General features: G+C 52.7%; 61 protein-coding genes, 1 pseudogene and 2 riboswitches (1 of these 64 cut by a window edge). Of the genes and pseudogenes, 45 read left to right on the top strand and 17 right to left on the bottom strand.

Features of this window, described 5'->3' with window-relative positions; genetic code table 11:
* From KHA84_RS14285 to sufB, 15 genes are all read left to right on the top strand, one after another.
* Window positions 1-870, top strand: partial view of an acyl-CoA dehydrogenase family protein gene (locus KHA84_RS14285; RefSeq protein WP_213424189.1) — the 3' portion only. It extends 918 nt beyond the left edge of the window; only the last 870 of its 1788 coding nucleotides appear in the window; its start codon lies beyond the left edge, outside the window; it ends in the stop codon at window positions 868-870.
* A gap of 93 nt (window positions 871-963) precedes the next feature.
* Window positions 964-1320 (top strand): arsenate reductase family protein, encoded by a 357-nt coding sequence (locus KHA84_RS14280; RefSeq protein ID WP_213424188.1) that lies wholly within the window; start codon window positions 964-966, stop codon window positions 1318-1320.
* 72 nt (window positions 1321-1392) lie between these two features.
* On the top strand, window positions 1393-1773 hold the full coding sequence (gcvH, locus tag KHA84_RS14275; RefSeq protein ID WP_213424187.1) for a glycine cleavage system protein GcvH: 381 nt from the start codon (window positions 1393-1395) through the stop codon (window positions 1771-1773).
* A 129-nt stretch (window positions 1774-1902) separates the two neighbouring features.
* Window positions 1903-2241, top strand: coding sequence for a toprim domain-containing protein (locus KHA84_RS14270; RefSeq protein WP_213424186.1), 339 nt, complete (start codon window positions 1903-1905; stop codon window positions 2239-2241).
* 12 nt (window positions 2242-2253) lie between these two features.
* On the top strand, window positions 2254-2553 hold the full coding sequence (locus tag KHA84_RS14265; protein ID WP_213424185.1) for a thioredoxin family protein: 300 nt from the start codon (window positions 2254-2256) through the stop codon (window positions 2551-2553).
* A gap of 76 nt (window positions 2554-2629) precedes the next feature.
* A riboswitch (SAM riboswitch) is annotated at window positions 2630-2738 on the top strand.
* 83 nt (window positions 2739-2821) lie between these two features.
* Window positions 2822-3847, top strand: coding sequence for a methionine ABC transporter ATP-binding protein (locus KHA84_RS14260; RefSeq protein WP_213424184.1), 1026 nt, complete (start codon window positions 2822-2824; stop codon window positions 3845-3847).
* Entirely contained in the window at window positions 3840-4508 is a 669-nt protein-coding gene (locus KHA84_RS14255; protein ID WP_213424183.1) for a methionine ABC transporter permease, read from the top strand. Before KHA84_RS14260 ends, KHA84_RS14255 begins: the two co-directional genes overlap by 8 nt.
* A gap of 44 nt (window positions 4509-4552) precedes the next feature.
* Complete coding sequence (locus KHA84_RS14250; protein WP_213424182.1) at window positions 4553-5410, top strand: MetQ/NlpA family ABC transporter substrate-binding protein; 858 nt, start codon at window positions 4553-4555, stop codon at window positions 5408-5410.
* 218 nt (window positions 5411-5628) lie between these two features.
* Window positions 5629-6846 carry a dicarboxylate/amino acid:cation symporter gene (locus tag KHA84_RS14245; RefSeq protein WP_213424181.1) on the top strand — a complete coding sequence of 406 codons (1218 nt, stop codon included), beginning with the start codon at window positions 5629-5631 and terminating at the stop codon, window positions 6844-6846.
* Between the two features lie 122 nt (window positions 6847-6968).
* A complete protein-coding gene (locus tag KHA84_RS14240) occupies window positions 6969-7127 on the top strand; it encodes a YuzK family famiily protein (RefSeq protein ID WP_213424180.1) in 159 nt (52 codons plus the stop codon).
* Window positions 7128-7401: 274 nt separating this feature from the next.
* Complete coding sequence (gene sufC, locus KHA84_RS14235; protein WP_236823305.1) at window positions 7402-8181, top strand: Fe-S cluster assembly ATPase SufC; 780 nt, start codon at window positions 7402-7404, stop codon at window positions 8179-8181.
* Between the two features lie 18 nt (window positions 8182-8199).
* Window positions 8200-9507, top strand: coding sequence for a Fe-S cluster assembly protein SufD (gene sufD / locus KHA84_RS14230; protein WP_213424179.1), 1308 nt, complete (start codon window positions 8200-8202; stop codon window positions 9505-9507).
* Entirely contained in the window at window positions 9507-10739 is a 1233-nt protein-coding gene (locus KHA84_RS14225) for a cysteine desulfurase (RefSeq protein WP_213424178.1), read from the top strand. The genes sufD and KHA84_RS14225 overlap by 1 nt, the downstream gene beginning before the upstream one ends.
* Window positions 10726-11169 carry a Fe-S cluster assembly sulfur transfer protein SufU gene (gene sufU / locus KHA84_RS14220; protein WP_213424177.1) on the top strand — a complete coding sequence of 148 codons (444 nt, stop codon included), beginning with the start codon at window positions 10726-10728 and terminating at the stop codon, window positions 11167-11169. Before KHA84_RS14225 ends, sufU begins: the two co-directional genes overlap by 14 nt.
* 14 nt (window positions 11170-11183) lie before the next feature.
* Window positions 11184-12581, top strand: coding sequence for a Fe-S cluster assembly protein SufB (gene sufB / locus KHA84_RS14215; RefSeq protein ID WP_213424176.1), 1398 nt, complete (start codon window positions 11184-11186; stop codon window positions 12579-12581).
* Window positions 12582-13068: 487 nt separating this feature from the next.
* On the opposite strand, the gene KHA84_RS14210 is transcribed toward sufB, so the two are convergent.
* A complete protein-coding gene (locus KHA84_RS14210; RefSeq protein WP_213424175.1) occupies window positions 13069-14499 on the bottom strand; it encodes an amino acid permease in 1431 nt (476 codons plus the stop codon).
* Window positions 14500-14778: 279 nt separating this feature from the next.
* Between KHA84_RS14210 and KHA84_RS15440 the strand changes: the two are divergent.
* From KHA84_RS15440 to KHA84_RS14150, 12 genes and pseudogenes are all read left to right on the top strand, one after another.
* Window positions 14779-15021 (top strand): annotated as a pseudogene (locus tag KHA84_RS15440) (aldo/keto reductase); the annotation flags it as partial.
* 180 nt (window positions 15022-15201) lie between these two features.
* Window positions 15202-16062, top strand: coding sequence for a DUF72 domain-containing protein (locus KHA84_RS14200; protein ID WP_213424174.1), 861 nt, complete (start codon window positions 15202-15204; stop codon window positions 16060-16062).
* The gene (locus KHA84_RS14195) at window positions 16062-16886 is read left to right on the top strand and encodes a sulfite exporter TauE/SafE family protein (protein WP_213424173.1); all 825 of its coding nucleotides are present in this window, start codon (window positions 16062-16064) and stop codon (window positions 16884-16886) included. Before KHA84_RS14200 ends, KHA84_RS14195 begins: the two co-directional genes overlap by 1 nt.
* Before the next feature lie 7 nt (window positions 16887-16893).
* Window positions 16894-18273 (top strand): bifunctional metallophosphatase/5'-nucleotidase, encoded by a 1380-nt coding sequence (locus KHA84_RS14190; RefSeq protein ID WP_236823304.1) that lies wholly within the window; start codon window positions 16894-16896, stop codon window positions 18271-18273.
* Window positions 18274-18315: 42 nt separating this feature from the next.
* Window positions 18316-19092, top strand: coding sequence for a sporulation protein YunB (gene yunB, locus KHA84_RS14185; RefSeq protein WP_236823303.1), 777 nt, complete (start codon window positions 18316-18318; stop codon window positions 19090-19092).
* Window positions 19093-19151: 59 nt separating this feature from the next.
* A riboswitch (Lysine riboswitch) is annotated at window positions 19152-19331 on the top strand.
* A 134-nt stretch (window positions 19332-19465) separates the two neighbouring features.
* Window positions 19466-21061, top strand: a complete 1596-nt coding sequence (locus KHA84_RS14180; RefSeq protein WP_213424170.1) for a Na+/H+ antiporter NhaC family protein — start codon at window positions 19466-19468, stop codon at window positions 21059-21061.
* Window positions 21062-21253: 192 nt separating this feature from the next.
* Complete coding sequence (locus tag KHA84_RS14175; protein ID WP_213424169.1) at window positions 21254-22777, top strand: sodium-dependent transporter; 1524 nt, start codon at window positions 21254-21256, stop codon at window positions 22775-22777.
* Between the two features lie 18 nt (window positions 22778-22795).
* Window positions 22796-22900 carry a methionine/alanine import family NSS transporter small subunit gene (locus KHA84_RS14170; RefSeq protein WP_213424168.1) on the top strand — a complete coding sequence of 35 codons (105 nt, stop codon included), beginning with the start codon at window positions 22796-22798 and terminating at the stop codon, window positions 22898-22900.
* A gap of 140 nt (window positions 22901-23040) precedes the next feature.
* A complete protein-coding gene (gene lipA, locus KHA84_RS14165; RefSeq protein ID WP_213424205.1) occupies window positions 23041-23970 on the top strand; it encodes a lipoyl synthase in 930 nt (309 codons plus the stop codon).
* Window positions 23971-23984: 14 nt separating this feature from the next.
* The gene (locus tag KHA84_RS14160) at window positions 23985-24329 is read left to right on the top strand and encodes a YutD family protein (RefSeq protein WP_213424167.1); all 345 of its coding nucleotides are present in this window, start codon (window positions 23985-23987) and stop codon (window positions 24327-24329) included.
* 45 nt (window positions 24330-24374) lie between these two features.
* Window positions 24375-24827: a DUF86 domain-containing protein gene (locus tag KHA84_RS14155; RefSeq protein ID WP_213424166.1), complete on the top strand. Its 453-nt coding sequence runs from the start codon at window positions 24375-24377 to the stop codon at window positions 24825-24827.
* Window positions 24824-25591 carry a TIGR01457 family HAD-type hydrolase gene (locus tag KHA84_RS14150; protein WP_213424165.1) on the top strand — a complete coding sequence of 256 codons (768 nt, stop codon included), beginning with the start codon at window positions 24824-24826 and terminating at the stop codon, window positions 25589-25591. Before KHA84_RS14155 ends, KHA84_RS14150 begins: the two co-directional genes overlap by 4 nt.
* A gap of 48 nt (window positions 25592-25639) precedes the next feature.
* Here KHA84_RS14150 and KHA84_RS14145 read toward each other — a convergent pair whose 3' ends face one another.
* A complete protein-coding gene (locus KHA84_RS14145) occupies window positions 25640-25882 on the bottom strand; it encodes a YuzB family protein (RefSeq protein ID WP_213424164.1) in 243 nt (80 codons plus the stop codon).
* A gap of 145 nt (window positions 25883-26027) precedes the next feature.
* On the opposite strand from KHA84_RS14145, the gene KHA84_RS14140 reads away from it, so the two are divergent.
* Window positions 26028-27095, top strand: coding sequence for an NAD(P)/FAD-dependent oxidoreductase (locus tag KHA84_RS14140; RefSeq protein ID WP_213424163.1), 1068 nt, complete (start codon window positions 26028-26030; stop codon window positions 27093-27095).
* 307 nt (window positions 27096-27402) lie between these two features.
* On the opposite strand, the gene KHA84_RS14135 is transcribed toward KHA84_RS14140, so the two are convergent.
* Window positions 27403-27732, bottom strand: coding sequence for a YuzD family protein (locus KHA84_RS14135; RefSeq protein ID WP_213424162.1), 330 nt, complete (start codon window positions 27730-27732; stop codon window positions 27403-27405).
* A gap of 95 nt (window positions 27733-27827) precedes the next feature.
* Here KHA84_RS14135 and KHA84_RS14130 point away from each other — a divergent pair, with 95 nt between their 5' ends.
* The 5 genes from KHA84_RS14130 (at window position 27828) to KHA84_RS14110 (ending at window position 30993) form a co-directional block, all read left to right on the top strand.
* A complete protein-coding gene (locus KHA84_RS14130) occupies window positions 27828-28049 on the top strand; it encodes a NifU family protein (RefSeq protein ID WP_231877323.1) in 222 nt (73 codons plus the stop codon).
* 99 nt (window positions 28050-28148) lie between these two features.
* Window positions 28149-28511 (top strand): HesB/IscA family protein, encoded by a 363-nt coding sequence (locus KHA84_RS14125; RefSeq protein WP_213424161.1) that lies wholly within the window; start codon window positions 28149-28151, stop codon window positions 28509-28511.
* 178 nt (window positions 28512-28689) lie between these two features.
* Entirely contained in the window at window positions 28690-29907 is a 1218-nt protein-coding gene (locus tag KHA84_RS14120) for an NAD(P)/FAD-dependent oxidoreductase (RefSeq protein WP_213424160.1), read from the top strand.
* A 158-nt stretch (window positions 29908-30065) separates the two neighbouring features.
* Entirely contained in the window at window positions 30066-30581 is a 516-nt protein-coding gene (locus KHA84_RS14115) for an NUDIX domain-containing protein (RefSeq protein ID WP_213424159.1), read from the top strand.
* Between the two features lie 82 nt (window positions 30582-30663).
* Complete coding sequence (locus KHA84_RS14110; RefSeq protein ID WP_213424158.1) at window positions 30664-30993, top strand: YuiB family protein; 330 nt, start codon at window positions 30664-30666, stop codon at window positions 30991-30993.
* Between the two features lie 55 nt (window positions 30994-31048).
* On the opposite strand, the gene KHA84_RS14105 is transcribed toward KHA84_RS14110, so the two are convergent.
* Window positions 31049-31525, bottom strand: a complete 477-nt coding sequence (locus KHA84_RS14105) for a divergent PAP2 family protein (RefSeq protein ID WP_213424157.1) — start codon at window positions 31523-31525, stop codon at window positions 31049-31051.
* Between the two features lie 118 nt (window positions 31526-31643).
* On the opposite strand from KHA84_RS14105, the gene KHA84_RS14100 reads away from it, so the two are divergent.
* Together KHA84_RS14100 and KHA84_RS14095 are read left to right on the top strand one after the other, a co-directional pair.
* Complete coding sequence (locus tag KHA84_RS14100) at window positions 31644-33152, top strand: leucyl aminopeptidase (RefSeq protein ID WP_213424156.1); 1509 nt, start codon at window positions 31644-31646, stop codon at window positions 33150-33152.
* A 55-nt stretch (window positions 33153-33207) separates the two neighbouring features.
* On the top strand, window positions 33208-33411 hold the full coding sequence (locus KHA84_RS14095) for a hypothetical protein (protein WP_213424155.1): 204 nt from the start codon (window positions 33208-33210) through the stop codon (window positions 33409-33411).
* 44 nt (window positions 33412-33455) lie between these two features.
* On the opposite strand, the gene mnhG is transcribed toward KHA84_RS14095, so the two are convergent.
* The 8 genes from mnhG to KHA84_RS14055 all read right to left on the bottom strand — a co-directional run bounded on the left by mnhG (window position 33456) and on the right by KHA84_RS14055 (window position 40848).
* Entirely contained in the window at window positions 33456-33812 is a 357-nt protein-coding gene (mnhG, locus tag KHA84_RS14090; protein ID WP_213424154.1) for a monovalent cation/H(+) antiporter subunit G, read from the bottom strand.
* A complete protein-coding gene (locus KHA84_RS14085) occupies window positions 33796-34074 on the bottom strand; it encodes a Na(+)/H(+) antiporter subunit F1 (RefSeq protein ID WP_081607195.1) in 279 nt (92 codons plus the stop codon). The genes mnhG and KHA84_RS14085 overlap by 17 nt, the downstream gene beginning before the upstream one ends.
* Window positions 34074-34553, bottom strand: a complete 480-nt coding sequence (locus KHA84_RS14080; protein ID WP_213424153.1) for a Na+/H+ antiporter subunit E — start codon at window positions 34551-34553, stop codon at window positions 34074-34076. The genes KHA84_RS14085 and KHA84_RS14080 overlap by 1 nt, the downstream gene beginning before the upstream one ends.
* 7 nt (window positions 34554-34560) lie before the next feature.
* Window positions 34561-36042 (bottom strand): Na+/H+ antiporter subunit D, encoded by a 1482-nt coding sequence (locus tag KHA84_RS14075; protein ID WP_213424152.1) that lies wholly within the window; start codon window positions 36040-36042, stop codon window positions 34561-34563.
* The gene (locus KHA84_RS14070; RefSeq protein ID WP_213424204.1) at window positions 36035-36376 is read right to left on the bottom strand and encodes a Na(+)/H(+) antiporter subunit C; all 342 of its coding nucleotides are present in this window, start codon (window positions 36374-36376) and stop codon (window positions 36035-36037) included. Before KHA84_RS14070 ends, KHA84_RS14075 begins: the two co-directional genes overlap by 8 nt.
* 1 nt (window position 36377) lies before the next feature.
* Window positions 36378-36800 carry a Na(+)/H(+) antiporter subunit B gene (locus tag KHA84_RS14065; RefSeq protein ID WP_008301139.1) on the bottom strand — a complete coding sequence of 141 codons (423 nt, stop codon included), beginning with the start codon at window positions 36798-36800 and terminating at the stop codon, window positions 36378-36380.
* The gene (locus KHA84_RS14060; RefSeq protein ID WP_236823302.1) at window positions 36787-39204 is read right to left on the bottom strand and encodes a Na+/H+ antiporter subunit A; all 2418 of its coding nucleotides are present in this window, start codon (window positions 39202-39204) and stop codon (window positions 36787-36789) included. Before KHA84_RS14060 ends, KHA84_RS14065 begins: the two co-directional genes overlap by 14 nt.
* A gap of 411 nt (window positions 39205-39615) precedes the next feature.
* Window positions 39616-40848, bottom strand: a complete 1233-nt coding sequence (locus tag KHA84_RS14055; protein WP_213424151.1) for an MFS transporter — start codon at window positions 40846-40848, stop codon at window positions 39616-39618.
* A 166-nt stretch (window positions 40849-41014) separates the two neighbouring features.
* Between KHA84_RS14055 and KHA84_RS14050 the strand changes: the two genes are divergently transcribed.
* The 3 genes from KHA84_RS14050 (at window position 41015) to KHA84_RS14040 (ending at window position 42237) form a co-directional block, all read left to right on the top strand.
* Entirely contained in the window at window positions 41015-41605 is a 591-nt protein-coding gene (locus tag KHA84_RS14050) for a peptidylprolyl isomerase (protein WP_213424150.1), read from the top strand.
* Between the two features lie 38 nt (window positions 41606-41643).
* Window positions 41644-41856, top strand: a complete 213-nt coding sequence (locus tag KHA84_RS14045) for a hypothetical protein (protein ID WP_213424149.1) — start codon at window positions 41644-41646, stop codon at window positions 41854-41856.
* Between the two features lie 120 nt (window positions 41857-41976).
* The gene (locus tag KHA84_RS14040) at window positions 41977-42237 is read left to right on the top strand and encodes a DUF1871 family protein (protein ID WP_213424148.1); all 261 of its coding nucleotides are present in this window, start codon (window positions 41977-41979) and stop codon (window positions 42235-42237) included.
* Window positions 42238-42278: 41 nt separating this feature from the next.
* On the opposite strand, the gene KHA84_RS14035 is transcribed toward KHA84_RS14040, so the two are convergent.
* On the bottom strand, window positions 42279-43607 hold the full coding sequence (locus KHA84_RS14035) for a sodium-dependent transporter (protein WP_213424147.1): 1329 nt from the start codon (window positions 43605-43607) through the stop codon (window positions 42279-42281).
* A 149-nt stretch (window positions 43608-43756) separates the two neighbouring features.
* On the opposite strand from KHA84_RS14035, the gene KHA84_RS14030 reads away from it, so the two are divergent.
* Both KHA84_RS14030 and yugI read left to right on the top strand, forming a co-directional pair.
* Complete coding sequence (locus tag KHA84_RS14030; RefSeq protein ID WP_213424146.1) at window positions 43757-45841, top strand: hypothetical protein; 2085 nt, start codon at window positions 43757-43759, stop codon at window positions 45839-45841.
* Between the two features lie 95 nt (window positions 45842-45936).
* Entirely contained in the window at window positions 45937-46308 is a 372-nt protein-coding gene (gene yugI, locus KHA84_RS14025; protein WP_213424145.1) for a S1 domain-containing post-transcriptional regulator GSP13, read from the top strand.
* 82 nt (window positions 46309-46390) lie between these two features.
* On the opposite strand, the gene KHA84_RS14020 is transcribed toward yugI, so the two are convergent.
* Window positions 46391-47704 (bottom strand): sigma 54-interacting transcriptional regulator, encoded by a 1314-nt coding sequence (locus KHA84_RS14020; RefSeq protein WP_213424144.1) that lies wholly within the window; start codon window positions 47702-47704, stop codon window positions 46391-46393.
* Window positions 47705-47846: 142 nt separating this feature from the next.
* Here KHA84_RS14020 and pruA point away from each other — a divergent pair, with 142 nt between their 5' ends.
* The 3 genes from pruA (at window position 47847) to KHA84_RS14005 (ending at window position 52019) form a co-directional block, all read left to right on the top strand.
* Complete coding sequence (gene pruA / locus KHA84_RS14015) at window positions 47847-49391, top strand: L-glutamate gamma-semialdehyde dehydrogenase (protein WP_213424143.1); 1545 nt, start codon at window positions 47847-47849, stop codon at window positions 49389-49391.
* A gap of 86 nt (window positions 49392-49477) precedes the next feature.
* Window positions 49478-50671 (top strand): ornithine--oxo-acid transaminase, encoded by a 1194-nt coding sequence (locus tag KHA84_RS14010; RefSeq protein WP_272875314.1) that lies wholly within the window; start codon window positions 49478-49480, stop codon window positions 50669-50671.
* A 103-nt stretch (window positions 50672-50774) separates the two neighbouring features.
* Complete coding sequence (locus tag KHA84_RS14005) at window positions 50775-52019, top strand: Glu/Leu/Phe/Val family dehydrogenase (RefSeq protein ID WP_213424141.1); 1245 nt, start codon at window positions 50775-50777, stop codon at window positions 52017-52019.
* Between the two features lie 44 nt (window positions 52020-52063).
* Here KHA84_RS14005 and KHA84_RS14000 read toward each other — a convergent pair whose 3' ends face one another.
* Window positions 52064-52336: a DUF378 domain-containing protein gene (locus KHA84_RS14000; protein WP_213424140.1), complete on the bottom strand. Its 273-nt coding sequence runs from the start codon at window positions 52334-52336 to the stop codon at window positions 52064-52066.
* 124 nt (window positions 52337-52460) lie between these two features.
* Here KHA84_RS14000 and KHA84_RS13995 point away from each other — a divergent pair, with 124 nt between their 5' ends.
* Window positions 52461-53630, top strand: coding sequence for an iron-containing alcohol dehydrogenase (locus KHA84_RS13995; protein WP_213424139.1), 1170 nt, complete (start codon window positions 52461-52463; stop codon window positions 53628-53630).
* 43 nt (window positions 53631-53673) lie between these two features.
* Here KHA84_RS13995 and KHA84_RS13990 read toward each other — a convergent pair whose 3' ends face one another.
* Window positions 53674-54675, bottom strand: a complete 1002-nt coding sequence (locus KHA84_RS13990; RefSeq protein WP_213424138.1) for a cation diffusion facilitator family transporter — start codon at window positions 54673-54675, stop codon at window positions 53674-53676.
* 13 nt (window positions 54676-54688) lie between these two features.
* Complete coding sequence (locus tag KHA84_RS13985; protein ID WP_213424137.1) at window positions 54689-55417, bottom strand: MgtC/SapB family protein; 729 nt, start codon at window positions 55415-55417, stop codon at window positions 54689-54691.
* A 129-nt stretch (window positions 55418-55546) separates the two neighbouring features.
* Between KHA84_RS13985 and KHA84_RS13980 the strand changes: the two genes are divergently transcribed.
* Complete coding sequence (locus KHA84_RS13980) at window positions 55547-56449, top strand: DMT family transporter (RefSeq protein ID WP_213424202.1); 903 nt, start codon at window positions 55547-55549, stop codon at window positions 56447-56449.
* The last annotated feature ends 243 nt before the right edge of the window (window positions 56450-56692 follow it).

The following is a 56692-nucleotide window of genomic DNA, read 5'->3' as shown; positions in this document are numbered from 1 at the left end:
GAGAAGATCGCAACGCTTGCATCCGAACTGTTTGCCACGGAAAGCCTGATCTACCGCACGGTAGGCTATTTTGACGACCGCATGGGACAGTTGAGCGAAGAAGAGCAAAAAGACGGCCGCAAAATTGCCGAGGCCATTGCGGAATATGCCATCGAATGTTCCATCAACAAAGTCGTCGGATCCGAAACGCTCGACCATGTCGTCGATGAGGCTGTCCAGCTGCACGGCGGCTACGGCTACATGCAGGAATATGAAGTCGAACGTGCTTACCGCGACTCCCGCATCAACCGGATCTTCGAAGGCACGAACGAGATCAACCGTCTGCTCGTGCCGGGCACGTTCCTGAAAAAGGCGATGAAAGGGGAGCTTCCGCTTCTCCAGAAGGCTCAGTCGCTTCAGGAAGAGCTGCTGATGATGATGCCGGAAGAACCGGGCGACGAAGCGCTTGCACAGGAGAAGTTCCTCGTGAAGAACGCGAAGAAAATCGGCCTTCTTGCTGCCGGCATGGCCGCACAGCGTTTTGGCACGAAGCTTGAAGACGAGCAGGAAGTTCTCGTCAACATCGCGAACATCGCCAATGACGTCTTTGCGATGGAATCTGCTTTGCTCCGTACGGAAAAGGCGATCCGCCGCGACGGCGAAGAAAAAGCCCGGCAGAAAATCCTCTATACGGAAGTGTTCTGCCAAGAAGCGATGCAGCGCATCGAACAGGAAGCAAAAGAAGTGCTCGTCGCCTCTGTCGAGGGAGACAACCAGCGCATGATGCTGTCTGCCCTCCGCAAACTCACCCGCTACACGCCGAAGAACCTGATCCCTCTGAAGCGCGAAGCGGCAGACAAACTGAACGAAGCCCTGAAATACACAGTCTGATCCGGTTATTCCGAAATGCCCGGCCTGCTTCAAGCAGAACGGGCTTTCTTTTTGTTATACTTGTCCCAAGATAAGAAACAGGGAGGCAAGGTTATGGCAGTCACCTACTACGGATATCCAAAATGCACCACATGCCGAAAGGCGAAAAAATGGCTGGATCAACATGGCGTGGCCTATGATGAGTTCGATATCAAAGAAGACCCGCCCTCTGAGGAGCAACTCCGTGAAATCATCGCGGCCAGCGGTCTCGAACTGAAAAAGTTCTTCAACACAAGCGGGAAAGTCTACCGCGAAAACGGACTTAAAGACCGTCTGCCGGAATTGTCGGCAGAAGAGCAAATCCGGCTTCTTGCAGCAGACGGGATGCTTCTCAAACGCCCGATCGTCTATGATGGCGAAAAGGCGACCGTCGGATTCCGTGAAGAGGAATTTGAATCCGCGTGGAGTTAAGCGACTATTGAGTTTCCTGCCGCCGTATGGCAAACTGAAATGGGTGGATAATTTATTGCTGGAGGGGTCAGAATGAGCACACCAACAGAACTTCGCTATTCCGAAGAACACGAATGGGTTAAAACAGAAGACGGCAAGGCCCGCATCGGGATCACACACTTTGCACAGGCTGAACTCGGCGACATCGTATTTGTCGAGCTGCCTGAAGTCGGCGCAGAAATTAAAGCGGACGAGCCTTTCGGCAGTGTTGAATCCGTGAAGACGGTTTCTGAGCTATATGCACCAATCAGCGGCACAGTGGTAGAAGTAAACGAAGATCTGGAGGACAATCCTGAATTCGTGAATGAATCCCCTTATGAAAAGGCATGGATGGTCATCGTTGAACCGTCTGATTCTTCCGAAATCGACAAGCTCATGTCCGCCGAACAATACGATCAAATGACGCAGGGCTGACCTGCATTCAGGAAACGCCGGCATCTTCCGGCGTTTTTTGCATCTTCTAATACAAAGGACCGCGACCGGAATCGGCGCCTGTTCCGGATGCGGCCTGACATTAAATGGTGTGCTCGCGGAGGGATCAGGATGACCGACAAAGTGATCGTCGTCGAAGGCAGCTCAGACAGGAAACGCCTGGCACCGCTTCTGGACGAACCGGTGGACATTATCTGCACAAACGGGACGGCAAGCCCCACAAGGATAGAAGAACTTCTGGAACCCTATGAGGGCGCCGATATATTCGCGTTTTTCGACGCGGACCGTTCCGGGGAAAAGCTTCGTGCGCTCCTCAGGCGGGAGTATCCGGAAGCCCGCCATTTGTACACGGATCGTGTCTACCGGGAGGTGGCGACGACGCCGCTCCGGGTGCTGGCCGAGGAACTGCTGTCTGCAAACATCGAGATTAAGACTGAATTTCTGCTGTAAAGGATGAGCAAGGTGGAAGAATGGAATCTGCAGCATTTTGAAGAAGCATCAAGTAGCACGGACACAGCCGCCTTTTATTTGTATACACCCCTTTGCGGAACGTGCCAGGTCGCATCGAAGATGATGGATGTCGTGGAAAAACTCCTCCCCGAAGTCAGCCTCGGCAAGGCGGACCTCAATTATCATAAGGAGGTGGCTGCCAAGTATGGTGTGGAAAGTGTTCCGTGCCTCCTGGTCGCAAAAGAGGGACGGCCGGTCGAGAAAATCTATGCATTCCGGTCGGTCCCGCATCTGTATGAAAAATTAAGTTGACGCAAAAAGTCGACTGTGATATAGTTTCATCCATCAGTCATCTGCTGTGCGGATGGACATAAACGAATACGGAATACTCTTATTGAGAGAGGCGGAGGGACGTGCCCGATGAAGCCCGGCAACCGTCACGGAGACGTGAAATGGTGCCAAATCACTCAAAGCGCAAGCGCTTTGGCAGATGAGAGGAAATGCGCCGGCCGGAGACGGGTCGGTTGCGCGACCTGTCTGCCCTTGAGCAGACGGGTCTTTTTAATGCAGAGGTGACCAAATGATTAAGCTAGAACAACTAACCAAGCAGTTCAGCCTTTCCAATCGGACACTCAAGGCCGTCGACGCAGTTGACCTTGAGATCAGGGAAGGCGAGATATTCGGCATTATCGGCTACAGCGGTGCCGGAAAAAGCACGCTGATCCGAATGCTGAACGGCCTGGAAAAGCCGACAGGCGGCCGGGTGACGGTAAACGGCATGGAGATGTCGTCAATCTCCGGAGCGGATCTCAGAAAGGCACGGCAGAAAGTCAGCATGATCTTCCAGCACTTCAACTTGCTCTGGTCCCGCACCGTCGCGGAGAATATCGCTTTTCCTCTGGAAATTGCCGGCGTTGGCAAGTCGGAGCGGGAGCAGAGGGTACGTGAGCTGATCCGCCTGGTCGGCCTCGAAGGAAGGGAAGACGCTTATCCCTCCGAGCTATCCGGCGGACAGAAGCAGCGAGTCGGAATCGCGCGGGCGCTTGCCAATGAACCTGACGTCCTTCTTTGCGACGAAGCCACCTCGGCGCTGGACCCGGAAACGACCGATTCAATTCTGGACCTGCTGACGGACATCAATAAGCGGCTGAACCTGACAATTGTGCTCATCACGCATGAAATGCACGTCATCCGGAAGATCTGCCACCGGGTTGCGGTCATGGAGGCGGGACGAGTCGTCGAGATGGGGGATGTGCTTCAGGTGTTCCGCTCTCCAAAACAGCCGATCACAAAGCGGTTCGTGTCACAGGTGACCGAATCACAGGATGCGAAACAGGCGATCGGGCAGCTGGTTCAGGAAAATCCTGATGGAACACTGATTCGGCTTGGCTTTGTCGGTGAACGGACAGGCGAGCCGGTGCTGGCCCGGCTGATCCGCACATTCGACATTGACGTGAATATCCTGCAGGCAAATGTTTCGCAGACGCACGGCGGGACATTCGGCTCCATCATCCTGAATCTTGTGGGCGATGATCGGGCAGTTTCAGAGGCAGTGGAATTCCTGCACTCCAAAGGCGTGGAAACAGAGGTGATTGATCGTGACTGAACAACTGTTTCCGAACGTGGACTGGGAGAAAATGTGGGAGGCCACGCTTGAGACGCTTTATATGACAGCGGTAGCCACGCTGTTCACCTTCCTGATCGGACTTGTGCTCGGTATCTTGCTTTTCCTTACGGGACCCAGAGGAATCTACCAGAACCGGATCTCGAACCTGATTACGGCGGCATTCGTCAACATTTTTCGCTCGATTCCGTTTATCATCCTGATTATCTTGCTGATTCCGCTCACAAAATTCCTGCTTGGCTCGATTCGGGGTCCGAATGCGGCACTGCCGGCACTAATCATCGGATCTGCCCCGTTTTACGGCCGGATGGTCCAGATTGCACTAGCAGAAATTGATAAGGGCGTGATCGAGGCGGCCCGTTCGATGGGGGCCACCACCTGGACGATTATCCGGAAGGTCCTTTTGCCGGAATCCATGCCGGCACTGATCTCTGGAATCACCGTGACGGCCATCGCACTTGTCGGCTATACGGCGATGGCCGGGATCATCGGGGCAGGCGGCCTGGGGAACCTCGCTTATCTCGACGGTTTCCAGAGAAGCCGGACCGACGTCACGCTTGTCGCGACCATCATGATCCTCATCATCGTTTTCGCCATCCAGTGGATCGGGGACATCTTGGTCAAGCGGGTGGACAAACGCTGATACAGAACCGTTTACAATCAAAACAAATTAAGGGGGAACTACTCATGAAAAAATTTGCAGCAGGACTATTTTTGGCAACAGGCACACTTGCTCTCGCCGCATGCGGCAGCGGCGGAGATAACTCAACATCGGGTTCATCCGAAGCCGGAGAAAGCGGAGAAGAGACGAAAGAGCTCGTTGTCGGCGCCTCCAACGTACCGCATGCCCTCATCCTGGAAGAAGCAAAGCCGCTTCTCGAGGAAAAAGGCATCGAGCTGGAAATTGAAACGTACCAGGATTACGTGCTACCGAACGAGGACCTGGAATCGGAAGAAATTGACGCGAACTACTTCCAGCACATCCCTTACCTTGAATCCCAGATGGCTGACCATGGGTATGACTTTGTGAATGCAGGCGGCATCCACATCGAGCCGATCGGAATCTATTCCAAAAAGTACGATTCCCTTGATGATCTGCCTGATGGCGCAACGATCCTGATGAGCAACTCGGTCGCAGACCACGGCCGGATTCTCTCCATGCTGGAAGCCCAAGGCCTCATCAAACTTGATGAAGGGGTCGACAAGACCAAGGCAGAGGTCAAGGACATTGCCGAAAATCCGAAAAACCTTGAATTTGACGCAGACTACGAAGCGTCCTTCCTTCCCCAGCTCTACAATCAGGATGAAGGGGATGCGATCCTCATCAACTCCAACTATGCTATCGATGCAGGGCTCAACCCGCTTGAAGACGCGATTGCACTTGAAGATTCCGAATCCCCTTACGTCAATGTGATAGCTGTCCGAAGCGGAGATGAAGGAAAAGAGGAAATCAAGGCACTCGTAGACGTGCTCCGTTCCGAAGAAATCCAAGACTTCATCGTTGAAGAGTGGGGCGGCTCAGTTGTCCCGGTCGACGGAGAATAATTTGCCAATGTAATGGGCACATAACAGGCCGCCGAGTCTGTGATTCTGAACGAGAATCACGGAACGGCGGCCTTTTCTTGCCTGCCTGTCATTTCCTGTTGTATCCGCTCACAAGACAATGTATTCTGAATATGTGACTAGGCCTTCTAACGGATGGGGGAGTGTGGTAAAGTGGTCACATCAAAAAAACAAGTGTCTTTTTAGGGGGAACATACATCATGAAGAAAATCGGTCTGCTTGGCCGGATTGTCATCGCCATTGCGCTGGCGGTCGGTATCGGATCGCTCCTCACCAAGATTCCGGAAAAGTACGGGCTCTGGTTCGTGGAGCTCGGAGCAACATTTAATATGCTTTTCGGCGGATTCCTCAGTTTTGTTGTCCCGTTGATTATTATCGGATTCATCGCACCCGGCATCGCCAAACTCGGAAAAGGATCTGCAAAGATGCTCGGGCTATCGACAGGGCTGGCCTACCTTTCCACAATCGTGGCCGGGATCCTGGCGTTTTTTGTAGCATCCAGCCTTCTACCCGGACTGATCGGAAACCCGTCAGCCGACCAGATCAGTGATCCTTCGGAAGCATTGGCCTCGGCACTTTTCGAGCTTGAAATCACACCGATCATGGGGGTTCTCACAGCCCTGATCTTCGCTTTCCTGATGGGAATCGGGATGGCTGCAACAGGCAGCAAGACGTTGTTCTCAGTTTTCGACGAATTTCAGCAGCTCATCGAGAAGACGATCAGCAGCGTCATCATCCCGCTGCTTCCTATTCACATCTTTGGCGTCTTCCTCAATATGACCTATGCAGGACAGGTGGCCAGCGTCCTCTCGGTGTTTGCAATGGTGTTCGTGCTGATCATCGTCATGCATCTGATCATGCTGCTTCTCCAGTACTCCGCAGCCGGAGCACTTGCACATCGCAATCCGCTATGGCTTCTAAAAACGATGGCTCCGGCGTACTTCACGGCGCTCGGCACTCAATCATCTGCGGCGACAATCCCGGTCACTGTCCGCCAAGCCCGCAAAACAGGCGCATCCGATAAAGTAGTCGATTTCACGGTGCCTCTGTTTGCCAACATCCACCTTTCCGGAAGCACCATTACGCTGACAACCTGTGCAATCGGTGTCATGCTCATGAACGGTATGCCTGTCTCCATTGGGCCGATGGTCCAGTTTATCGCGGTTCTCGGTGTGACCATGATTGCCGCACCGGGCGTACCCGGCGGAGCGGTCATGGCGGCACTCGGCCTCCTTTCGTCGATGCTCGGTTTCACGGAGCCGATGATTGCGCTGATGATTGCCCTTTATATGGCGCAGGACAGCTTTGGCACAGCTACAAACGTAACCGGTGACGGCGCACTCGCTATCATCACCGACCGCTTTGCAGCCTCGGCTGAAGCAGCTCCTGTAACACCGGCAGGAACAAAAACAGTCTGATTTTCCCTGTTTGGACGCTTCCTGATCGGGTAGACTAAAAGGGAAATCAAACCGGCCAAAGCCGGCAAAACCGAAAGGAATGGTTCATTATCGACCCCATGAGGCTCGAGTACACGGACAGGATGGCACAATGTTTCCGGAGTGCACACGGCATCGGCTATGAGGATTACCGCACAAATCCTAAGCTGCAGCTGGAAGTGGAAAAACAGCGGGAGCGGGAATATGCTCTTAGCCAAAGCTTCGGCATGCGGCCGGAGACGGGCAGCCATCACCGACAATGACCGACCAATAATGAACCCGTACAAAAGGACCGGCGCTTTAAGCGGCGGTCCTTTTGTTAACCTGATTTCCATTCTCAATCGGATGTTGATAATTGAAAATGACTTTCATTAATGGACGGTGCGGCCAAGGTTCCTATTAATTATAGGGTTTCTGCGATTATCGGGGAGTTTCGTGGAACCCGTCTAAATGATTTGCAAGCGTCCCTGGTTTCAGTTAAGATTAGAATGATGATAAATAAGGATGGCGCTGCCATACCATACTGGAGGTATTCGGATGTCTACTCTCGAAATCAAAGGTCTGCACGTCGAAATCGAAGGCAAAGAAATTCTGAAGGGCGTCGACCTGACAATCAATACAAACGAAATCCATGCTGTCATGGGACCGAACGGGACGGGTAAATCCACGCTCGCTTCGGCTATCATGGGGCATCCTAAATATGAGATCACTGCCGGAACAGTCACACTTGACGGCGAAGACGTCCTTGAAATGGAAGTGGACGAGCGCGCCAAAGCGGGTCTTTTCCTCGCGATGCAGTACCCGAGTGAAATATCCGGCGTGACCAATGCCGACTTCCTCCGTTCTGCCATCAATGCCCAGCGTGAAGAAGGCGATGAAGTTTCCCTCATGAAATTCATTCGCGAGCTCGACAGCAAGATGGACACTCTCGAAATGGATCAGGATATGGCACAGCGCTACCTGAACGAAGGTTTTTCCGGCGGTGAGAAAAAGCGCAACGAAATCCTTCAGCTCATGATGCTGAAGCCTAAATTCGCAGTTCTCGATGAGATCGACTCCGGCCTCGATATCGATGCGCTGAAAGTCGTATCCAACGGCATCAACGAAATGCGCGGAGAAAACTTCGGCTGCCTGATCATTACCCACTACCAGCGTCTTCTAAACTACATCACTCCAGATCACGTCCATGTCATGATGCAGGGCCGTGTAGTCAAATCCGGCGGTCCGGAACTTGCCCAGAAGCTTGAAGCACAGGGCTATGACTGGATCAAAGAAGAACTGGGCATCGAAGATGAAACAGTTGGACAAGAAGCTTAACGGAAGGGGACGAACGAAATGACGGTTGAAACGAAATTGGCATTGACCGGCGAGGACGTGCGTTCCTATTCGGAATCGAACCGTGAACCGGAATGGCTCGCGTCAAAGCGCTCCGAAGCCTATCAACTTGCTGAAACACTCCAGCTGCCGAAGCCGGACAAAACAAAGATCCATAACTGGAACTTCACCGAGTTTCCGGTCCACGCAGTGAAAGACGAGCCGCTGACGGGGCTTGCGGAACTTCCGCAGGAAGCGCGTGCGCTCATTGATAGCGAGAAACAGAAAAATATCTATGTCCAGCGGAACAATACGCCGGCCTACCTTAAAATGTCGGACGAGCTGAAAGAGCAGGGCGTCATTCTGACCGACATCTTCACGGCTGCTCGTGAACATTCCGAACTGGTGCAGAAATACTTCATGAACGATACAGTCAAGGTTGACGAGCACAAGCTCACGGCTCTGCATGCCGCATTCATGAACGGCGGCGTCTTCGTCTATGTTCCGAAAGGCGTTGAAGTGAAGGAGCCGGTACAGGTTCTGTTCCTGCATGAGGGTGAAGACGTTTCCCTCTTCAACCACGCAATCATCGTGGCTGAAGACAACAGCTCACTCACGTACGTTGAGAACTACCTGTCGCTTTCGAAAGACTCGAAAGGACTTGTCAACATCATCTCCGAGGTCATCGCAAAAGATGGCGCGAAAATCACTTACGGCGCAGTGGATGTGCTCGCTGACGGCTTTACGTCCTACATCAACCGCCGCGGTGTTGCCGGCCGTGACGCTACAATCGAATGGGCGCTCGGGCTGATGAACGACTGTGATACGATTTACGAGAACGTGACCCACCTCGTTGGTGATGGCTCGGTCAGCCATTCCAAGTCCGTTCTGGTCGGGCGCGGAACACAAAAGCAGAACGTCACGGCTAAGACCGTACACTGGGGCAAGGGCGCAGAAGGATTCATCCTTCAGCATGGCGTCATGAAGGATGAGGCATCGACCATCTTCAACGGAATCGGAAAGATTGAGCACGGTGCATCGAAGTCGGATGCCGTACAGGAATCCCGTGTTCTCATGCTGAGCGAAAAGGCCCGCGGTGACGCGAACCCGATCCTTCTGATCGATGAGGATGACGTTACGGCCGGACACGCAGCTTCGGTAGGACGCGTCGATCCGCTCCAGCTCTATTATTTGATGAGCCGCGGCATCTCCCGTGTCGAGGCGGAACGCCTGATTGTCCATGGCTTCCTTGCACCTGTCGTCTCACAGCTTCCGATTGAAGGCGTCAAGAAACAGCTGTCGGAGGTTATTGAAAGGAAAGTGCGCTGATGATCACAAAAGAGATCAAAAAACGCTTCCCGATTCTCGACCAGGAAGTAAACGGCCATCCGCTTGTCTATCTTGACAGTGCGGCCACTTCACAGAAACCGGATGTCGTGATCGAAGCGGTCAAACGCTACTACGAAAACGACAACTCCAACGTTCACCGCGGTGTTCACACACTGGGCAATCGGGCGACCGATGAATATGAAGGGGCGCGCCAGAAAGTGGCCGACTTCATCAATGCATCGTCAGTCCAGGAAGTGATCTTCACCCGCGGAACGACGACCTCGATCAACATTGTCGCGCAAAGCTACGGACGGGCGAATGTGTCGGAAGGGGACGAAATCGTCATTACGATGATGGAGCACCACTCCAACATCATTCCGTGGCAGCAACTGGCCAAGGAAACGGGTGCAACACTGAAATACGTCGACCTCGAAGACGATGGTACCCTCTCGCTCGATAAAGTCCGGGCGACGATCACCGACAAGACGAAAATCGTCTCGGTGATGTATGTCTCAAACGTGCTTGGCACGAAAAACCCGATCAAGGAGATTGCGGAAATCGCCCATAGGCACGGGGCAGTGATGGTGGTGGACGGCGCACAGGCCGCTCCTCATCTGAAGGTTGATGTCCAGGATCTGGATTGCGACTTCTTCGCTTTCTCCGGCCATAAGATGTGCGCCCCGACGGGCATCGGTGTCCTGTACGGCAAAAAGGCCCTTCTTGAAGATATGGAGCCGGTTGAATTCGGCGGCGAAATGATCGACTTTGTCGGCCTTTACGAATCGACATGGAAAGAACTTCCGTGGAAATTCGAGGGCGGGACGCCGATCATCGCGGGGGCCATCGGACTCGGTGCGGCAATCGATTTTCTTCAGGAACTCGGACTCGATAACATCGACCGCCACGAAAAGCATCTTGCAGCTTATGCCATGGAAAAGATGTCGGAAATCGATGGGCTGACGATCTACGGTCCTGCCGACCCGGATCTCCGTGCCGGCATCGTGACTTTCAATCTCGACGGAGTGCATCCGCATGACGTCGCGACGGTTCTTGATATGAACGGGATCGCCGTGCGTGCCGGCCATCACTGCGCACAGCCGCTCATGAAGCGCCTGGATGCGACCGCGACGGCGCGGGCAAGCTTCTACGTGTATAACTCGGAAGAAGATGTCGACCGCCTCGCAGATGGGCTCCGCATTGCAAAGGAGTATTTCTCTGATGTCATCCATTAATCTCGACCAGCTGTACAGGCGGGTCATCATGGACCACTACAAAAATCCACGCAACAAAGGGGAACTCGCCGACGGAGGCCTCACGATCGACATGAACAACCCGACTTGCGGAGACCGGATCCACCTGACGATGCAGGTGGAAGACGGGACCGTGAAAGACGCTAAGTTTGATGGCGAAGGGTGCTCGATCTCAATGGCATCCGCGTCGATGATGACGCAGGCGATCAAAGGAAAATCCGTCGAGGATGCAGTCAAGATGTCCAAGACGTTTTCCGACATGATGCTGGGCAAAGACCTGGACGATAGCCTGGATCTCGGGGACATTGAGGCGCTTTCGGGCGTCTCCCAGTTCCCGGCCCGCATCAAATGTGCGACCCTTGCATGGAAGGCAATGGAAAAAGGCGTCGGCGACGACGTCAATCCAAACTGAACGGAGGAACAGTAATGGCTAAAAACATGCCGGAAATCGGCGATTATAAATACGGCTTCCACGATAAAGACGTATCGGTTTTCCGTTCGAAGCGCGGTCTGACAAAAGAAATTGTCGAAGAAATCTCCAGGATGAAAGAAGAGCCTCAGTGGATGCTCGACTTCCGCCTGAAGTCACTCGACATTTTCTACAAGAAGCCGATGCCGATGTGGGGCGGCGATCTCAGCGAGCTGAACTTTGATGAGATCACATACTACGTCAAGCCGTCGGAAGCGACTGAGCGCTCTTGGGATGAAGTTCCTGAGGAGATCAAGCGTACGTTTGACAAGCTTGGAATTCCGGAAGCGGAACAAAAGTACCTTGCTGGTGTTTCCGCACAGTACGAATCCGAAGTTGTTTACCACAACATGAAGGAAGACCTTGAAGATTTGGGCATCGTGTTCAAAGACACGGATTCCGCACTCCGCGAAAACGAAGAACTCTTCAAAAAGTACTGGGCAACGGTCATCCCGGCGTCGGACAACAAGTTCTCGGCGCTGAACTCGGCCGTTTGGTCGGGCGGTTCGTTCATCTATGTCCCGCCGGGTGTGAAAGTGGATACGCCGCTTCAGGCATACTTCCGCATCAACTCCGAAAACATGGGGCAGTTTGAGCGTACGCTCATCATTGTCGATGAAGGCGCAAGCGTCCACTATGTAGAAGGCTGCACGGCACCTGTCTACACGACGAACTCCCTCCACTCGGCGGTTGTTGAGATCATCATCAAGAAAGACGCATATTGCCGATACACGACAATCCAGAACTGGGCGAACAACGTCTATAACCTCGTCACGAAGCGCGCAGTCGCTGAAGAAAACGCGACGATGGAATGGGTGGACGGCAACATCGGCTCCAAGCTGACGATGAAGTATCCGGCAATTTTCCTCAAAGGCGAAGGCGCACGCGGCATGACGCTGTCCATCGCACTTGCAGGTAAAGGCCAGCACCAGGATGCAGGCGCGAAGATGATGCACCTCGCACCAAATACGTCTTCGACAATCGTCTCAAAGTCGATCTCGAAGCAGGGAGGCAAGGTTTCGTACCGCGGAATCGTGCATTTCGGCCGCAAGGCGTCCGGGGCGCGTTCCAATATTGAGTGCGACACGCTCATCATGGACAACCAGTCCACGTCCGACACGATCCCGTACAACGAGATCCTGAACGACAACATCTCCCTCGAGCACGAAGCAAAAGTCTCGAAGGTATCCGAAGAGCAGCTCTTCTACCTCATGAGCCGCGGCATCTCCGAAGAAGAAGCAACGGAAATGATCGTCATGGGCTTTATCGAGCCATTCACAAAAGAACTTCCGATGGAATACGCGGTCGAAATGAACCGCCTCATCAAGTTTGAAATGGAAGGTTCGATCGGTTAATCGCTAGCCAAACCATATACAGCAAGGGGTTTCGGGGTGCTGCTGTTGCCTCGAAACCCTTTTATGTGTGTAAAATGTTTGTTTTAAATTGAAGCTGCATTTTTTCCGGAGTAAAGGGGCTGTCCAAAAAGTCATTCCCGATAAAGAAAAGCAAAAAGCATGGACTCTGGTTGCTTTCGGGTCCAACCGCCTCCTCCGGCTTACAGGCGTGCGGGGTCTCGGCCGGTCGGCTTTCCCGCAGGAGTCGCCCGGTGTCCTTGCTTTTTGCTGTCTTACGGGGTGTTCTGTGCTTTTGGGACAGCCTCTTTTCAATTTGTCCAGGTACGTATCGGACTTGGTGTCCGAAATTTTATGAAAAAGAAAAAACTGCTGACAAAGGAGTCATATACTATCTTTGTCTACAGTCTGAAACCCTTGCCGGTACTTCAGGCAAGGGTTTTTTATGTACGAACTCAGTCTTGTCTATCTATCCAGATAGCACTGAATCTCAATTTTTGACTGATTCATGCTTATCAACATGGACCACTTTAATTTTCTTGGATACGCGCGTTTTATAGATTACTGCCAGCATCATAAACCAGACGGGCGTCACCATCAGTGAGATACGGGTATCTTCCGCAATTCCGAGGACGACCAGGACAAAAGCCAGGAAAGCAAGGATCAGATAGTTGGCAAACGGGTAAAGCGGCATCTTGAATTTGTTTGCCTTTGCCAATTCCGGCCTGGTTTTACGGTATTTCAGATGGCTGAGAACAGTGATTCCCCAGATGAAAATAAAGCAGACGGTCGAAATGCTTGTAATCAGTGTGAACACACCTTCAGGTATGATGTAATTCAAAATGACGGAAATCAGGATCACACCCGCCGAGAAGAACAATGCGGCAGACGGAACTTTGCGCCGGTCCAGTTTTGCGAACCGCCCCGGTGCATCTTGTTCCTTCGCAAGGGAATAAAGCATCCGGCTTGTACTGAAAATGGCACTGTTACAAGCCGAGGCAGCGGAAGTCAGTACGACAAAATTGACGATTGCGGCAGCCGCCGCAATCCCGACGGCGACAAACACTTGGACAAACGGGCTTGCAGCAGGGTTGATCGCGTCCCAAGGATATACGCTCATGATGACGAACAGCGCCCCGATATAGAAAATAAGGATACGGATCGGAATGCTGTTGATTGCTTTTGGAAGTACCTTTTCCGGATTTTCCGTCTCTCCGGCAGTGAGTCCGACAAGTTCAATCCCGACAAAAGCGAACACGACCATCTGGAATGAGAGGATAAAGCCGCTGATGCCGTTCGGGAACAATCCTCCGTTATTCCAGATATTCGAGAATGCAGCCGTACCTGAGTCGGTGGAGAAGCCATTGATCACCATGAAAATACCGACCACGATTAGTCCGATGATCGCAATGATCTTAATCAGCGCAAACCAAAATTCCATTTCCCCGAAAAGCTTCACGGTCGCCAGGTTCATGAATAGCAAGATGACGAGTGCGATAAGACCCGGCATCCATTGCGGCATTCCCGGAAACCAATACTGCGAATAGATTCCGATGGCTGTCAGGTCAGCCATGGCAATACAAATCCAACAGAACCAATAGGTCCATCCGGTAATAAACGCTGCCATTTCACCGAAATAATCCTTAACAAAATCCACAAAAGAATGATAGTCCAAATTGCTCATCAGAAGTTCGCCGAGCGCGCGCATGATCAGGAATAAAATGATGCCGGTGATCAGATAGGACAGGAGGATGGACGGTCCCGCCAAATGGATGGACTTTCCCGCGCCAAGGAATAACCCGGTGCCAATCGCTCCGCCGATGGCAATGAGTTGCACGTGTCTGTTTTTCAAACCGCGTTCCAATGTCTGTTCCTGCATGTCGATCTCCTCCCAAACCTCCAGTAAAAAAGAAAAGGACATAAGAACGTGAATTCCCGTCTTTGTCCGATTTATAAAAAGCTGATTTTTATATTGAACTCACTTGCTCAGTAAGGGGATTGAGCAGTTACCCTTCATGCCGAACCCTAGTGCAATATTGCGAGCATAAAAATAATAGTGGGATTGTTTATATTCGGATAATAATTTGTTGGGAGCTGTTTGTCAATCGGCTTTTCGGATCAGTTCCATACCAACTAAATCATTTGCTTAATCACAGCCTGCTTGCGGTAAGGGATAAAAGACAAAGGAGAGAGACAAAGTGACCTGTACCCGATCCACTGGCCAAACCCGAAGAAAGGCAAGTACGTGGAGGCATGGCAGGCTCTGATCGAGGCGAAAAAGCGCGGGTTGGTCCGTTCGATCGGCATCAGCAACTTCCAGCCGGAACCTATGGAGCAATTGGAAAAGAAAACAGTCGAGCTGCCGGTGGTCAATCAGATCGGGATGCATCCGTTCTTTAATCAGGCAGACCAGCGAAAAGGGCATGAGGAGCGTGGAATCGTTGGAGTCCGCTGTTCCGCGGACATCGGTGTCCCCGCCAGAGTCCCTGCTTTTTGCTATTTATTTGCGGGGATTGACTTTTGGACAGCCCCTTTTCCTTGTAACCCTGCTTTCCCGCTCTCCGATACGGGTATTGTGATAAGATAAATCATATGAAAATAGGATGAAGGGAGAGGGAGGCCCATGATCAGGGTTGGCCTGACCGGATGGGGCGACCACCCGGATGTTTACAGCCCCACCTCCAAGAAAACGGAAAAGCTGAAAGACTACAGCGGTCATTTCAAGGTCGTTGAGCTGGACTCGACCTTTTACGCCATCCAGCCGGAGCGGAATATCCGGAAATGGATCAGCGAGACGCCGGATGATTTCGGTTTTGTCGTAAAGGCGTATCAGGGAATGACGGGCCACCACCGCGGCCGCCTACCCTATGAATCGGAAGAGGAGATGTTCCGGCTTTTTCGGCTGTCTGTCAGTCCGATGCTCGAGGCCGGCAAGCTGCCGATGATCCTCGCCCAGTACCCGCCCTGGTTTGACTGCACAAAAGAGAATGTCGGGGTCCTGAGGAAGATGAGGGAGTATCTAGAGGGACTTGATGTGGCCGTGGAGTTCCGTCATCAGTCCTGGTATTCTGAAAAATACCGTGAAGGCACCATCGACTTTCTCCGGGAGCAGCGGTTCATCCACTCCGTATGCGATGAACCCCAGGCCGGTGAGGGCAGCATCCCATTTGTTCCGGAAGCCACACGACAAGACAAGACACTCGTCCGGCTGCACGGGCGCAACACGGCAGGGTGGACGGCAAACGGGCGTGATGACAAGAAGTGGCGGGAAGTCCGCTATCTGTATGACTATAACGACATTGAACTGACAGGGTTGGCTGAAGGGATTTCCGGCATCGCCTCCGAGGATGTCTATGTCGTCTTCAACAACAACTCTGGCGGCCATGCCGCGGAAAATGCCAAGAGGTTTATGGGGATTTCAGGAATTGAAACGGTCCGGCCGGGTGTGCAGCAACTGGATCTGTTCGGCGGGGAGGAACTCTGATGGAATTCGTCATCCTGGCCGTGACGGGGCTGTTTGCCGGCATCGTCGGGGCACTCGTCGGCCTGGGCGGCGGCGTCGTCCTGGTCCCGGCCGCTCTTTACTTTGGCATCACCCTCGGCTGGGTTCCGGGGCTGACCCCGCAAAAAATCGTCGGACTGTCCGTCATTATGATGATTTTCATCGGGCTGTCTTCGACACTCTCTTATATGAAGTCGCGCACGGTGGATTACCGGAGCGGCCTAATCTTCTTTTCGGGCAGCATCCCGGGGACGATCCTCGGGGCCTACGTGAATAAAGGGCTGGACTTGCCGTCGTTTAATCTGTATTTCGGCATTTTGCTCATTTTTCTCTCCATGCTTTTGCTCGTGAGGAAACACCTGAAACCGGTCAGGTGGTTTGTCGAGCACGGGAGGACCCGCACGTTCAGGGACCCGGAAGGCATTGTCCATCAATACGGATATCCCGTCTGGTTTGCGGTCATGCTGACTTTTGGAGTCGGCTTTGCCTCGGGCCTCTTTGGCATCGGCGGCGGCTCGATCATTGTCCCGGCGATGATTTTGCTGTTCCTGTTTCCGCCTCATGTGGCGGTGGGAACATCGATGTTCATGGTCTTCCTGTCCGCGATCGTCAATGCGGCAAGCCATATCACACTCGGCAATGTCCCGTGGCTTTACACGCTTCCTGTCGTGCCTGCCGCATATGCAGGGGCTAAAATCGGAGCAGCCCTGAACAAACGCCTGAACTCTGAAGCACTGGTGACCGCACTCCGGATCATTCTCCTGATTACGGGAATCCGGTCCATCTATGAAGGAATATGGGGCTGATTGCACGTTGAAGGAAATCATTCATATTTATCACACGAACGACCTCCACAGCCATTTTGAACATTGGCCGAGAATCCGGGACTTCCTCCTGAAGCGAAAGGCGATCCATCGGGAACGGGGAGAGGCTTGCTACCTGTTTGATATCGGTGATCATATGGACCGTTCCCATCCTTACACAGACGCAACAAGAGGGAAGGGGAACGTGCTGATGCTGAATGAAGTCGGCTACGATGCCGTTACGATCGGCAACAATGAAGGCATCACCCTGTCTCCGGGGGAACTTTCCGCTCTTTATGAGGAAGCGGATTTTCCCGTCGTGCTGTCCAATTTGTTTACAGAAGAAGGAAAACAGCCTGGCTGGACGGTACCGGAAGCCTACCTGACGACCAAGTCCGGCATCCGGATCGGCCTGATCGCCGCCACAGCCGATTTCAGCACGTCCTATGAGCGTCTGGGCTGGAAGGTGACCGGTCCTCGCTCCTCGCTTGAGGCGGCAGCTCCGCGTGTCACCGGGCAGTCTGATATCCTGGTCTGCCTGTCACATATGGGGTCATCAGAAGATGATCGTCTTGCAGAGCATACGGACGGTCAAATTGATGTCATCATCGGCGGACATACCCACCATTTGTATCCGGACGGCAGAGAAGTCGGCGGGACACTAATTGCCGCAGCAGGAAAATGGGGACACTATGTCGGAGAGATCGTACTGACATTCGATCACGCCAAAGCCAAGGTCGTCGGTGCAACGGCGAGGGTCCACGATACGGAGACACTTCCCATCCCCGAAGACGACAAAAGCTTTGACAGACAGTTGAGGGAGAAAGCGGCCGAGCTGTTGTCCGCAACCGTGTTCCTGAATCCGGCAGAACTGAGGGGCGGATGGGAAGGCCCGACACCGCTTTCCGGCTTGTTCGCCGAAGCTCTCCTTTCCCATACTGGTGCAGACTGTGCCATGTTCAATTCAGGAATTTTCCTCGGCGGCCTGCCAGAGGGCAATGTTTCCGGAATGGACTTGCATCGACTCCTGCCTCATCCCATCAACCCGTGTGTGATCATGCTGACCGGCAAAGAACTCGAGGAGGCATACGAGCTGAGCCTGAACTCCGAATGGCCGGAAATCCGGCTGAAGGGCCTCGGGTTCCGCGGCGAAAAGATGGGTGCCATGATTCATCACGGGATCAGTCGCGCTGAAAACGGAAAGTTGCTAGTTGCAGGTAACCCTGCAGAGCCTGCCAGGGCATACAGGCTCGCTACCTTGGATCTGTTCACATACGGATTTTTCTTCCCTGCTTTCAAGCAGGCCGGGAAAGAATACTTCATGCCGGAATTTATCAGGGACGTTCTTGCAGGGCATGCCATCCGAAAGTTCAGAACCCCGTCCTCATAAATCCATCCCTCTCCCCGTAAGATGGGGCAGGGGGATTATTTATTGAAATTTCCATATGCGCGCAGGAGGAGGCTGCGACCCGGAGCGGGAAAGAGAAGGCTCCTGCCGCTTCTCCTCCCGGCCGGAATCATCCTGATGGCGGTGTTGTTTTATGCCATCAATGCCCGGCTTGGGCCGGCGCTTACTGATTATGCGGAAGTGCAGACCCAAAAAATCGCCTCAGAGGTGATTGCGAAGGCGATTGATGCCCGGACTGCCAATGTGCTCGACATCAACGATATTATTGAATATGTTCCGTCCGAACAATCAGAAGTGGTAACGGCAAAATTGAATACGGAAATCATCAACCGGTTCATTGCGGAAACCCACGGACTTGTATCGGATCATCTGGAAATGGCAGAAGCGGGAGAACTGAACACTTTGCCGAAGCTCGAGAACATCGAGTATGATGTGGAGACGATGAAGGACAGGGATGGGATTGTGTTCTTCGTACCTCTCGGGCAGGCAATTGGCATGCCGATTTTGGGGAATCTTGGGCCGAAGATTCCGATCCGGTTCCATGTAATCGGTGACGTGCATGCCAATCCGAAAACAGAAATCCGTGAGTTCGGCATCAACAATGCCCTTGTTCAAGTGGATGCGATCATCCAGGTAAATGTCCAAATTATCGTGCCGTTTGCGTCCAAGAAGTCGAGAGTCGAGCAGCGGATTCCGATTGCCATCGGGCTTGTGCAGGGACAGGTGCCGCATATCTTCAACAAAGGTGAAAATGTGGATCCGCCATCAATTGAAGTGCCGATTCCTCTACCGGAAGATTAAGTTGCCATTGCAAACTTCGGTTCCATCTGATATGATCGGTGTCAAGATATAAATAGATTCGATTGGGTAGAGGCCGCAATCGCTTATGAGTAGCACACGTGAGTTTGACAACGATGACCGTGCGTAAAAGGAAGCATTGCCGAAGTGGACCGGAGCAGTCAGTGAAGGTCCGCTGGGGCCATTCCGAACAGGGATGGCACTGTCATGCGGAAAGATCCGTATGGAGAGCTACAGATCGTACGTTGTGATGTTTCATTTCAACTGACGAACGTAGTGACGGCCGGCTTCCCTTTGCGCAAACAGCGCAGGGTGCCGGCCGTTTTTGCTTTTGCGCAAAGGCTTTTACCCCTTCAGAAAATGGAGGAATGAAATCATGTCAGGTACTATTTTCTCAATCTTGCCCCCGCTGATCGCCATCGTCATGGTGCTGATTACGAAACGTGTGCTTCTTTCGCTCGGCACAGGGATCATCGCTGGTGCATTGATCGTGGCTTCGTTCAGCCCGCTGGAATCCCTCAAGGCATTTTGGACAGCACTGACGATCACCTTCTGGGATGGCGGTCTGAACACGTATAACATCTTTATTACATTGTTTGTCATCTTGCTCGGCGTGCTTACAGCATTTGTGAGCCTTTCCGGGGGAAGCAGGGCATTTGCCGAATGGGCGACAAAGCGTATCCGGACACGCCGGGGTGCAAGGCTGCTCCCCGTTTTCCTCGGTATCCTGATTTTCGTGGATGATTACTTTAATGCGCTGGCCGTCGGACAGATTGCGCGTCCTGTCACCGACAGCCACAGGATATCAAGGGCAAAGCTTGCATATTTCATCGACTCGACATCTGCCCCGGTCTGTGCAATCGCCCCGATCTCAAGCTGGGGCGCTTACCTGATTGGTGTGATCGGAACGATTCTTGCAGGCGCATCCGTTGTTTCGTATTCTGCACTCGAGGCATTCCTGCTCATGATCCCGATGAACTTTTATGTGTTTGCCACACTGGTATTCGTCTTTTTCGCTGCACTCACCAACTTCGACTTCGGCGAAATGCGCAAGCATGAGCGCCGGGCGGTGGAAGAAGGAGAACTGTTTGATCCGAACAAGGAAGTGCCGGGAGAGCTCAAGGAAGAGTTCCCTGTCCACAACAACGGACGTGTCATTGACCTCATTCTTCCTATTGTCACACTCGTTGCGGTGACATTCGGCGGAATGATGCTGTCGGGCTACCGGGGAAGCATGTCGGAATATGGCCGTGCGGACATCTGGACCATCTTCGAGATGACCGATGTGCCGCTGGCTCTTCTCTCGGGAGGCCTCTCCGGTGTTGCCGTGGCGCTGATCCTCTTCTTGACCCAACCGGGGAAAGGGGAATTCCGGAAATCGGAGTTTATTGCACCCGCATTTATAAGCGGTATAAAGGCAATGATGCCGGCTGTATCCATCCTAATTCTCGCATGGGCACTTACGTATCTGATCGGAGAACTTGAAACAGGCGCTTTCCTTTCCGGTGTCGTAGAACGTGCAAATATTCCTGCGGAACTCCTGCCGGCGCTCATGTTTGTTCTGGCAGGAATCATGGCCTTTTCCACAGGGACATCCTGGGGATCGTTCGGCATCCTTCTCCCGATTGCAGGAGAAGTCATGCTGAATGCCGCGCCTGAGATGCTGATTGCATCGCTTGCAGCGGTGCTTGGAGGCGCCGTGTTCGGCGACCACTGCTCGCCAATCTCCGATTCGACGATCATGTCGTCGACCGGAGCGGGTTCCAACCATATCGACCACGTCGCCACCCAGTTGCCGTATGCTTTGGTAAGTGCCGCCATCGCAGCAGTCGGTTATGTGGTCCTGGGTCTTACCGATTCACTTGCGCTGGGCCTTGTGACCGTAGCGCTCCTGCTGGCGGCCGTCATTACCTTCTGGATGATGAAAGGACGCGCAGCCACGCCCGCCGTTCATGAACATACAGGGAACTAAGACAAAAGACAGGGGTTCCCCCCTGTCTTTTGTTATGTCAATGAAACTTGTCGAAAAAGAAAAAAGACTTTGACTTCATATTTCAGGGTCGTTATACTTACAATAGAATTAAAGAATTCTGAAAACAATAAATCTTTCCGTTTGTTTAAAATGCAGGGGGATGGACGGGAAGAAACATCAAGGGGGATCAATATGGGACAGCGTTCACAATGGGGGACGAGGGCCGGCTTTATTCTGGCCGCGGTGGGGTCCGCGGTAGGCCTGGGGAACATCTGGCGTTTTCCTTACGTCGCCTATGAAAATGGCGGCGGGGCATTTTTCATTCCTTACTTATTTGCGCTTCTGACGGCCGGAATCCCGATACTGATCATGGAGTTTACAATCGGGCAGAAGTATCGCGGTTCAGCACCACTCTCATTCTTCCGGATGGAAGGGAAAAAAGCCGAATGGCTCGGATGGTGGGGAGTATTTGTCGCCTTTGTCATCTCCACCTATTATTCGGTCATCATCGCATGGGCGATGAAGTACACGGTCTATTCATTTAACCTTCAGTGGGGAGATGATACCACCGGCTTCCTGTTCGGAGACGTTCTGAACCTGGCGGACACACCGGGACAGGTCGGCGGGTTTGTGCCGGGTGTCCTCATTCCGCACATCCTTGTGTGGATCATTGTATTCGGCATCCTGTTTGCAGGCGTCAAAAAGGGGATCGAACTGGCGAACCGGATCTTCATCCCGGCACTTGTCATCGTGTTCCTGTTGATCGTCATCCGGGCGGTCACACTTCCTGGCGCATTGACCGGGCTGGAGGCATTCTTTAAGCCGGATCTCAGCCAGCTGGCAAATGGCACTGTCTGGGTGGCGGCCTACGGCCATATCTTCTTCAGTTTATCCATCGCATTCGCGATCATGATCACGTATTCAAGCTACCTCCCGAAGAAATCGGATATTACGAACAACGCCTTCATTACCGGCTTTGCAAACTCCGGCTTTGAGCTGCTTGCCGGGATCGGCGTCTTTGCCGCACTCGGTTTTATGGCTGTGCAAAACAACGTGGCCGTCGACGAAGTGGCCACGGCAGGAGTTGGGCTTGCCTTTGCGGTGTTCCCGCAGATCATCAACGAGTTCCCAGGCATGAATGCCCTGTTCGGTGTCCTGTTCTTCCTGTCGCTTGTCCTGGCAGGGCTCACATCACTCATCTCAATTTGTGAGACGTATGTAGCGGGTCTTTCCGAGAAACTGGGGATTTCGCGGAATAAAGCAGTCCTCTTCGGAGCAGGCCTTGCCTCGCTGATCTCCCTGCTGTTCTCGACCCGAGGAGGACTTTACTTCCTTGATGCTGCCGACTACTTCATCAACCAATTCGGCGTTGCCTTCATCGGACTGGTCGAAGTCATTGCGGTCGCATGGATCTTCCGGAAGCTCGATACATTCAAGGAACACGCCAACCCGATGTCCGACATCCAGATTGGAGGCTGGTGGAAGTTTTCTCTGAAAGTCATCACACCGCTCGTGCTCGGCTACATGATGTTCGATCTGTTCCGGACGAACCTCGGCAAGCGCTTCGAAACGGAAACCGGCAACTACGAGGGGTATTCGGATGCCTTCATCATGGGAGCGGGATGGTCGGTGGCCATCGCAGCACTTGTACTCGGCGTCCTGTTCACCCTGATCAAGTGGAACAGACATGCACTTGAGCCATATGACAGAGACTAATCATAAGGGGGAAGTTCCATGAGCGGATCGGCGATCTTCATGATGATACTTGGCATTCTGATCATCTGGGGCGGCCTCGCGGCAAGTATTGCGAACGCAGTCTCCAAAGCCAAAAAACGATAAAATGGAAGCGTCCCTGCACGGGGCGCTTTTTTCGTGCCTCCGCCGCCGTCAACTTGCAATGGCTGTTGTCCCGGCTTGTCCATTGTGTTACATTGAAAACAGTGAGCATTTTCAATACAGAGAGAATGGAGCCGATGGCGATGACATCATGCAAGCCGGGAAACGAGCACATCCGAAAGCCGGATTGGCTGAAAATCAAGCTGAATACCAATGAGAACTATGTCGACCTTAAAAAGATGATGCGCGAAAAAGGGCTGCATACCGTCTGTGAAGAGGCGCGCTGTCCGAACATTCATGAGTGCTGGGGTGAGCGCAGGACAGCCACCTTCATGATTCTTGGTGCCGTTTGCACGAGGGCCTGCCGCTTTTGTGCAGTCAAGACCGGCTTGCCGAATGAACTTGACCTGGCCGAGCCGGAACGCGTTGCAGATTCCGTCGCGCTGATGAACCTCAAGCACGCCGTGATCACGATGGTGGCACGCGATGATCAGCGTGACGGGGGAGCAGGCGTCATGGCCGAAACCATTCGCGCGATCCGCCGCAAAAACCCGTTTACGACAGTTGAAGTGCTGCCTTCCGACCTTGCAGGTGACTATGACAGCCTGAAGACACTGATGGACGCCAAGCCGGATATCCTCAACCATAACATCGAGACGGTCCGCCGCATGACGAAGCGCGTCCGAGCACGGGCGACGTACGACCGTTCCCTTGAGTTCCTGCGCAGGGCCAAGGAGATGCAGCCGGAGATTCCGACGAAATCCTCCCTGATGGTCGGCTTGGGCGAGACTTGGGAAGAAATTATCGAGACGATGGACGACCTCCGTGCGAACAATGTGGACATCATGACGATCGGCCAGTATCTGCAGCCTACGAAAAAGCATATCGCCGTGCAGAAATACTACACCCCGCAGGAGTTCGGTGAGCTTAGGGAAATTGCGATGTCCAAAGGCTTCTCCCACTGTGAAGCCGGTCCTCTTGTACGCAGCAGCTACCACGCGGATGAGCAGGTCAATGCGGCCGCCCGCGAACGGCAACGCCGCGGCGAAAGTGAACTTGCCGTCCAATCCTGAAAGAAGGAACGAACATGATCAAGATTGAAAATACGGAGTACGAAGTGGTCGAGGACTATCGGAACGCTCTGCAGGAAGAAGCGCTGGAGTCACGCTATAGTGAAATCCTTACTAAGTACGACTACATTGTCGGTGACTGGGGCTATGGCCAGCTCCGTCTTCGCGGATTCTTCGATGATCGCAATCCGAAAGCGACTATCGCTACAAAAATCAGCACGCTTGAGGACTATCTGTACGAGCACTGCAACTTCGGCTGTGCCTACTTTGTCCTTAAGAAAGCTCCGAAGGCAAAAGGCAACCCGAAAAAACAGGATGGCCGTCCAGAGATTGAACAGGAAGACCCGCAAAACGGAGAATAAGCCGTTGCGGGTTTTCGTCGTCTTGAATTGACAGGAGGAATCAGCATGTATTTCATCGACCGAAATAAAGTGGAGAAGACCGCATCACATATGGAGCATCTTTTTGAAGTATACGACAGCCGCTCCGATTGGTCTGGAAGCCATGCGGGAAAGCTTGCGTTGGAACGCATCGCGCATAATCTCATCGAATCAGTGATCGATATCGGCAACACGCTCATTGACGGGTTCATCATGCGGGATCCCGGAAGCTATGAAGACATCATCGATATTCTGCTTGATGAAAAAGTGATTGAAGCAGATATGGAGGCACCCATAAAAGAGCTGATCGGCCTGAGGAAAATGGTTGTCCGTGAATTTATGAATGTCGACGCAGCTGAGACAGAGCGTGTCCTCAACGTAACAATGCCAGCTCTCCGGCGCTTCCCGGACAGCACGCGCCGCTACCTGGCTGAGGAACTTGGCCCGGTTTCCGCGTTTCTTCCGGAGGACAATAAATGAGGGAGTACCGTGCCTGGTGCTTTGATTTGGATGGTACGGTTTACCGAGGAGAAGAACCGATCCCGGAAACGGTCCGCTTTATCCGGAAGCTTAGGGAGAAAGGGTGCGGCATATTTTTTGTGACCAACAACTCCGCACTTACGCCCGAACGGCAGTCCGAGAAACTGGCGCGGATGGGCATCACTGCCGCGCCTGAGGAAGTCATGACCTCATCGGTTGCAACAGCTGACCATCTGCTGAAAAATCACGGCACGCTTTCGGTCTGCATGATCGGGGAAGAAGGTCTCCGGACGGCATTGGAATCGGCAGGCCATCAGATTGTTCGGGAAGCTCCCGATGCCGTTGTGGTCGGCATCGACCGTGAAATCAACTACAGGAAGCTTGCCGATGCATCGCTCGCAGTTTCCGGAGGAGCAACTTTTGTGGCCACAAATAGCGATAAGGCCTATCCGACCGAACGGGGCCTGGTACCCGGAAACGGCGCTTTTGCCGGTCTTATCGAGCTTGCGACCGGAGTCAGTCCGTTTTATATCGGCAAGCCGGCTGTACCGATGCTGGTGACACTTGCCGAAAGGCACGGGCTTTCAAAGGAAGAGATGGTCATAGTCGGGGACAACTATGAAACCGACATCATGGCGGGTATCCGCTTCGGCATTGATACCGTTCATGTGGATACAGGCGTCACAAGGGTGGCGGATCTCGTGAATTACGGGGAGCAGCCGACCTATAGCCTGAGCACGCTGGACGACTGGGAGGATAACTAAAAAGCGCCATGCCGTCAGGCATGGCGCTTTTATCTATGTGGGACTGCATTAAAACAGCGGGTTCTCTTCTATAAAACGGTAGATGTTTTCCTTGAGTTCATCCGGTGTCTCGCCTTCGACGATCTCGCCGTTGACGACCGCATAAAGCGATTCGGCACATTGCGAGCAGAAGCTGAGGCAGCCGTATTCGAGGACATCGAGATTCGGATCCTGTTCGAGTTCCTCGAATGTTTTCTGTGAACCGCAGGCCATGTTGCTCATGCAGAATTCTACAATCGGATTCACTGACATTCACCTCTCCTACCGGGAAATCGTACTCCTTTTTCACGGGCCCGTCAATTAAACGGCTTATTGTGAAACCTCTCACATTCAGATATAATGACGATGGAAAGCAAGAACTGAGAATGAATACGTAACTTTCATAAAGGAGATTACCATGAAGAAACTAGTCCTGTTAGGCGGCGGCTATGGAAACATGAGAATTCTGCTCCGCTTCCTGCCCAATCAACTTCCCGAGGACCGGGAAATCATCCTGATCGACCGGACGCCGTTTCACAGTTTGAAGACCGAATTTTACGCGCTGGCGGCAGGGACGGTGCCGGACGCGGAAGTCCGTGTCGACTTCCCTGAACACCAACGCCTGCGCACGGTCACGGCAGAAGTCGTGGACATCAACATGGATGAAAAGTGTGTCTATCTCGACAACGGCGACAGCATCCAGTATGACGACCTCGTCATCGGGCTAGGATGCGACGATAACTATCATGATGTGCCGGGGGCCGCAGAAAATACACACAGTATCCAGACAATCGGCAAGTCCCGTGATACATACCGTGAAGTCCTCGGGTTGCCCGGCGGGGCGACAGTAGCCATTGTCGGCGCCGGCCTGAGCGGCATCGAGATCGCAAGTGAACTCCGGGAAAGCAGACCGGACCTGAATATCAAGCTGTTCGACCGCAGCCCCCGGATTCTCCGCGACTTCCCGGAACGACTCAGCAATTACGTACAGCGCTGGTTTGATGACAACAACGTTGAAGTCATCAGCAATTCCAACATTACAAAGGTAGAGCCCCATCTGCTTTATAACCACGAAAATTCAATTCCGGCAGATGCAGTCGTCTGGACTGCAGGTATCCGTCCGGTCGAAATCGTACGTAATCTGGATGTCGAGAAAGCAGGAGGTGGCCGTGTCGTCCTCACACCGCACCATAACATCCCCGATTATGAAAACGTCTATGTCGTCGGCGACTGTGCGGCACTCCCTCACGCGCCGAGCGCCTATTTGGCCGAAGAGCAAGGCGAGCAGATCGTCAAAGTGCTGAAAATGCGATGGAACGGTGAAACCCTGCCGGAGAACATGCCGGAAATCAAGCTTCAGGGTATCGTCGGTTCCCTCGGCAAGAAAAAAGGCTTCGCCTTCCTCGCTGACCGCACCGTCACCGGCCGCATCGCCCGGCTTCTCAAATCCGGTATTCTCTGGATGTACAAGTGGCATAATGGTTGATTGTTTCATCGGAATCGCGGAATCGCGGTTCCGATTTTTGAATTGAAAAAAGAAGGATTATGCAGGAGAAGTCTCTTCTATCTGAATCCTCCTGATTTCCGCTGCTGTGCTCAGAAGCGCAAGCGTTGAACGGCATTGCTCTGCGGGGTCTTCCGCTAACTCTTTTCCCGCGGGAGTCTTGGGCCCTCCGCTACAATCCGATTATAAAACTCGCACAAAAGAATCATTAATAGAGACAAAAAGTGCAGACAAAGGAGCACCACGCCCACTTTGTCTGCAGTCTATTGATCATTATTCTCGGGGACTCTCAAGCTTCCACCGTAAACCCATGTTTTTCAAGTTCTCTGAACACCGGCTTCAATTGGATATAGCCCTCGCCGACCACTTCTCCGCCAATCATGACAAGCGGATAGAAAAACTCATCATCCTTGATCCTTGCAGCAATGTCGGCACGTACAGGATCCTCGATCGGCTGTTCGATATCGATATAATCAATCCGGAACGGCTGCCCCGGATACTTCCTCGAAATGGCAGCTTCCAGCCATTCATAGGTATCTTTTGAAGAAGGTGCGTTCACGCAGCTTGCACAGATGACATCGGCACCGTATACTTCGATATTGATCCCTTTTTCGTTCAATTAATATCCCCCCGGTTTCCTTTATGGATTTTCTGTCTTGAACACATTATAATGAAATCAGTGAAAGGAGTCGAATTGAAGTGACAGAAACAGCGATGATGGATAGTGTACAAGAAGTCCTGGATAAACTGCGTCCGTTCCTTCTCCGCGATGGAGGCGACTGCGAACTCGTTGACGTCGAGGACGGCATCGTGAAACTCCGCCTGCTTGGTGCGTGCGGAACCTGCCCAAGTTCGACAATTACGCTCAAAGCCGGTATCGAGCGCGCGCTCGTCGAAGAAGTGCCGGGCGTCGTCGAAGTCGAACAGGTCTTTTGATCCCAAGGATCCGCCATGGCGGATCCTTTTCAATAAGTAGGCCCGCATTTGAACCGGCGGGCAATAACCGGTAAGATGGAAGAAAAGGAGTGAGGAAAGATGACACAAGTGGTGGAACTGACGGAAGCTGCGGCCTATCAGGTAAAGGAAATGATGGTCAACAATGAAGAGGAAGGTTCTTACCTTCGTGTCGGGGTCAACGGCGGCGGATGCAGCGGACTGACCTACGGCCTCAACTTCACGAGAGAGCGTAATGAGGAGGATGAATTCCTCGAGCTGCACGGAATCCCGATTGTCGTCTCCAAAGAGGATGCGGGCATCCTGAACGGCACGACAATTGATTACAAGCAGTCCCTCATGGGCGGCGGCTTCACCATCACCAACCCGAACGCCATCGCGTCCTGCGGCTGCGGCACATCGTTCAGGACGGCGAAGACAGTTGGCACGCCAGATAAATGCTGATTAAGAGACCGGATTTCCGGTCTTTTTTATTTGCCAACCTGCTCTTGAATTACCCTATACAAAGGACTAAACTAAGAGTTGAAGGATTTTGTCGATTACGGCGCAATGCCGTGACAATCACGGCGTTGTGGCCGTCCTGCATGTATAGACATATTTCATAAAGGTGGTTGGAATTGAAGTGAAGAGACCTACAGTTCTGGTGCTCGGAGGCGGATACGGCGGGCTGTCAACAGTCGTCAACCTCCAAAAGAAGATCGGCACAGATGACATGGACATCGTCCTCGTGAACAAAAATGATTACCACTACGAATCGACCTGGCTTCACGAAGCGGCTGCCGGAACCCTTAAGCCGGAAGATGTACGCTACGATATCAAGCGCGTCATCAACGAAAACAAGGTGAAATTCATCAAGGCGACGGTCGAATCCATCGATGTCGACAATAAAAAAGTCGGAACCGATGCAGGCGAACTCAAGTATGACTATCTTGTCATCGCACTCGGCTTTGAAGGCGAAACCTTCGGAATCGAAGGCCTGGACAAGTACGCGCTCAGCATCGCGGATGTCAATGCCGCGCGTCATATCCGCGAGCATATCGAGTATCAATTCGCGACATGGTCGCTGGAAGATGAAAAAGACGATTCCCGCCTGACGATCATCGTTGGCGGTGCAGGTTTCACAGGCATCGAGTTCCTGGGTGAACTCGGTAATCGTGTGCCCGAGCTTTGCGAAGAGTTCGACGTGCCACGGGAAAAAGTCCGCGTCATCTGCGTGGAAGCCGCGCCAATGGTCCTTCCGGGCTTTGACCCGCAACTCGTGGACTATGCAACTTCTTACCTGAAATCAAAAGGAATCGAATTCTCCATCGGCACACCAGTCGTGGAAGCGACTCCTGAAGGCGTCAAAATCAAGACCGGCGAAGACAAGTTTGAATTCATTAAAGCCGGCACGGTTGTCTGGGCTGCAGGAGTCCGCGGCAACCGCCTGATCGAGGAAACATCGATCGATAGCAAACGTGCCCGTGTGGCCGTACGGGAGGACATGCGGGCACCGGGTTATGACGATGTCTTCATCGTAGGCGACTGCGCTTTCCTCATGAATGAGGAAGCGGGACGTCCTTACCCGCCGACAGCTCAAATCGCCATGCAGCAGGGCGTTCAGGTTGCGGAAAATATAATCAGCCTTGCCAAGGGCGGCAAAACGAAGAAATTCGTTCCAGACTTGAAAGGTACAGTGTGCTCGCTCGGTGAAGACGATGCAATCGGCAACGTATTCGACGGCAAGCTGGTAACAGGCAAAAAAGCCAGCTTCCTTAAGAAGATGATCGACAACCGTGCGCTCTATCTGATCGGCGGACCATCACTCGTCATCAAGAAAGGTAAATTCGACGTTCTTTGATGAGTGCCAGGGCGGCGGTCCTTCTCTTGGACGGGCCGCCCGTTTTGTTGCGTAAAGAAAACTCCCCGATACGGATCCGGAATGTTCACGGATCTGTTCGGGGAGATTTTTTCAATCGGCCACCCTAAAAACGGCCGGGATGACAGGAGGAAAAATGTATGGGGAAAGAACGGGGGAAAGTCTGGCTCGGTGCGGCGGGTATCGTCATGAACGGAAACGGGGAATGGCTGGTCGTGAAAAAGGCGTATGGCGGTCTGAAGGGAAAATGGTCATTCCCTGCCGGTTTCGTCGAGCCCGGGGAGCGGGCCGATGAAGCGGCCATCCGCGAGGTGGAGGAAGAAACCGGTATCCGTACCAAACTTACCGGCATGGCCGGTTTCCGGACCGGTGTGCTCAAAGGGGAAGTGAGCGACAACATGGCGCTGTTTCTGCTCCGGCCGGTTTCGGAAACGCAACCGGTCATCCCTCAGGAACGGGAAATTATTGAAGCCGGATGGATGACGCCCGGCGAGCTGGCGGCGTCCCCCGATTCATCGCTTCTGATCCACGAAATTGCAGGAGAAGCCATTGACGGCGGATTGCCGGAAGTCCCTGGGGCATGGCCGGGAGATATCTTCGGATACACCAGCTACAAATTCTTCTTCCGCAAAGGCAACAGCAATCCTGATTTCTGACAGATTGGTGAACGGGAACCGGCCTGTTGAAAGCGGAACCCCGTTCCGGTAAACTGATGGAGGGAAATCGGAGGTTAGCGAATTGGACGGATCATTATCCATTGTAGAAGTTATGCTGTCGTTCCTGCTGTTCATGGTCATGTTCTTCGGGATCGGCTTTCTTCTGAATATGCTGCTGCGCATGACATGGCTGATGGCAATCATCTACCCGATCGTCGTCATCCTGATCGTGGATGAGGTGCGGGTGTTGGATTACATCACCAGTCCGGGCATGGCGTTCAGCAGCCTTGGAGACAAACTCGTCTCCCTTCATGCAGCTGATATCGTCATTTTGATCGGCGGTCTTGTCGGCGCCATCATCGCGGGAATCGCCATGATCATTCTCCGGAGAATGGGCTACAGGATGTTCTGACAAAAACAAAAAGCGTTCCGCTTTCAAGCGGGACGCTTTTTGTTTGGCTGGCCAATCAGAGAATGAATGCATACAGAAGGCTGGATAAGAGAATGCCGGTTAGTGCACCGGCGTACACTTCACTCGGTTTGTGTCCGAGCAGGGTTTTCAATTCCTCGATTTTCTGCTGTTCGTCCTTCTGCGGCCAATCCCTGGTTGTCTGGATGAAGTTCCTGAAATCCGTCCGCATCTGATTGATGACGACTGCCTGCTGTCCGGCCTGGAAGCGGACTCCTGATGCATCGAACATCACAATGATGGCAAACACGGCAGCGACCGCAAAGATGGAAGAATCAAAGCCGTGCTCGAACCCGATGGCCGTTGCCAACGAAGAGACTGCGGCGGAATGGGAACTTGGCATGCCGCCCGTGGAAGTGGAAAGTTTCCAATCCACTTGCCGTGTGGCCAGGTAGTGGATCGGAATCTTAACGAACTGGGCGAAGAAGATGCTGAATATCGCCACCCAGAGCGGAGCATTATGCAAAATGGCCATCAGCGGCACAACCTTTCGGACAGAAGATAAATAAAATTATAACACATTCCCCGGGCCAGCTGACCTGGCCTTCGGCATTCCGGTATAATAGGAACGAAAGCTGGATGGAGGGATTAAGATGGAAGTCAACGTGCAGAAAAACAGCCTGGAGGGCATCACGGCAGATGTCCTGATTGTGGGCGTGCCGAAACATCCCGAACATGTGGAAGGCTGGGATCAGCTGGATGCTTTGTTCGGAGGGGTTCTGACAGGATGGATCCGCTCCGGCGATGTCGCATTCGGGCGTCATGAATACAGCCGAGTGCCGGCCATGCCTGATTCAGGATTCACTCGTGTCCTTTTCGCCGGGCTCGGTAACGACAAAACGCTGAATGCGGACGATCTCAGAAAAGTGTTTGCCGGTGCAGGCAAGGAGCTCCGCAAGATAAAAGCGGAAACCGCAGCCATCTGGACGTCTTCTTTTACTTTGGGAGACTTCGAGGATGCGGACATCGCTTTTGCGGCTGCAGAAGGGCTTGGGCTCGGTACTTACGCATTTGAAGATTATAAGACCGGCTCCAATGAGAAGCAGGTGGAACTGCGTGAAGTAACAATTCTGACTGATGCGGAAGAAGGGGTAATCAAGCCCGCATTCGGTGTCGGACGGGTCTATGCAGACGCCGTCAATGAGGCAAGGGACCTTGTAAACACGCCTGGCAACATCCTTACGGCAACTGCAATGGCTGATTACGCTGTGCGCCTGGCAGAGCAGTACGGCTTCACCATCGAGGTGCTCGGCCGCTCCGAGATGGAAGAGCTCGGCATGGGCGCCATCCTGGCAGTGAATCAAGGCTCTGTTGAAGAACCGCGCCTGATTGTCATAAAATACACAGGAACAGAAAAGTGGGAAGACGTGGTCGGCCTCGTCGGCAAAGGGATCACGTTCGACACTGGCGGCTATTCGATCAAAACAAAAACCGGCATCGTCGGCATGAAAGGCGATATGGGCGGAGCGGCTGCCGTGCTGGGTGCCATGCGCATCATCGGTGAACTTCGTCCGAAAAAGAACGTGGTCGCTGTGATCGCTTCGACGGATAATATGATTTCCGGCAGTGCGTTCAAGCCGGATGACGTCATCACCTCACTCAGCGGCAAGACGATTGAAGTGCTGAACACTGATGCCGAGGGTCGCCTTGTCCTGGCTGATGCCGTCACTTATGCCAAGCAGTCGGGAGCGGATTACCTGGTGGACGTCGCGACGCTCACAGGAGGCGTCATCACCGCTCTAGGGTATGACAAAACGGGCGCTCTCACCAATAATGAAGGATTCTTTGAGACGTTCCTGGAAGCCGCATCCGAGACCGGCGAGTTTGTCTGGAGGCTGCCGCTGACGGAAAGCGACAAAAAACGGATTCGCAAAAGTGATGTGGCCGATCTCAACAACTCACCGGGAAGCGACGGCCACATGATTTTTGGTGGAGGATTTGTCGGAGAGTTCGCAGAAGACACCCCGTGGATTCACTTGGATATCGCGGGAACGTCCGGAGCGTCGTCCGCGCACGAACTCGGACCAAAAGGCGGAACGGGCGTCATGGTCCGCACTCTTGCCACGCTTGTTGATCTGATGGCGGAAGAAGCAGGAGAATAACGCCCAGGCCCGGCCGGGCTTCCGGCATAGGATAGCGGAGAAAGGGGGAAGGCAAATGCCTCGCTACCGACGCTATCCTTACCGGAGAGGAGGAGACGATTTGTTCTTCGGTCCGTTCCTTGGCGGGTTTGCCGGCAGTCTGCTCGGTGACGTCCTGTTCTACGGAGGGCGCCGCTATCCGTATTATCCTTATTCCTACCCTTACTCTTATCCTTATTACTATCCGTACGGGTACCCGTACCGGCCGTATTACTGGTAACAAACAGAAAAAGCTTCTGCGGAACTACATCCGCAGAAGCTTTTTTATTTTCCTTCGAAACGCCGGAGGTCTTCTCCGAGCTCGTCTTTTACGGTCAGTTCACTTGGCTTAACGCCTGAGAAATAGGCTGCCCGGCCCATCATATGTGCCCCTACAGGTGCGGTGATGAATAGGAAGAGGATCCCGAGCAAAATCCTGGGATTAAAGTGATCTTCGATCAGCCAGAAATGGAGGAAGACAGAAATCAGGATGCCGAGCACACCGACTGTCGAGCTTTTCGAAGCGGCATGCGCTCGTGTATAGGGGTCGGGAAAACGGTTGAGACCGATTGCCGTCACCAGCGTAAATACGACTCCCACCACCAATGGAACAGCAATCAGTATATTAATCAGAATCTCCACGGTCGAAAACCTCCCCTTTCTCTATGAACTTGGAGAAGGCGACAGTGCCGAGAAACGACAGGATGGCGAGAAGCAGGATCACTTCCAGATAGAAGTTCGTCCCGACCAGGATCGACAGCAGGCCGACTACTGAGATGAGTGTGACCCCCATGGCATCCAATGCGATGACCCGGTCCGGGGCTGTGGGGCCTTTGATCAGCCGATACAAGAACATCGCCATGGAAATAACGATCAGCACTAGAGACGCCCAGAATAGAATCATCAAGGTCTGCTCACCTCCATAATGGCTTTTTCAAACGAATCCCGGATGTCTGTGACGGCTTCCTCGACGTCATCGATGTGGATGGCGTGCACATATAGCATCTTTTTATCTTCGGATACATTCATGACCACCGTTCCCGGGGTAAGCGTGATCAGTGCGGATAGAAGGGTGATTTCCCAATCACTGGACAGCTTGGTCGGGTATCTGAAAATGGCGGGCTGGATATCTAGCTTCGGCTTGATGACGAGCATAAACACCTGGATGTTCGCCAGCCAGAGTTCTTTTAGGAACAGCAGGGCCAGCTTGATAATCGCCCACACTCTCCGTATATAAAGAGGTCCCGTAAAGAACCTCCGCATCATCATGATCAGCAGAAGGCCCAGCAGCCAGCCGATGATGAAGGTCGATGCTTCAAACGAGTTAAGGATGAACATCCATGTAAATGCCAGGATGAAATTCAGTAAAATTTGAAAGGCCATGATCCATCTACTCCTTTAACACCGCATCGATGTAGATCGATGGCTGGTGGAGGATTTCCGCGGCATCGAACATGACCGGGCGCAGCCATTCCGTTCCGACGCCATAGAAGACAGTCAGAGCAGTGATCATAGCGGCAGGGACGAACAGTCCGCGGTAGATCTGTTTGCTCGTTGCTTTGACCGGCTTCGGTTCGCCCCAGAATGCATGGATGAAGATCCGGATGACCGACAGCAGGACGATCAGACTTGAGGCGAGTATGATGATTCCGCCCCAGAGGTTGTCCGCCTCAAATGCGCCCTGAACAATCAGTAGCTTTCCGAAGAAGCCGCTGAGCGGAGGAATCCCTGCCAGCCCAAAAGCGGCGATCAGCCAGGTCCAGGCCAGCGCAGGGTAGGTTTTCATCAGCCCGCCCATTTCCCTGAGATTGGATGTTCCGGTGACGGCGATGATCACTCCGATCAGCATGAACAGCCCGGCTTTGATGAACATGTCGTGGATGAGATAGAAGACCGCGCCTTCCAGCCCCGCCATGTTCATTTGGGCGACACCGAACAGGATGACACCGACAGCGATGATAATGTTGTAGATGACAATCTGTTTCAGGTCAAAGTACGCAAGTGCACCGATACATCCAGCCACAATGGTGAGGATCGACAGGATCATGAGCATCTCATGGGTGAAGCCCGGATCATGCGGGAACAGAAGAGTCACGGTCCGCATGATGGCATAGACACCGACTTTGGTCAGGAGCGCTCCAAAAAGAGCTAGCACCGGTACCGGCGGGGCTGCATAGGAACTTGGCAGCCAGAAGTACAGCGGGAAAATCGCGCCCTTCAGTCCGAAGACCAGGATCAGCATGACGGCGATGACCGTCAGGATGCCCGATTGTCCGATATCAGTGATTTTCGCGGCGATGTCCGCCATGTTGAGTGTTCCGGTGACGGAGTACAGCATTGCGACCGTCGTCACGAAGAAAGCGGATGAGACGATGTTGACGAGTATGTATTTGATCGATTCCCGGAGCTGGCGCTTTTCGCCCCCCAGGACAATCAGGACATAGGACGCCATGAGCAGGACTTCGAAAAAGACGAACAGGTTGAAGATATCACCCGTCGTGAAAGCCCCGTTCACACCGGTGAGCATGAACATCATCGCCGGGTAGTAAAAATGTTTTTCTCGCCCTTCACCGATGGACCTGAAGCTGTAGAACACGATCGCCAGAGTGATCAGGTTCGAAGTCAGGACAAGAGCCGCGGAGAGTGGGTCAGATACCATCGTAATGCCAAACGGGGCAGGCCAGCTGCCGAGCGTCACGGCCTGGACACCGTCCCGCATGACCGTAATCAGGAGAAAGATCGATGCGATCACTGATGCAATCATCCCTACGGCCGTCACCGCACGCTGTGCGGACACGCGTTTTGGGAAGAACATAAGAATCATGGCTGTCAGGAACGGGATCAGGACCGGAAATAACAGGAGGTTAATCATGTTCGTCATTTCCTTTCAGTAGAGTCATATTGTCCGTCTCAAGTTCCTGATAGGCACGATAGGCCATAACCAGAAACACGGCTGTCACCCCGAAACTGATGACGATCGCAGTCAGGATCAGAGCCTGCGGCAGCGGATCGACAAAATCCGTCACGCCGTCCGCCAGTACGGGAGGAGCGGACCCTGAGAAACCGCCCATCGTCAGGATGAGAAGGTGGGCGCCGTGGCTCAGCAGCCCCGTCCCGATCACGACCCTGATGAGGCTCCGGGAGAGGATCAGGTAGACGGCTGCCATAAATAAAAATCCGATGATGACCGACATGAGAATTTCCATTTTAGTCATCACTTCCAATCGAAAGAATAATGTTCATCGTCGCGCCGACGACGACCAGGTAGACACCCAGGTCAAACAGCATCGCCGAATGCAGGGAAGTCTCGCCGAAAAGCGGCAGGTTAAAGTAATCATAGGCGTGTGTGAAGAATGGGACATTAAAAAGAATTGATGCAGCAGCTGTTCCGAGTGCGAGCAGCAGTCCGATCGCGATAATCACCGTATAGTTGAACGGCAATGCCTTCCTGACAGTCCGGATATCGAAAGCCAGCAGCAGAAGGACAATGGCCGAAGCAGTCAGCAGTCCGCCGACAAATCCTCCGCCGGGTGTATAGTGCCCCGCAAAGAAAATGTGGATCGCGAAAAGGAAGATGATGAAAAACACGACTTTAGTGGTTGTCTGTATGATGACATCACTGCTTTTCATGCTGATCCCCCTTTCTGGTCAGACGGAGCTTGATCATGCCCAGGATTCCGATTGCGGCTATGGACAGCACGGCGATTTCAAACAGGGTATCAAAGCCCCGGTAATCAACGAGAATTACGTTGACGATATTGCCGCCGCCGGCTTCTGAATAGACAGTGTCTTTATAGAACTGGGAAATGGAAGGCAGGGCCTTTTGCGAAGCCGCAGACATGGCAAGCAAAGCCATCATGAGGCCGACTCCGGCCGCGATGATCGCATTGCCGACACGGAATTTCCGCTTTTCGTCATGGCGGCTCATTTTCGGCAAGTGGTAGAACGCCAGCAGATAAAGTGCGACCGATACCGTCTCGATGACAAGCTGTGTCAGGGCAAGATCGGGCGCCTTGAAGATGACGAACAGGAGAGCGACCACGTAGCCTGCAGCTCCCAGGGCCAAGATCGCGGTCAGCCGCTTCCTGGCGATCAGTGTGGTCACCACTGAAGCGACCAGTACTGCGAGCAGTCCGATTTCGACAGGCCCGATCGGCGCTGTCCCTTCGAACGAGATGGCAAAGGCATCCTTGACGATCATCGATCCGAGAACAATGATTACGATCCCGGCGAACATGTAAATCAGATAACTCCTGATCAGTCCGTTCATATAGGATCGGGACAGCCGGTTCATGCCGCCTTCCGCCAGGACCATCGACGAATCATACAGCTTGTTCAGCGTCAGATGTTCGGGGAATGCCCGGTAAAGTCCCTGCCACTTCGGAAGAAGCCAGTAAAGGACCAGGCCGGCGATGACAATGCCGATCGTCATCATCAATTCCGGCGTGACATGTCCATGCCATGCAGCGACATGGACATCGACATCTGCCGGAGAGCCGTACATGAATGGCTGCACGGCAACAACCGCAGGTTTGACGATCCAGTCCCCGATCATGTTCGGAATAAAGAAGATTGCTACGACGATCAGGCCCAGCACTGCAGGGGAAACGAGCATTCCTGGCGGTGCCTCATGAGCCGCCTTTGGCAGATGATCCGGCTTGTGCTTTCCTGTGAACGTACGGAATACAAAATAGAAACTGTAAATGAACGTGAATACGCTCGCAATCCAGGCTGCAACCAGCAGCACGGTTCCCCATGAAGCCGGCGTGAACAGGTCGAGTTCGCCGAGGCTGAGCATTCCAGTCAGGAACATCTCCTTACTGAGGAATCCGCCAAAAGGAGGAAGGCCCGCCATGGACAGTGAACCGATCAGTGCGAGAGTGAACGTTACCGGCATCAGAGCCATGAGTCCGCCGAGTTTTCGGATGTCACGAGTACCGGTCTCATGATCGATAATGCCGGCGACCATGAACAGGCTGCCCTTGAATGCGGCATGGTTCACGAGATGGAAAATCGCGGCGAATCCGGCATACTTGAACATGGTCTCTGTTGCCCCTTCTACATGGAATGCAGCTGCGGCTGCGCCGAGAAGGGACATGATCAGCCCTAGCTGGCTGACAGTCGAGAAGGCCAAAATCCCTTTGAGGTCCGTTTGCTTAACGGCAAAGAAGGATCCCCAGAACAGGGTGAGCACACCAATCGAGGTGACCAGCCACACCCAGATCTCGGATGCAGCAAAAATCGGTGTAAAGCGCGCAACCAGATAAAGTCCCGCTTTGACCATGGTTGCGGAGTGGAGATACGCACTGACCGGAGTAGGCGCTTCCATTGCGTCCGGCAGCCAGATGTAAAACGGGAACTGGGCAGATTTGGTGAACGCCCCCAGAAGGACAAGTACCAGCGCCCAGATGAAAAGAGAATGTTCTGCCAATTCAGGGGCCATTGAGATGAGTTCCCGGACGGAGAACGTCCCTCCCATGATGTAGAGAAGAATGAAGCCCCCGAGCATCATGAGGCCGCCGAATACGGTGATCATCATCGACTTAAGCGCACCAAAACGGGAACGGTCCCGCGTGTACCAATAACCGATAAGCAGGAATGACGAAATCGAAGTCAGTTCCCAGAAACCGTAGAGGGCGATCATATTGTCTGACTGTACGACACCGAGCATCGCTGTCATGAACATAAGCAGGTAAACATAGAAATTGCCAAGCCGCTCTTTCGTCTTATCGAGATAAAAAATCGAATAGAGGACGACCAGGGACCCGATCCCTGTAATAAGGAGGGAGAAGAGAAGGCTGAGGCCGTCTATGTAGGAAGTGAGTGAAATACCGTATGACGGAATCCATGACAGTTCCCCGATGTGGACACCGCCATCTTTCACTTGGGGCAGGAAGCCCAGATAATAAACAAACAGCAAAACCGGCACGGCGAGCACAAACCATCCGGTATGAATTCCGCGCAACCGGCGGGCCAACAGAGGGACCAAGAGAGCAGCCGCGACCGGTGCGAATAACAGCAGCACGGATATCAAGAAGGATCCTCCTTTCAAATATGGGTTTCCGGCATAAAAAGGTTTCCGGTGGATAGGTAACAGGACTAATTATAACTCAATCGTAAAGCGGTTGCATTGAAGAAACTGGTATACACCAATCATTTTATCAGAGCATCCTGAAGATCTTCCTATTTAAAAAAGGCTTGAAAAATCCACGGTGAAAACTTTTTGAACATCGTGGAACAAATAGGGGCTGTCCGAAAAGTCGGATTCAGCACATGATATAGCAAACGGCACGGACGCCGGGAGACACCTGCGGGAAAAGCCGGGCTGTCGAGACCCGCTTTACGCGGGGCTCGGCGCCGGTCCGCGGTAAGCGACCAGAGTCCGTGCCGTTTGCTGTTTTTATCATATTAATGACTTATTGGACAGCCCCTTTAAGGGAAGTTTTTAGTGCGAATGCAACATCTCCTGACGTTCCAGCACATCTTCGAAATCTTCCGAAGGACGCTTGCGCGTGAAGTACAGGGAGACGAGAGCGATCAGGAAAAGGGCGGCTGTCACATAGAACACGGAGGAAATACCGATAAAACCGCTCACGATTCCCCCGAACATCGGGCCGACGATGTTTCCGAAAAAGCGGAAACTGGTATTATAACCGAGCACCTCGCCCTGAATATCCACAGGTGCTTCCCGCCGGATCAGAGCGGTGGTGACCGGGATAAGACCGCCGACCGCAATTCCGAACAGAAGGCGCAGGACGATCAGCTGCGAAAGGTTCGTGACAAGCGCCTGCGGAACCATGAACACGAACGTCAAGAGCAACAGCACGGACAGCACCCGCTCATAACCGTAATTATCCCCGAGCTGCCCCCATTTCCTCGCGAAAAGCAGATTGCCGACGCCAGCTGCGCTGAATGTAAGGCCTGCCAGAAAGGCGACTTGACTGGCCTCTGTCAGTTCTGCGACATAGAGGGAGAGAAGAGGCTGGATGCTGAAGTTTCCGATTTGGATCAGCGCCGTGATAATCATGACATTGAGCATCAGCCTGTGGTTGAGGATGGAGCGGACGATGGTGTTCCGGGAATAGACGTGGTCGCGATCCTTTTTTTCTTTTTTCTGTTCTTTGATCCCGAATGCCACGATGAGTGCAGAAATGAAGATCGCGGCGGAAGAGATGATGAAGGCCAGTTCAAACCCGAACGAATCCGCCAGCAGGCCTCCGAGAGCTGGACCGAAAAGTGTGCCGGATACGCTGCCCATCTGAAGGGTGCCGAGCGTCTTTCCGGCTTGGCCCTTCGCGGTCTGTGAACTGATGAAGGCGAGGGAAGTCGGAATGAAACCTGTCACGATGCCCATCGCCAAACGGAGAAAGAGGAACGTGTACACGTCATCAACGAACCCCATCATGAACATAAACGCCGAAATCCCGAAGGCATTGATCATCAGAATCGGCTTAAAACCGTATTTATCGCCGATCCGCCCCCAAATCGGCGACATGATAAATGCCGACACGAAGGTCGCGCCAAAGATCAGTCCCGCCCATTTCTGTACATAGGCGTCGGAGTGTTCGCCGAACGTTTCGATGTAAAGGGAGAGGAACGGCATGATCATCGTCATCGTGCCCGCGACCAGGAAGTTGGTCACCAGAATGATGATAAAGTTTCGTTTTTGTATTGACATCTACCGAACATCCTTTTTATACCTTAGTATGCCCATTATAAAGCATTTCGTAACCCGAAAAAAGTGTCATGACTTATTCATCGTTTTCCTTCCGGACAGTATGTTACACTTATGGAGATACTGAACCTCCTGTGCTGACCGGCACTTGGAGAAAAGGAGAGATTCGATGTTTCCTCAGCTGGTGAACGAAGCTGCAGAAAATGAAGCACTTGCGATCATTCATACAAACCATGGCCCGCTCAAGGTAAAGCTGTTCCCGGAACAGGCACCGAAGACGGTCGAGAACTTCCTCACACATGCCGAGAATGGTTATTACGACGGCATCATCTTCCACCGTATTATCCCGGATTTCATGATCCAGGGCGGAGACCCGACCGGAACGGGAATGGGCGGAGAAAGCATCTACGGTTCCACTTTTGAAGATGAATTTTCGCCGGAGCTGTTTAACCTCCGCGGAGCACTGTCGATGGCCAATGCGGGCCCTGGCACGAACGGCAGCCAGTTCTTTATTGTCCAGGCAAAGCGTGTCCCTTCCCAGATGCTCAGCCAGCTTGAAGGGGCGGGTTTCCCAAAAGAGATCATCGAAGCCTATGCAGAAAAAGGCGGCACGCCTTGGCTTGACCAGCGCCATACCGTTTTCGGACAGGTGGTCGAAGGCCTTGAGGTTGTCGATGCCATTGCGGACGTTGAGACTGGCGCACAGGACAAGCCGGTTGAGGATGTCGTTATCGAGTCCATCGAAATTCTGAAAAAGTAACCCCGAACCCGGAATCCACATCAAGGAAGTGAATCATCATGGAAGCGGTTCTACTCATGCCGTTCCTCTATTTTCCGGAAGACAAGACCCTTTACATCCCGGCAGTTGCGGCATTGCTCGTCTGCTTGTTCCTTTGCTACCTGGCTTTCCGATGGATCAGAAAAAAGTCAGCTGAACAGGAAGAAGCGACACGTGAACTCGAGCAACGCATCTTGGCCGAACGGAATGCCAAACAGCCGCCCTCCCAGTGAGGCCGGCTGTTTTTGTGTTTGCCGTTTGTTCGGCTCAGCGGATTTCTCCCTTTCTTTTTTCTATGGCTGTGCTATTATAGCTAATAACGAGTCAGAGAACTGAAAAAAAGGTGAGTACTGTTGGAGACCATCGAAATCAATCATTTTGCGGCGGATCTTCTCGATCGTTGGGACCCGTTCAATCACGGGCCGGGTGCATATGAGACCGAGATAGCCGAAGTGATCACAGCTCTTCATGACGCCGTCCATCCGTCTGAACTGGCGGAACGGATCCGCCTGATCTATGAGCAATCCTATGAACTTTGGATCCCTCACGAGGCCTGCATGGACATTTCCTATAAGCTGATTGCCCTCAAATACGGGGCAGGATGTCCGCTATAAATAAAAAACCGCCAAATCGGCGGTTTTTTTAATGCAAACAGTTATCCCCATATGGTCGAGATAAAAATCAATGCTATGGCCAGCGGGCAGATATAGCGGACCAGAAAGCGCCAGGCAGATGCCTGGAAACCCGATCCGCCCAGTTCTTCCTCGGTGATCTGACGGGACAAGTAGTAACCAGCGAACAGGGCGATGAGGAATGCGCCGATCGGCATGCCGAACTTGGAGACAATTGTGTCTGCCAGATCAAAGAACGTCAGGCCGAATACCTTTGTGTCTGACAGGATACCGAAGGAAAGTGCGCTTGGAATACCGACTAGAAAGACAATCAGTCCGTAAAGGAAGGCGGCTCCCTTGCGCCGTTCGTACTTATTGCGGATTCCGATCGAAACGGTGATTTCAAGCATTGCGATACTGGACGTAAGTGTCGCGAACAGCATCAGGATGAAGAAAAGAAGCATGAACAGGAAGCCGAACGGCATCGATTCGAAGATGGCCGGCAGGATGACGAAGACCAGTCCGGGGCCTTCTGCAGGCGATGCACCAAAAGCGAAGACGGCGGGGAAGATGACCAGGCCTGCCAGGATGGAGATGACGATGTTGAGGAGCGTCACACTCCAGCCTGACTTCACCAGATTTTCATCTTTCGGCAAATAGGAGGCATAGGTGATCATGCTGCCGATCCCGACGCTCAGCGAGAAGAACGCTTGTCCGAGCGCCAGAAGGGCCGTCTCGCCGTTTAAATAAGACAAGTCCGGCACGAACATGAAACGGATGCCTTCCATTGCACCGTCCAGAGTAAGAGAGCGAACCGCCAGGATGATAAAGAAGATAAACAGCATCGGCATCATCCACTTGCTGGCACGCTCGATTCCCCCTTTGATTCCGCGCGACACGATCCAGATGGTCAGGAACATAAAGACCGCCTGTGCGAGGAGTGCCTCTCCCGGCCGGGCGATAATCGATTCAAACAGCGCCCCGAAGTCCTGAGGGGCTCCTCCTCCAAATAGATAAGCTGCTGAACGGACCAGGTACGAGAGGATCCAGCCGCCGACCACACTGTAAAAGGACAGCACGATGATGGAAAGGACAAAGCCGAGGAAGCCGAAAATCGGCCAGGCTGTACCGGGTGCAAGCCGGCGGAATGCGGTGACTACGTCAGCTTGTCCGCGCCGGCCGATCAGAAATTCTCCTATAAGAATCGGAAGGCCAATCAAAATGGTGCTAAGAATGAATAGCATGATGAATATGCTGCCACCATTCGTGCCGGCCATATACGGAAACTTCCAGATGGCGCCGAGCCCGATGGCACTGCCGGCCGCCGCCAGGATGAATCCGATTTTAGAAGTCCAATTTTCTCGATTTGACATATATAGATGATCCCTCCGAAAACTGATTCCCTCATTGTACAACATGTTGCCCAAAAAAGAAGTCCATCCTTATCATTAATTAAAAATGAAATAGGAATATTAGTTGAATTTGGTATTATAAAGGAAGAGAAAAGAAAAGGGTGTGTAAAATGGGGGGAGAAGAAAAAAGTCCCAAGGCGCTAGCGGGGGAGACAGATCTGCCGGATGTGCTCGAGGAAAGTGTCCGGCGATTTCTTCATCAGACAGGGGCCCCGTTTGAGAAGATCGGGGAAATCGCGGAGAGGGCAATCCGGGAGGCACTGGCAGGGCAGAGAGATGAAGCGGACCCTACGATACTTCTGTTCCGAATTGCCGCGGGAATGATTGAAGGAGATCCAGGAGGGGAACAGCGGGTTCATCTTTTTCGATTTGAAGAAGATGAACTTCTGCACCAGCAGATCCTCGGGCTTCCCAGCAGGGTCAGATTGCCGTTTGTCCTAATGAATCTGCATGATTTCAATCCTGAAGAGGCAGGTTTAATATGCAGGATGACCGTCAACGAGACGTTAAAAGCGGCGGAAAAGGGATCCAGAATGCTCGCGGAAGCCGCCCCGAACCGTGATCTTGCACGCCAGCTTGGCCTGATCCGGAGAGCATACAGCCGGATACAATATCCTAAACCCGTTTCCGAACAGCCGGAGACGTCCGACTTGGGCAAGCAAGTCACGGACGGACCTCAGGGAAAACGTTTGTGGACGGCAGGGGCCGGGCTTCTCGCGGCAGTCGGACTCCTGATTGCCGCGGCATTCATCTTCCCATCCTGGACTGCGCCGGCTGATACTGCATATATCAAGAAGCTTGAACTGCAGTTTGATGAAGAGAAAGCACGGTTTCAGGAAAAGGTTGGCGCTACGGATATGGAGATGCAAGGTTTTTTTACAATCGATGAAGCGCAATATGAGTTTAAATCACTAATCTCCGAGTTTAAACGCGATATTGAGGACGGGAATGCACCGAAGAAAAAAGAGGTGGAGCTGGCTGTCGGTGAACAGATGAGTGTGTTCGGCCTGCCGTCTGAGATGATTACAGATCTCCGGGACCGGCCGCTCACCGATGATAAAGCCGGAAGCCGGACGTTTCTGCAAAGATTCAGAAACCGGAAACATGAACTGACGATGATTTTTGCCACTCGCTTCATGGAGCATCAGGATATTCTTAAAGATGCTGTGAAGGAAGACAAATTTGATGCCGAAACGTTTTTCGGCAATGCCGGGGGTTATCCCAAAACGCTCCGCCACGCTGTCCGACTAATGGAAAAGGAAGGGTTCGGGCTGTCCGGCGGGGTCTGGGTAACAGATGACCAAGTCTATCCGTTGCCGGGGAAAATACCGAAATTGGGGGAGGACTCTCAAAAGCTGGAAGAGTCTGTGGCCAGATTGGCGGTGCTTGAAGAAACCTTGGAACCTGCGCTGTATTCCTTGGAACTTTCCCCTGAAACAATTGCCGAAGCGCTGGCCGGCCTGGAACAGTTGGCCGCCGACCGGGACGCCGGCGATCAATGGACACTGCCCGAAGAGCTCGCTGTAAATTATTTTAGAGAGTTCGTTTTCGGAGGAAGCACTGGCCGGGTCTTCGGAGACGATGGAACAGTCGTGCCAAAACGAAGGGCCATCTGGAGACAGATCGCCTTAAATGCCGGAACCCCATCAGGAAAGTTGATGGACCCGGTAGTTCGTGAGATGGAACAAACAGGATGGAAACGGTCGGCTTCCTATAATGTCCTGACGCCGGAGGAGTACCAATACGCTCTGATGAGCGCCCGAGATGGGGTGGAGCGTGAACCCGAACATGAAGTTTTTCAAAGCGCATTTTTGCCGGATTCAGAATACATGGTTCGGGCAGAAACCTTATACCGGGATCTGTCAGAAGGGGGGGATCGCTCTCTTCTTGAAGGGGAACCGCAGGTGATGATTGTACTGGTAGCGCTTCTAGCCGCCGACCGTCAAGACGAGCCAATGATGGCCATGCTTTCTGCAGAAGGAAACCCTGATGCCGTGGCAATGCTGGCGGAAAAAGGGACTACACGCGTTTTGGAAGGCGGCTCCGTAGACTACCAGAATTCCGCAATTGAGCACCATGAAACCGGAATACGTGCACCTGTCTATGTTTACTTCGGGCCTACAAACGAGCATAAAATCTGGTTGACATACACTCCTGACGGCCTCTGGCTTATAGACCATCAAGACACCCAATGATCCGGACCCCTTTTTGCCGTAAGCCCTTTCGTATGGTATAATTTACAATGGCCAAATGGCAGATTCGTAAATCAAATCGATTGGGAGCGGTTTTTATGGCAAGCGACTATAAAACAGGAGATGTGGTGACCGGGAAGGTTGCCGGCATCCAGCCATACGGGGCATTTATCGCCCTGGACAAGGAAACACAAGGCCTTGTTCACATTTCGGAAATCACTTACGGTTATGTAAAGGACGTCAATGATTTTCTGACGGTCGGGGATGAAGTGAAAGTCAAAGTGTTGGATGTCGATAAGGATGCAGGAAAAATCAGCCTTTCGCTCCGTGCGCTTCAGGAGCGCCCGCAGACACGCCGGGAAGACCGCCCGAGAAAATCCCTGCAGGACCGTATTGACGAACGTGAACCGGACGGGTTCAATACGCTCCGCGATAAACTTCAGGATTGGATCCGGCAGTCCGGACAATAAAAAATAAAGCAAGGAAGCCTGACCGGCAGAAGCCGGAGGATTCCTTGCTTTTTTTAATTCCGGAAGTAGCACGAATTTGCCCTTACTGGCCGTTCCGGATTTTCTTCAGATGGTATTGGAGATTTTGGCGGCTCATGCCGAGTGCCTGCGCCGCTTTCGTGACATTTCCTTCGAATACATTCATTACTTTGGACAGATAATACTCTTCAGCTTCGCGCAAATAAGTGTCCAGTGGCATAAACTCCTGCCCTTCACTCAACACAAAATCTTGGGGCCGCTTGGCAGGGGAGAATTCCTCCTGCACCTTCAGCTTGAAATGATGGGGCAGCAGATCTTGGGTAATCTCGGTTTCCGTCGTCAGGAGTGAAGTGATTTCTTCAAGAAGCAGTTCGACTTCCTTCAGGTTACCTGGCCATGTATAAGAATCGAATGTTTCCCGGACCGCAGGCGAAAGGCCCTTTACCGCCGAACCGAAACGCTGTCGGTGACGCTCCAGAAATTCATCGATGAACGGCCACAGGTCATCCATCCGTTTTCTGAGCGGAGGGATATAGATTGTGATGGATGAAAAGAAATAGTAAAGGCCTTTCAGAAGGGAGCCATTCGCGATCAGATCAAATGCATCTCCTCCGATGCTCGCGATGTATTGTCTGGAATCCTCCCCGAGCGCTTCGAGTTCCCTTAGCAGTTCTTCCTGCAGTTTTAGGGGCATCAGGTCAAGCCGGTCGCAAAAGACGGTGCAGGTCTCTTCCTTGCTGATGGCTTTCATCGTCCGGTGTATGTCGGCCGAGTCCAAACCGGGGCAGAAGAGGGTATAGTACGGACTCCCTGCATGCGACGAACCATTATGCATCGCACCTGCAAGAAGGTCCTTACCGGTGCCTGTTTCCCCGGCCAATAAAACAGGAAGCTGCGCATCGGCCGCTTTTTTGGCTGTGGCGATCACGGATTTCATCGCGTCGCTTTCAGCCGTGATGGAAGCGAACGTAATAGTTTCATCGTACGTCCGGAGCGGCTGATGGACGAATTTCTCCAGTGCGGTCACGTCGCGTGCCAGTTCGACTGCACCGATCATCCCCTCCGGTCCGAAAACGGGATACGTGTCATTCACGGTGGTGATTTCCTGCCCGTTCCGGTTCCAGTAGGTCTGTTTAACATTCCGGACGGGCTCCCCGCTCCGGATGACTTTCATGAGCGTGCTCTCTTCCTGGCCGAAGCGGAACATATCCAGCACACTCCGGTCTGTCAGTTCGTCCAGGTCAAGTCCTTCGATCTGTTTCATTTTCTCATTGTAGATGACGGTCCTTCCATTCATATCGACGGCGTGGATGCCTAGCGCTGCATGCTCCACGGCGAATTTGTAGAAGGGCCAAAGCGTGTCATTTTGGGTAGCCATGGTCCACCTCAAATTAGTTTTTTGCGTTTTTCAGAGATTAAGACTTGAAATTCGCAATGATCTTTTGCATTATTATAAGTGTGAAACGAAATGAGAGCAAATTTTTTTAGCATCTCGAACATCAAATGGAGGAGGAGTTCAATTGATTCCTTACAAACACGAGCCACTCACAGACTTTTCGAACGAAGAGAACCGGCATGCATATGAGCAAGGGTTCAGCGTAGTCAAGGAGTACCTGGGTCAGGATATTCCGCTTGTTATCGGGGGCGAACGCATCTACACCGACGATAAAATGGAAAACTTCAACCCTTCCAACCGTGAAGAACTCATTGGATATGTATCGAAAGCGACACAGGAACACGCCGAAAAGGCGATGGAGGTCGCACAGGAAACATTCAAGACTTGGCGCAAGGTTAAGCCTGAGGTCCGAGCAGATATCCTTTTCCGTGCAGCAGCAATTGCACGCCGCCGCAAGTTCGAACTTTCCGCACTTCTGTCCAAGGAAGCGGGCAAGCCTTGGCCGGAAGCGGATGCTGACGTGGCTGAAGGAATCGACTTCCTCGAATACTACGGCCGCCAGATGATTGCCATGAAAGACGGCGTACCTGTTGCACAGCGTCCTGGTGAAGACAACCGCTTCAGCTACATCCCGCTTGGAGTCGGCGTCGTCATCTCACCTTGGAACTTCGCATTTGCTATCATGGCCGGCACAGCGGTTGCTGCTGCAGTTACAGGGAACACGGTTCTCCTCAAGCCTGCATCAAACACATCCGTCATTGCCTATAAATTTGTCGAGCTTATGGAACAGGCAGGCCTCCCTGCAGGCGTCATCAACTTTGTTCCTGGATCCAGCCGTGATATAGGGGACTACCTCGTCGATCACCCGAAAACACGCTTCATCAGCTTTACAGGCTCCCGTGATGTTGGCGTTCGCATCTTCGAGCGCGCGGCGAAAGTCCAGGAAGGCCAGATTTGGCTCAAGCGCGTCATTGCTGAGATGGGCGGCAAGGACACAATCGTCGTTGACAATGATGCAGACCTCGAATTGGCGGCGCAGTCGATCGTCAAATCCGCATTCGGCTTCAGCGGACAGAAGTGCTCGGCGTGCTCGCGCGCAGTCATCGTGGAAGACGTCTATGACCAAGTGCTTGACCGCGTGACGGAGCTGACAAAAGAACTCACTGTCGGCGACCCGGAAGACTACGACAACTTCATGGGGCCGGTCATCGACAAAGCCTCCTATGACAAGATTCTCGAATATGTAGAGATCGGCAAGCAAGAAGGCCGTCTTGTTCTCGGCGGAACTGGTGACGACTCCAAGGGGTACTTTGTTAATCCGACAATCTTCGCAGATGTCGATCCGGAAGCACGCATCATGAAGGAAGAAATCTTCGGGCCTGTTGTTGCGTTTGCAAAGGCGAAAGACTTCGACGAAGCGATCGATATTGCGAACAACACGGACTACGGCCTCACGGGAGCGGTCATCTCCAATAACCGTTTCCACCTCGAAAAAGCGCGTGAAGATTTCCATGTAGGAAACCTTTACTTCAACCGCGGCTGCACGGCTGCAGTTGTCGGCTACCAGCCATTCGGCGGATTCAATATGTCCGGAACCGACTCCAAAGCCGGCGGACCTGACTATCTGGCGCTGCACATGCAGGCAAAGACCGTTTCGGAAATGCACTGATACCCTAATAAAACTGATTTTGTTTAATGATTCAAGGCGGACCGCTCATCATGAGTCCGCCTTTTACATGAGGGAGGATGAGAAGGATGACAAAAACACAGCAGATTATCGAACAGACGGACAAGTATGGTGCGAAAAACTATAACCCGCTGCCGATCGTCATTTCAGAAGCAAAAGGGGTATGGGTAAAGGATCCTGAAGGAAATGAATATATGGATATGCTTTCCGCTTATTCCGCGGTAAACCAGGGTCACCGCCACCCGAAAATCATCCAGGCGCTGAAGGATCAGGCAGACAAAGTGACGCTGACGTCACGTGCGTTCCATAATGATCAGCTGGCTCCTTGGTATGAAAAAGTCAGCAGCCTCACCGGAAAAGGCATGGTCCTGCCGATGAACACGGGGGCGGAAGCAGTGGAAACTGCTTTCAAGGCGGCTCGCCGCTGGGCTTACGATGTGAAAGGCGTCCAACAAGGCAAGGCGGAAATCATCGTCTGCAACGGCAACTTCCATGGCCGTACGATGACTGCTGTATCGATGTCATCCGACCCTGAATATCAGCGCGGTTTCGGTCCGATGCTGCCGGGCATCGTCCATATTGATTATGGCGATCTCGAAGCTCTGAAAAACGCTGTAAACGAAAATACCGCTGCTATTATCCTCGAGCCGATCCAGGGCGAGGCAGGCATTATCATTCCGCGGGAAGGGTTCTTGAAAGAAGCTCGCGAATTCTGCCGGGAAAACAATGTTCTCTTTATCGCGGACGAAATCCAGGCCGGTCTTGCACGAACAGGCAAAATGTTCGCATGCGAGTGGGAAGGTGTCGACCCTGATATGTATATCCTCGGAAAGGCACTTGGGGGCGGTGTATTCCCGATTTCCTGTGTAGCGGCCGACAAGGATGTCCTCGGTGTGTTTAATCCGGGCTCCCATGGCTCGACATTCGGCGGGAACCCGATGGCCTGCGCGGTTTCGATCGCATCCATCGAGGTGCTTGAAGAAGAGAATCTTGCGGATAAAGCGCTCGAACTCGGTGAATACTTTATGGCCGAACTGCGCAAAATCGACAACACGGACATCAAGGAAGTCCGCGGACGCGGACTCTTTATCGGAGTCGAGCTTCATACCGAAGCCCGTCCATACTGCGAGAAGCTGAAAGAACTCGGTCTGCTTTGCAAGGAAACGCATGATACGGTCATCCGTTTTGCTCCGCCGCTCGTCATTTCCAAAGATGAGCTTGACTGGGCACTCGGCAAAATCCGTGAAGTATTTGCGGCTTAATCTGTTATGTAAGAACTGTGAACTTGAGTCGACATTGAACCGTTGATTTATGTTACAATGTTGCCGAGCATCCTAATATGATTTAAAGAGGCGAATCAATACCATGAGCGAGAACACAAATCTTGTTACCTCAACACAAAAAGTAATACATGAAGCGCTGGATAAATTGGGCTATGATGAGGGCATGTACGAGCTGCTGAAAGAGCCGATCCGCATGACCGAAGTCCGGATCCCGATCCGCATGGACGACGGAAAAGTCAAGGTCTTTACGGGTTACCGCGCACAGCATAACGATGCGGTCGGACCGACAAAAGGCGGCGTACGATTCCACCCGGGCGTGACGGCTGATGAAGTACGTGCGCTGTCGATGTGGATGACGATGAAGGCCGGTATCGTTGACCTGCCGTATGGCGGAGGAAAGGGCGGCATCATCTGTGATCCACGTGAAATGTCCATGGGCGAACTCGAGCGCCTGAGCCGCGGATATGTCCGCGCGCTCAGCCAGATCATGGGGCCTGCAAAGGATATCCCTGCACCGGACGTCATGACTAACGCACAGATCATGGCATGGATGATGGATGAGTACAGCCGGATTGACGAGTTTAACTCCCCGGGCTTCATCACGGGCAAGCCGATCGTACTTGGCGGTTCGCAGGGGCGTGACCGTGCAACTGCAGAAGGCGTCATCATCTCGATCCGTGAAGCGGCGAAGCGTGTCGGCATCGAAGTCGAAGGCGCACGTGTCATCATTCAAGGCTTCGGCAATGCCGGAAGCTACCTGTCCAAGTTCCTCCACGATGCCGGCGCGAAAGTGATCGCGATTTCAGATGCGTACGGAGCGCTTCATAACCCGGACGGCCTGGATATCGATTACCTTCTGGACCGCCGTGACAGCTTCGGTACGGTGACCACTCTGTTTGAAGACACGATTACGAACGACGAGATGTTCAAGCTCGACTGCGACATTCTTGTTCCGGCTGCGCTGGAGAACCAGCTTCATGAAGGCAATGCTCACGACATCAAGGCTAAAATCGTCGTTGAAGCGGCCAACGGGGCTTCCACTTCCGAAGCTACGAAGATCATGACGGAACGCGGCATCTTCCTCGTACCGGACGTTCTTGCAAGCGCCGGCGGTGTCACGGTCTCCTACTTCGAATGGGTCCAGAACAACCAGGGCTACTACTGGACTGAGGAAGAGATCCATGAGAAGCTTTACCAGAAGATGACCGAGGCATTTGAAAATGTCTATAACACAGCCAAATCCCGCAACATCGATATGCGTCTCGCTGCATACATGGTCGGCATCCGCAGAACCGCAGAAGCTGCCCGTTTCCGCGGCTGGGCGTGAGGTAACAAGGCAGGACCGTCCCCGAATCGGGGACGGTCCTTTTTTCATTTCTCTTCCATCATTCCTGCCGGCGGACGCGTCTGCCATTCATACTCGTCCTTCTCAATCCTCTGGTGCCGCTCCGGCTCATCCCTGAACAGGTAGCTGAGGCTCACAAGTCCTGCAAGCGCGATGATTCCATAAATCAGCCGTGCAATCAGGGTATCCCTGCCGCCTGCCAGATCGGCGACAACATCAAATCCCATCAGCGCTTGCAGCCCCCAGTTGAGGGCTCCAATGATGGTGAGGGCAAGAGCGATTTTACGGAAAGCTTCCATAATGAGGCCACCTCCTCATTTCGTAGGATGGCCGTACGGAACCAATTTTATGCGCCGGATAGATGGCGGAATAATGGAAAACATCGGCTTCTCGTGCGAAAATATAACCTGAGGAGGCGAAGAGATGAACTCATTCACATTTCAAAACCCGACAAAGCTGATTTTCGGGGAAGGCCAGATCGAAACACTGAAAAATGAATTGCCACAGTACGGAAAGAAAGTACTGCTCGTCTACGGTGGAGGCAGCATCAAGCGCAATGGGGTCTACGATGATGTGATGCGAGTGCTTGGAGAGATTGGTGCCGAGGTCCACGAGTTGCCGGGTGTCGAACCGAATCCCCGCGTGACAACAGCTGCAAAAGGTGCTGCCATTTGTAAAGAGCAGGGGATTGACATTGTACTTGCAGTGGGTGGAGGTTCGGTGATCGACTGCTCCAAACTGATTGCTAGCGCCGCAAAATATGACGGTGATGCATGGGATCTTGTCACACGAAAGGCCATCGCCAAAGAGGCGTTGCCGATCGGCGTCGTCCTCACGCTTGCTGCAACAGGATCCGAGATGAACGCAGGCTCGGTCATCACGAATGAAGAGACACAGGAAAAGTACGGCTGGGGCGGGCCGCTGAACTTCCCGAAGTTCTCCATCTTGGATCCTGCCTATACGAAAAGTGTGCCAGAAGACCAGACTGTCTACGGAATCGTGGATATGATGTCCCACATCTTCGAACAGTACTTCAATAATGCGATCAATACGCCCGTACAGGATGAAATGTGCGAAGGGGTTTTGAGAGCGATCATCCGCACGGCACCGGAACTGATGGAGGTTCCGGAGAACACCGAACTCCGTGGCACCATCATGTTCGCTGGGACAATTGCGCTCAACAAGTTCCTTGAAATGGGCTACAGGGGAGATTGGGGAACGCATAACATCGAGCATGCGGTTTCTGCCATCTACGACATTCCTCATGCAGGCGGACTGGCAATCCTCTTCCCTGAATGGATGAAATACAATATCCGCAAGGGAACCCGGCCTGAGCGTTTTGCCCAGCTGGCGGTCAATGTGTTCGGCGTCGATCCGGAGGGGAAGACAACAGAGGAAACTGCGCTTGAAGGTGTTGACCGGCTCCGCAGTTTTTGGACGTCCATCGGTGCGCCGGAGCGTCTTGCCGACTATGATATCGATGACAAAAACATTAGCCTGATGGCTGAGAAATCTTATTCAGGCACCCCGGTTGGCCAATTTGCTGCACTTGAAAAAAATGAAGTTGAAACCATCCTGATTAACAGCCTGTAATTAAAAAGAGATGCCGGGTCCATGGACCCGGCATCTCTTTTGTTTAATGCAGTTTTTTTAGATCTTCCGGTTTCGGATGAACCCCCAGGCCGCCACGTTTCCAAGTTTTAATTCCGTCATCCTCATCAAACGAGATGGTGACATCTGCAACATTTCTCTGGCTTGCGATCAGATCGAGGAGTCGGTCACGGATGTCATCCACCTTGTCAAAAGAGAGTGTCTTGTCGATTTCAGCAACGATTTCAACGTGAAGCGATTCGCCTTCCTTGATCACTTCGACTTTCTGAAGGTCCCGAATATCTTTATCTTCTGCCAGAAGATAGGCAATGTGGTTCAACATCTCTTCGTCAGTTTCTCCAATTGCGCCGCGGGCGTTTTCCAGGAAGATGATGCCGACCACATAAAACATCATGGCTCCGATCAAGACGGAGGCGACACCTTCTGTCCAGTTGAGTCCGAAGAGCTTTGCCAGTACAACTGCAATGAGGGCAAGAAGACCTCCAGCGGTTGCAACAGTATCTTCCATGAAAACCAGCTTAGTTGCGGGTCGGGCATACTTCAGGTTAGCAAAGCTGGATGTGACCGGGGCAAGCGGACCGCCCTTGATGCCGGCATCATGCAGGATTTCCTTGCCTGCCTTATACAGAACAAAGAATTCAAGTAGTGTGGCGACCAGGAGAATGGTGAAGCTGATCCAGAAACCGGTGGATTCTCCCGGGTGGAAGATATGGTGCCAACCTTCTTTGACCGTCTCATAGGCCATGATACCGACGATGACAACGGCAAACAGGCAAACCAGGTTAACGATCCTGCCGAATCCATTAGGGAAGCGCGGAGTCGGTGCCTTCTTTGAAAGCGCTGAGCCGACGTAGACAAAGTACTGGTTGGCCGCATCGCCGAATGAGTGCATCGTTTCGGCAAAGAGCGCCACATTACCCGTGAAAAGGAAGCCTGCGCCTTTCATTAGGGCGATAAAGGTATTGACGACGGCTGCGAGAAGGGAAGGCTTATTCCCCTGCTTCAGAAGTTTCCAAAATTCTTTCATTGTGCACCTCCGGTTATTGTGTTGCGGTCAGTTCTGCGGTCTGGATATAATCCAGTTCATGCAGCCAGCCATAAATTTCGGATGAGTTCACTTTCGGCTGCACGGACAGTCTCAGCTCCACTTCGTGGGAGTTCTCTGGGAATCCTTCATCATTCAGCATCTTCATCCGGACATTTTCCGGATCAGCGCTGTGTTCACGCAGACAGCGGATCAGCTGTTCGATGTTTTCCATCCCGGTAATGGTCGTGACGAGCGTATACTCTTTGACCCGCAGTCTTTTCGGTCCCACGATATTCATGAGTGGAGGGAGGAACTCTACTCCGATCATGACAATGGCGACGGCCACGGCCGCTTCGATGTAGAAACCTGCCCCTACAGCAATCCCGATGCCGGCGGCTCCCCAGATCATTGCTGCGGTTGTCAGCCCGGTGATATTGTCGTTATCCCGCTTAAGGATGACGCCTGCACCGAGAAAACCGATACCGCTGACGATTTGAGCAGCAAGCCGCAGCGGGTCCATCGTAATATTAATATCATCGCGTGCGGGTGTGGAGTAGGCGGTCTCGATCGAAATGATGGTCAGGAGGCAGCTGAACGTCGCGATGACGACGCTGGTTTTGAGTCCGACCGGCTTTCGCTTTAGTTCCCGCTCAATGCCGATGACCAGGCTGAGCAGCCCCGAAAAGCCCAGTTTAAAGAGGACACCGGTCCCGAGCGGAGGTGAACCGAGCAAGTAATCCATATGATTCCCCCTTTTCCGTCAGCTATGGGCAGACGGAGCCAATTCTGTTAGGCTATAATCTGTATTCACTTCCTGGGCAACGGTGAAACGCCGGAAGAGACATTATATATAAGAGAGAAGATGCAAAAAGTGGACAAACCATCAATCCATCCTTACATACCGATCATGATCGGCGTCATTACCTTGGCTTTCTCGGCCATTTTTGTGAAGTTGGTCTCTGCGGATGCGGGCGTGACTGCCTTTTACCGGATGCTATTTTCAGTTCTTGTTATGGCGCCGGCCTTTCTGCTTAAATATAGGCATGAAGTAAAGCTTATTTCGAGAAGAGACTGGATTTTTTCAGTGATTGCAGGTGTTTTTTTGGCGTTTCATTTTATTCTATGGTTTGAATCGCTGAATTACACATCGGTGGCAAGCTCAACGGTCCTGGTAACACTCCAGCCGATTTTTGCTTTTGCGGGTACCTATTTTTTCTTTAAAGAGAAGCTTACAGCCAAGACCATTTTGTCTGGACTGATTGCCATTGGGGGGAGTGTCCTTATCAGCTGGGGGGATTTCCGGCTTGGAGGGGAAGCTTTTTTTGGTGATATGCTGGCGTTGGCTGCCTGCGCTCTCATCACCGGGTATCTGTTGTTCGGCCAGGACGTCAGGCAGAGGATTTCCCTCATTACCTATACATTCATCGTTTACAGCGTGAGTACCGCAGCGATTTTCTTCTATGTGATTGCCGTAGGGGAGCAGTTCGGTCCTTACCCGGCAACGGACTGGTTTTGGTTCGCGATGCTCGCTATCCTGCCTAACTTGTTCGGCCATACTTTATTTAATTGGTCGCTCCGCTATGTAAGCACGAATGTCATTTCGATTGCCATCCTGTTTGAGCCGGTAGGAGCGGCCGTGCTGGCGTACTACATCTTCAACGAGGTCCTGATTACGACGCAGATCGTGGGCGGACTCATCGTATTGGCCGGGATCACATTGTTTGTATTGGACGGGCGGAAAATCAGAAAACTCTTTCTTGGGAAAAGGGCTTGATTTCCGCCGGCCCTATCATGTATAGTTATTCTTGTCCTTAAGGGGCAGGCCAAGTGGCTAAAAAAACTTCTTGACACTCAGTAAACAGAGTGTTATGATAGAAAAGTCGCCAACAGCCGAGAGGTAAAAACGGCGGGCGCAATGAACCTTGAAAACTGAACAGCAAAACGCTGATGAAATGAGTTCCAGATCCCCGACCCCGTCGGGTGAGAACGGAACAAATGATATCGGACATATCACTTG

Source organism: Bhargavaea massiliensis, from assembly GCF_018390575.1.
GTDB lineage: Bacteria > Bacillota > Bacilli > Bacillales_A > Planococcaceae > Bhargavaea > Bhargavaea massiliensis.
The sequence above is the reverse complement of the archived record's forward strand: the minus strand, read 5'-3'. Positions and strand labels throughout refer to the sequence as shown.

Excerpts from the sequence above, each read along its gene's own strand:
- KHA84_RS14280 (WP_213424188.1), top strand. The coding sequence starts at position 964 with ATGGCAGTCACCTACTACGGATATCCAAAATGCACCACATGCCGAAAG.
- gcvH (WP_213424187.1), top strand. The coding sequence starts at position 1,393 with ATGAGCACACCAACAGAACTTCGCTATTCCGAAGAACACGAATGGGTT.
- KHA84_RS14270 (WP_213424186.1), top strand. The coding sequence starts at position 1,903 with ATGACCGACAAAGTGATCGTCGTCGAAGGCAGCTCAGACAGGAAACGC.
- KHA84_RS14260 (WP_213424184.1), top strand. The coding sequence starts at position 2,822 with ATGATTAAGCTAGAACAACTAACCAAGCAGTTCAGCCTTTCCAATCGG.
- KHA84_RS14250 (WP_213424182.1), top strand. The coding sequence starts at position 4,553 with ATGAAAAAATTTGCAGCAGGACTATTTTTGGCAACAGGCACACTTGCT.
- KHA84_RS14245 (WP_213424181.1), top strand. The coding sequence starts at position 5,629 with ATGAAGAAAATCGGTCTGCTTGGCCGGATTGTCATCGCCATTGCGCTG.
- KHA84_RS14240 (WP_213424180.1), top strand. The coding sequence starts at position 6,969 with ATGGCACAATGTTTCCGGAGTGCACACGGCATCGGCTATGAGGATTAC.
- sufC (WP_236823305.1), top strand. The coding sequence starts at position 7,402 with ATGTCTACTCTCGAAATCAAAGGTCTGCACGTCGAAATCGAAGGCAAA.
- sufD (WP_213424179.1), top strand. The coding sequence starts at position 8,200 with ATGACGGTTGAAACGAAATTGGCATTGACCGGCGAGGACGTGCGTTCC.
- KHA84_RS14225 (WP_213424178.1), top strand. The coding sequence starts at position 9,507 with ATGATCACAAAAGAGATCAAAAAACGCTTCCCGATTCTCGACCAGGAA.
- sufU (WP_213424177.1), top strand. The coding sequence starts at position 10,726 with ATGTCATCCATTAATCTCGACCAGCTGTACAGGCGGGTCATCATGGAC.
- sufB (WP_213424176.1), top strand. The coding sequence starts at position 11,184 with ATGGCTAAAAACATGCCGGAAATCGGCGATTATAAATACGGCTTCCAC.
- KHA84_RS14210 (WP_213424175.1), bottom strand. The coding sequence starts at position 14,499 with ATGTCCTTTTCTTTTTTACTGGAGGTTTGGGAGGAGATCGACATGCAG.
- KHA84_RS14200 (WP_213424174.1), top strand. The coding sequence starts at position 15,202 with ATGATCAGGGTTGGCCTGACCGGATGGGGCGACCACCCGGATGTTTAC.
- KHA84_RS14195 (WP_213424173.1), top strand. The coding sequence starts at position 16,062 with ATGGAATTCGTCATCCTGGCCGTGACGGGGCTGTTTGCCGGCATCGTC.
- KHA84_RS14180 (WP_213424170.1), top strand. The coding sequence starts at position 19,466 with ATGTCAGGTACTATTTTCTCAATCTTGCCCCCGCTGATCGCCATCGTC.
- KHA84_RS14175 (WP_213424169.1), top strand. The coding sequence starts at position 21,254 with ATGGGACAGCGTTCACAATGGGGGACGAGGGCCGGCTTTATTCTGGCC.
- KHA84_RS14170 (WP_213424168.1), top strand. The coding sequence starts at position 22,796 with ATGAGCGGATCGGCGATCTTCATGATGATACTTGGCATTCTGATCATC.
- lipA (WP_213424205.1), top strand. The coding sequence starts at position 23,041 with ATGACATCATGCAAGCCGGGAAACGAGCACATCCGAAAGCCGGATTGG.
- KHA84_RS14160 (WP_213424167.1), top strand. The coding sequence starts at position 23,985 with ATGATCAAGATTGAAAATACGGAGTACGAAGTGGTCGAGGACTATCGG.
- KHA84_RS14155 (WP_213424166.1), top strand. The coding sequence starts at position 24,375 with ATGTATTTCATCGACCGAAATAAAGTGGAGAAGACCGCATCACATATG.
- KHA84_RS14150 (WP_213424165.1), top strand. The coding sequence starts at position 24,824 with ATGAGGGAGTACCGTGCCTGGTGCTTTGATTTGGATGGTACGGTTTAC.
- KHA84_RS14145 (WP_213424164.1), bottom strand. The coding sequence starts at position 25,882 with ATGTCAGTGAATCCGATTGTAGAATTCTGCATGAGCAACATGGCCTGC.
- KHA84_RS14140 (WP_213424163.1), top strand. The coding sequence starts at position 26,028 with ATGAAGAAACTAGTCCTGTTAGGCGGCGGCTATGGAAACATGAGAATT.
- KHA84_RS14130 (WP_231877323.1), top strand. The coding sequence starts at position 27,828 with ATGATGGATAGTGTACAAGAAGTCCTGGATAAACTGCGTCCGTTCCTT.
- KHA84_RS14125 (WP_213424161.1), top strand. The coding sequence starts at position 28,149 with ATGACACAAGTGGTGGAACTGACGGAAGCTGCGGCCTATCAGGTAAAG.
- KHA84_RS14115 (WP_213424159.1), top strand. The coding sequence starts at position 30,066 with ATGGGGAAAGAACGGGGGAAAGTCTGGCTCGGTGCGGCGGGTATCGTC.
- KHA84_RS14105 (WP_213424157.1), bottom strand. The coding sequence starts at position 31,525 with ATGGCCATTTTGCATAATGCTCCGCTCTGGGTGGCGATATTCAGCATC.
- KHA84_RS14100 (WP_213424156.1), top strand. The coding sequence starts at position 31,644 with ATGGAAGTCAACGTGCAGAAAAACAGCCTGGAGGGCATCACGGCAGAT.
- KHA84_RS14095 (WP_213424155.1), top strand. The coding sequence starts at position 33,208 with ATGCCTCGCTACCGACGCTATCCTTACCGGAGAGGAGGAGACGATTTG.
- KHA84_RS14085 (WP_081607195.1), bottom strand. The coding sequence starts at position 34,074 with ATGATTCTATTCTGGGCGTCTCTAGTGCTGATCGTTATTTCCATGGCG.
- KHA84_RS14080 (WP_213424153.1), bottom strand. The coding sequence starts at position 34,553 with ATGGCCTTTCAAATTTTACTGAATTTCATCCTGGCATTTACATGGATG.
- KHA84_RS14075 (WP_213424152.1), bottom strand. The coding sequence starts at position 36,042 with ATGATTAACCTCCTGTTATTTCCGGTCCTGATCCCGTTCCTGACAGCC.
- KHA84_RS14070 (WP_213424204.1), bottom strand. The coding sequence starts at position 36,376 with ATGGAAATTCTCATGTCGGTCATCATCGGATTTTTATTTATGGCAGCC.
- KHA84_RS14065 (WP_008301139.1), bottom strand. The coding sequence starts at position 36,800 with ATGAAAAGCAGTGATGTCATCATACAGACAACCACTAAAGTCGTGTTT.
- KHA84_RS14055 (WP_213424151.1), bottom strand. The coding sequence starts at position 40,848 with ATGTCAATACAAAAACGAAACTTTATCATCATTCTGGTGACCAACTTC.
- KHA84_RS14050 (WP_213424150.1), top strand. The coding sequence starts at position 41,015 with ATGTTTCCTCAGCTGGTGAACGAAGCTGCAGAAAATGAAGCACTTGCG.
- KHA84_RS14045 (WP_213424149.1), top strand. The coding sequence starts at position 41,644 with ATGGAAGCGGTTCTACTCATGCCGTTCCTCTATTTTCCGGAAGACAAG.
- KHA84_RS14035 (WP_213424147.1), bottom strand. The coding sequence starts at position 43,607 with ATGTCAAATCGAGAAAATTGGACTTCTAAAATCGGATTCATCCTGGCG.
- KHA84_RS14030 (WP_213424146.1), top strand. The coding sequence starts at position 43,757 with ATGGGGGGAGAAGAAAAAAGTCCCAAGGCGCTAGCGGGGGAGACAGAT.
- yugI (WP_213424145.1), top strand. The coding sequence starts at position 45,937 with ATGGCAAGCGACTATAAAACAGGAGATGTGGTGACCGGGAAGGTTGCC.
- KHA84_RS14020 (WP_213424144.1), bottom strand. The coding sequence starts at position 47,704 with ATGGCTACCCAAAATGACACGCTTTGGCCCTTCTACAAATTCGCCGTG.
- KHA84_RS14010 (WP_272875314.1), top strand. The coding sequence starts at position 49,478 with ATGACAAAAACACAGCAGATTATCGAACAGACGGACAAGTATGGTGCG.
- KHA84_RS14005 (WP_213424141.1), top strand. The coding sequence starts at position 50,775 with ATGAGCGAGAACACAAATCTTGTTACCTCAACACAAAAAGTAATACAT.
- KHA84_RS14000 (WP_213424140.1), bottom strand. The coding sequence starts at position 52,336 with ATGGAAGCTTTCCGTAAAATCGCTCTTGCCCTCACCATCATTGGAGCC.
- KHA84_RS13995 (WP_213424139.1), top strand. The coding sequence starts at position 52,461 with ATGAACTCATTCACATTTCAAAACCCGACAAAGCTGATTTTCGGGGAA.
- KHA84_RS13990 (WP_213424138.1), bottom strand. The coding sequence starts at position 54,675 with ATGAAAGAATTTTGGAAACTTCTGAAGCAGGGGAATAAGCCTTCCCTT.
- KHA84_RS13985 (WP_213424137.1), bottom strand. The coding sequence starts at position 55,417 with ATGGATTACTTGCTCGGTTCACCTCCGCTCGGGACCGGTGTCCTCTTT.